We start from the raw sequence: 57,671 nt of genomic DNA, 5'->3' as shown, positions 1-57,671 counted from the left end.
TCGACCGGGCGCCTGTACAACGGCGACGAACTCCTCTACGTGCTAGTGAAGGACCGGATCGCGACCGACGGCAAGGTCGACGGCGCGGTCGGCACGCTGATGACGAACCTCGCGGTCGAAGTCGCGTTGCAGCGCGAGGGCGTGAAGTTCGTCCGTGCGGCGGTCGGCGACCGCTACGTGCTCGAGCAGTTGCGCGAAAACGGCTGGCAGCTCGGTGCGGAAGGTTCGGGTCACATCCTGTCGCTCGACCGGCATTCGACCGGCGACGGCATCGTGTCGGCGCTGCTCGTGCTGGCCGCGCTGAAGCGCAGCGGCCGCACGCTCGCGCAGATGCTCGACGGCGTCACGCTGTTCCCGCAGAAGCTGATCAACGTGCGGATGAAGCCGGGCGCCGACTGGAAGGGCAGCGGGTCGATTCGCGCGGCGATCGACGCGGCGGAAGCCGCGCTCGCCGGCAGTGGCCGCGTACTGATCCGCGCATCGGGCACCGAGCCGGTGCTGCGCGTGATGGTCGAGGCGCAGCAGGCGGCCGATGCGGTGCGCCATGCGGAGACGATCGCCGACGCGGTGCGCGCGGCGACAACCTGACCAGGATAGGCGCGCGCGGCGGTCCGGCCGCCCGCGCGCCGGCTCCCGACGAATGTGCGTGCGGCGCCCTCGGGCGCCGCAGTTTTTGTAAGACGCAAAGGTTTGCCCTGCCTGATAACAGCGACCTTCGCAAAACGCATTCTTCCGATCGAATCAGGCATCCGACCCCGAAATCCTGCTTGCTGCCGGGCCGGGCTTCCCGTCCGGCTGACGCTGCGCTACGATGCGCGGCATGCCCTTGAAAACGGGCGTCAATCCCGCCCTCCGAGCCAGGCAATTCTTGCCGCCAGCGCTGCTCGCGCGCCCCCGACGCGCCACCCGATACTCCCTTTCAACCAGTCATGTTACTGTCACGCCAGTTTCATCGATTGTCACATTACCGTCATGAGGAGCCCCTAACCTTCGCGGTGCCGTAGTCATCCGCTCACACACTGGAGGTCTCATGAAATTGATGCAAACCGCGATTGCCGGCCTGGCTGGCGCGCTTTTCGCCGTCGCCGCCCACGCTGCCGACATCACGGGCGCAGGCAGCACGTTTGCGATGCCGATCTATACGAAATGGGCTGCCGACTATCAGCAGTCCGGCGGTTCGAAGGTCAACTACCAAGGTATCGGCTCGTCGGGCGGCCTGAAGCAGATCGTCGCGAAGACGGTCGATTTTGCCGGTTCGGACGCTCCGCTGAAGGATGACGAGCTCGCGAAGGAAGGCCTGTTCCAGTTCCCGACGGTGGTCGGCGGCGTGGTGCCGGTCGTCAACGTGCCGGGCGTGAAGGCCGGTGAACTGACGCTGTCGGGCCCGGTGCTCGGCGACATCTACCTCGGCAAGATCAAGAAGTGGAACGACCCGGCGATCGCCGCGCTGAACCCGAAGGTCAAGCTGCCGGATACGGACATCGCCGTGGTTCGCCGCGCTGACGGTTCGGGCACCAGCTTCATCTGGACGAACTACCTGTCGAAGGTCAACGACGAGTGGAAGTCGAAGATCGGCGAAGGCACGACGGTCAACTGGCCGACGGGTACGGGCGGCAAGGGCAACGACGGCGTTGCAGCCTTCGTGCAGCGCCTGCCGGGCGCGATCGGCTACGTCGAATGGGCGTACGCGAAGAAGAACAACATGATCTACACGGCCCTGAAGAACTCGACGGGCACGGTGGTCGAGCCGAAGACGGAAACGTTCAAGGCCGCTGCTGCAGGCGCGAACTGGTCGAAGTCGTTCTACCAGATCCTGACGAACCAGCCGGGCAAGGAAGCATGGCCGGTCGTCGGCGCGACGTTCGTGCTGCTGCACGCCAAGCAGGAAAAGCCGGAGCAGGGCGCCGAAACGCTGAAGTTCTTCAGCTGGGCGTTCAAGAACGGCGAGAAGGCTGCTGACAGCCTCGACTACATCTCGCTGCCGCCGGCTGTCGAGACGGAAATCCGCAAGCAGTGGAAGACCAAGGTGACGGACGCGTCGGGCAAGCCGGTCGCCGCCGAGTAAGCAGTGCAGCGGTTCGCTGCCCGGCCGCGCCGGTCGGGCAGTGTGTGCGGTGAAGCCGGGCGTCATGGCGCCCGGCAATCAAAAGCAGGCACCCATGTCTGATATTTCCTACACGTCCTCCCGATCGCCCGACGGTGCGCAGCGCGCGCCTGGCCGTCTCGGGGATGTCCTGTTCGGCGGCCTCGCTCGGCTCGCCGCGATCGTGACCCTGCTGCTGCTGGGCGGGATCATCGTTTCCCTGATCATTGCGTCGTTGCCGACCATCCAGAAGTTCGGCCTCGGCTTCCTGTGGCAATCCGAGTGGGATCCCAACTCGGACATCTACGGCGCACTCGTGCCGATCTACGGCACGATCGTGACGTCGGTCATCGCGCTCGTCATCGCGGTGCCCGTCAGTTTCGGCATCGCCCTGTTCCTCACCGAATTGTCGCCCGTCTGGCTGCGCCGCCCGCTCGGCATCGCGATCGAGTTGCTCGCCGCGATTCCGTCGATCGTGTACGGCATGTGGGGCCTGCTCGTGTTCGCGCCGATCTTCGCCGAATACTTCCAGAAGCCGATCGGCCGCCTGTTCAAGGACGTCTGGGTGATCGGTCCGCTGACGGCCGGCCCGCCGATCGGCATCGGCATCCTCGCGGCCGGCGTGATCCTCGCGATCATGATCATCCCGTACATCGCGTCGGTGATGCGCGACGTGTTCGAGGTCACGCCCGTGCTGCTGAAGGAATCGGCGTACGGGATCGGCTGCACGACCTGGGAAGTGATGTGGAAGGTCGTGCTCCCCTATACGAAGACCGGCGTGATCGGCGGCGTGATGCTCGGCCTCGGCCGCGCGCTCGGCGAGACGATGGCCGTGACCTTCGTGATCGGCAACACCAACCTGCTCGACAGCGTGTCGCTGTTCGCGCCGGGCAACAGCATCACGTCGGCGCTGGCGAACGAATTCGCGGAAGCGCAGCCGGGCCTGCATACGTCCGCGCTGATGGAACTGGGCCTGATCCTGTTCGTGATCACGTTTATCGTGCTGTCCATCTCCAAACTGCTGCTGCTTCGTCTCGAGAAGGGAGAGGGCAAGAAATGAGCGAGCCCATCATGAATTTCCCGGGGGCGGACGGCGCCGTGCTCGAAGCGATGCGCAACCGCCTGCAGCGCAAGCGCAAGGCGATCAACGCGATCGCGCTCACCGCGTCGCTCGGCGCGATGGCATTCGGCCTGCTGTGGCTCGTGTGGATTCTCTACACGACGATCCACCTCGGTGTCGGCGGCCTGTCGCTGCAACTGTTCACCGAATCGACGCCGGCGCCGAACACGGAGGGCGGCGGTCTGGCGAACGCGATCGTCGGCAGCCTGCTGCTGTGCGGTTTCGGCACGCTGGTCGGCACGCCGATCGGCATCCTCGCGGGCGTCTATCTCGCCGAATACGGCCAGAAGAACCTGCTGGCGAGCACGATCCGTTTCATCAACGACATCCTGCTGTCGGCGCCGTCGATCGTCATCGGCCTGTTCGTGTACGCGATCGTCGTCGCGAAGTCGGGGCGCTTCTCGGGTTGGGCCGGCGTGATCGCGCTCGCGCTGCTGCAGATTCCGATCGTGATCCGCACGACCGAGAACATGCTGAAGCTCGTGCCGAATGCGCTGCGCGAAGCGGCGTTCGCGCTCGGCACGCCGAAATGGCGAATGGTGCTGAAGATCACGCTGCGTGCATCGGTCGGCGGGATCGTGACGGGCGTGCTGCTCGCGGTCGCACGGATTGCCGGCGAAACGGCGCCGCTGCTGTTCACCGCGCTGTCGAACCAGTTCTTCTCGGTCGACATGGGCCAGCCGATGGCGAACCTGCCCGTCACGATCTACAAGTTCGCGATGAGCCCGTTCGCGGAATGGCAGTCGCTCGCATGGGCGGGCGTGTTCCTGATTACGCTCGGGGTGCTCGGACTCAACGTCCTGGCGCGCTCGATCTTCTCGAAAAAGTAACGGCGGAGCAATCCGATGAATATGGCAGAGAGCCACCTGAATCCTGTCGAGCGCACCGCTGCGCCGGCCGGCACCCATGACGCGGCGAACGATCGCCCGCTCGCGCCGCTGAACGCGAAGATCGAGGTCAACAACCTCAACTTCTTCTACAACAAGTTCCATGCGCTGAAGAACATCAACCTGCGCATTCCGGACGGCAAGGTGACCGCGTTCATCGGCCCGTCGGGTTGCGGCAAGTCGACGCTGCTGCGCACGTTCAACAAGATGTTCGCGCTCTATCCGGAGCAGCGCGCCGAAGGCGAAATCCTGATGGACGGCGAGAACCTGCTGACGACGAAGCGCGACATCTCGCTGCTGCGCGCGCGGATCGGCATGGTGTTCCAGAAGCCGACCCCGTTCCCGATGTCGATCTACGACAACATCGCGTTCGGCGTGAAGATGTTCGAAAAGCTCACGCGTTCGGAAATGGACGACCGCGTCGAGTGGGCGCTCACGAAGGCCGCGCTGTGGAACGAAGTGAAGGACAAGCTGGGCCAGAGCGGCTATGGCCTGTCGGGCGGCCAGCAGCAGCGTCTGTGCATCGCGCGCGGCATTGCCATCCGTCCGGAAGTGCTGCTGCTCGACGAGCCGTGCTCGGCGCTCGACCCGATCTCGACGGGCCGCATCGAAGAGCTGATCGCGGAGCTGAAGAGCGACTACACGGTCGTGATCGTCACGCACAACATGCAGCAGGCCGCACGCTGCTCGGATTACACGGCCTACATGTACCTGGGCGAGCTGATCGAATTCGGTGAAACCGAAAAGATCTTCATCAAGCCGGTGCGCAAGGAAACGGAAGACTACATCACCGGTCGTTTCGGTTGATGACGGAGAACAACAGCCATGTCGGATAAACATCTGTCGAGCCAGTTCGACGCGGACCTGAATGCCGTGTCGTCGAAAGTGCTGGAAATGGGCGGGCTCGTCGAGTCGCAGATCGTCGGCGCGATGCGCGCGCTGAACGAATTCGATCGCGATACGGCCGAGAAGGTGATCGCGGCCGAGGAAACGCTGAACGCGATGGAAGTGGACATCGACCAGGAGTGCGGCAACATCATCGCGCGGAGGCAGCCTGCCGCGCGCGACCTGCGTCTTTTGATGTCGATTTCGAAAACGATTACGAACCTCGAGCGCGCCGGCGACGAAGCCGAGAAGATCGCCAAGCGTGTGCGCCGCCTGGTCGACGAGCCGGCTGCACGCGCGGTCAACATCGCCGAGATCAAGGTGTCGGGCGAGATGGCCGTGACGATCCTGCGCCGCGCGCTCGACGCGTTTGCGCGTCTCGATACGGTGGCTGCCGCGCAGATCGTCAAGGACGACAAGGAAATCGACATGGAATTCCGCGCGTTCGTGCGCAAGCTCGTGTCGTACATGCAGGAAGATCCGCGCACGATCTCGGTCGGCCTCGATTACCTGTTCATCGCGAAGGCGATCGAACGGATCGGCGACCACGCGAAGAACATCGCCGAATTCATCATCTACATCGTGAAGGGCACTGACGTGCGGCACCAGCCGCGCGACACGCTCGATCGCGAAGCCAACAGTTAACACGACCCAGCACAGGAAGAACAGAGGTGCCGATGCCCAGCAACATTCTCGTCGTTGAAGATGAGCCCGCGATTTCCGAACTGATCTCGGTGAATCTCCAGCACGCCGGTCACTGCCCGATCCGTGCGTACAACGCCGAACAGGCGCAGAACCTGATCAGCGATGTGCTGCCCGATCTGGTGCTGCTCGACTGGATGCTGCCGGGCAAGTCCGGTATCGCGTTCGCGCGCGACCTGCGCAACAACGAACGGACCAAGCACATCCCGATCATCATGCTCACCGCCCGCGGCGACGAGCAGGACAAGGTGCTCGGCCTCGAAATCGGCGCGGACGACTATGTGACGAAGCCGTTCTCGCCGAAGGAACTGATGGCGCGGATCAAGGCCGTGCTGCGCCGCCGTGCGCCGCAGCTGACCGAGGACGTCGTGTCGATCAACGGGCTGCGCCTCGACCCGGCCACGCATCGCGTCGCCGCGCACGGCGACGGCAGCGAGATCAAGCTCGATCTCGGCCCGACCGAGTTCCGCCTGCTGCATTTCTTCATGACGCATCCGGAACGCGTGCACAGCCGCACGCAACTGCTCGACCAGGTGTGGGGCGACCACGTATTCGTCGAGGAGCGTACCGTCGACGTGCACATCAAACGATTGCGCGCGGCCTTGAAACCAGCCGGTTGCGATGCGATGATCGAGACCGTGCGCGGCAGCGGCTACCGGCTCGCCAAGCACGCGTAACGTATCCGGACATGCCGTGTGCCGCGGCATGCCGTTCATTCTTTCGGACGCTGAATCATGAACATCATCTGGGCGCGCTTTCTGGTGTCGCTCGTGCTGCTCGTGCTGATCGGCGTATTGGTCGGCGTCTTCGCCGGCCCGACCGCGGGCCTCGTGTTCGTGGTCGTGATGCTGGTCGCGCAGGGCTTTTTCAGCACCTTCCATACGCAGCGTCTGTGGCGCCTGCTCGACGCGCCGGTTTACGGCGAAGTGCCGAGCGCGCCGGGCATCTGGGGCGAGATCTACTATCGCCTGCACAAGCTCGCGAAGCAGTGGCATGCGCAGGTGAGGCAGGTCGAACAGCAGCATTCGCGCTTCATCCAGGCGATCCAGGCGTCGCCGAACGGCGTCGCGATGCTCGACGACCACGACCAGATCGAGTGGTGCAACGCGATCGCCGAGGTTCATTTCGGCCTCGATGCGAAACGCGACCTGCGTCAGCACATCACGAACCTGGTGCGCCATCCCGATTTCGTCCGCTACCTGAATGCGCAGCATTACGAAGAGACGCTCGTGATGCGCGGCATGGGCGATTCGCGGCAGAACGTGCTGGCCGTGCAGGTGTTTCCGTACGGCGAGAACCGCAAGCTGCTGCTCACGCAGGACATCACCGAGCTCGAGCGGACCGACGCGATGCGGCGCGACTTCGTCGCGAACGTGTCGCATGAGCTGAAGACGCCGCTCACCGTGCTGTCGGGTTTCCTCGAGACGATGCGCGAGCTGCCGCTGAACGAGGAAGACCGCGCGCGCTACCTCGACATGATGGAGCAGCAGGCATCGCGGATGCGGCACATCGTGACCGACCTGCTGGTGCTCGCGAAGCTGGAAGGCGAGAGCAGGCCGCCGCTCGATCGCGCGATCGACATGCGTGCCGTGTTCGACCATCTGAAGGAGGACGCGCAGACGCTGTCGAACGGGCATCACGACATCGCGTTTGCGATCGACGAGACGCTCGGCGTCACGGGTGCGCAGACGGAGTTGTTCAGCGCCTTCGCGAATCTCGTCACGAACGCGATCCGCTATACGCCGGAAGGCGGCAAGATCGTCGTCACGTGGCGGCGCGAGGGTGCGCAGGGCGTGTTTTCCGTCACGGACAGCGGCTTCGGCATTCCGGCCGCCGACCTGCCGCGGCTCACCGAGCGCTTCTACCGCGTCGACCGCAGCCGGTCGCGCGACACGGGCGGCACGGGGCTCGGGCTCGCGATCGTCAAGCACGTGCTGCAGCGGCACGACGCGCACCTGTACGTGCAGAGCGAGGAGGGGCGCGGCAGCACGTTTACCGCGCGGTTCCCGGGTTCGCGCATCATCGCGATCCGGCCGGCCGCGTACGAGGCTTGATCGCGTAGCGTTCCGGCGTAAAAAAAGCAGCCCGCGGGCTGCTTTTCTCATGGCGATGCGGCGCGCGACCCGCATCGCGCCGACGGCTCACGAGCAGAACTTCGCGAGCAGCCCGAGTTGCGCGTTGCGGACCGTCTTGCCGGCGCGGCGGCGGCGGTAGTGACCGTCGCTTTGCATCTGCCACGCGGACTGGTTGTCGCCGAGACACACCGACAGGCCTTCGGCGATCACGCGCCGCTTGAGCTTGCGCTCGCGGATCGGGAACGCGACTTCGACGCGGCGGAACAGGTTGCGGTCCATCCAGTCGGCGCTCGACAGATAGACGTCCTCGGCGCCGTTCGCGTGGAAGTAGTAGATCCGGTGGTGCTCGAGGAAGCGGCCGACGATCGAGCGCACCGTGATGTTTTCCGACAGCCCCGGCACGCCGGGCTTCAGCGCGCAGACGCCGCGCACGATCAGGTCGACCTTGACGCCGGCCTGCGACGCTTCGTACAGCGCGGCGATCACCGACGGCTCCAGCAGCGCGTTCATTTTCGCGACGATACGCGCGCGCTTGCCTGCCTGCGCATTGTCGATCTCCGCGCGGATCGAATCGATGATGCGCGGATGCAGCGTGAACGGCGACTGCCACAGCTCGTGCAGCGTCAGTTCGCCGCCGATCCCCGTCAGTTGCTGGAACACGTGATGGACGTCCTCGCAGATCTTCTGGTCGGCCGTCATCAGCCCGAAGTCGGTGTAGAGGCGCGCCGTGCGCGGGTGGTAGTTGCCGGTGCCGAGGTGCACGTAGCGGCGCAGCGACGCCTTGCCGGCCTGCACGACGCGCCGAACGATCAGCATCATCTTCGCGTGGCACTTGTGGCCGACCACGCCGTACACGACATGCGCGCCGACGGCTTCGAGCTGCGACGCCCAGTTGATGTTGGTTTCCTCGTCGAAGCGCGCGAGCAGCTCGACGACGACGGTCACTTCCTTGCCGTTGCGCGCGGCTTCCATCAGCGCGTCCATCAGCGGCGAATCGGTGCCGGTGCGGTAGATCGTCTGCTTGATCGCGACGACGCTCGGGTCCTTCGCGGCCTGCTGCAGCAGTTCGAGCACAGGCTGGAAGCTTTCGTACGGGTGGTGCAGCAGGATGTCGCCGTTGTCGATCGCGTCGAACATTGTCGGCGCGTTCGTGATCGCGGCCGGAATCGACGCGGTGAACGGCGCGAACTTCAGGTCGGGGCGGTCGACGAGATCGGGAATCTGCATCAGGCGCACGAGGTTCACGGAGCCGGCCACGCGATAGCAGTCCTTGTCGCCGAGCTCGCTCTCCTCGAGCAGGCGCCGCACGATGTGCAGCGGCGTGTCGGCCGACACTTCGAGGCGGACCGCGTTGCCGAGGTGGCGTGCGGGCAGTTCGCCCTGCAGCGCGACGCGCAGGTTCGTGATTTCGTCTTCGTCGACGAACAGTTCACTGTTGCGCGTGATGCGGAACTGGTTGCAGCTTTTCACGACGAGCTGCGGGAAGAGTTCGCCGACGAAACGCTGCATGAACGAGCTCAGCAGCACGAAGCCGTGTTCGAAACCCGACAGCGCGTGCGGCATCCGCACGACGCGCGGCAGCGCGCGCGGCGCCTGCACGATGCCCATCACGGCCTGGCGGCCGAACGCGTCGCGGCCTTCGAGCTCGACGACGAAGTTCAGGCTCTTGTTCAGCACGCGCGGGAACGGGTGGGCCGGATCGAGGCCGATCGGCGTCAGCACCGGCAGCAGTTCGTCGAGGAAGTAACCCCGCGCCCATTCGAGCTGCTCGTCGTTCCACGTGTCGCTCGCGTGGAAATAGATGCCTTCCTGTTCGAGCGCAGGCAGCACGGTTTCGTGCAGCATCGTGTACTGTCGATGGACGAGCCGCTGCGCGCGTTCGACGACGAGATCGTAAGCATGCTGTAACGACATGCCGTCGGGTGTCAGCGCGCCGGGGTTGTCGCGGATCTGCTCCTGAAGGCCGGCCATGCGGACTTCGAAGAATTCGTCGAGGTTGCTGCTGGTGATGCAGATGAAACGGAGGCGCTCGAGCAACGGGACTTGAGGATCGGCCGCCTGGGCCAGCACGCGCTCGTTGAAACCGAGGATGCCGAGTTCACGATTGAGAAGCGGGTAACGGACGGACATCGGCAGAGTAGGGGATGATTCAGGCGATGATTCGAAAGGACGCTCGGAAACTCTCACGGTACGATGACGTGCTGATGACACGATTGTATTTATATCGGCAAATTCTACGCTGGAACCCTTTCGTCTCATAAATGTTTCGGCTATATGGAATCAAGCAGTGTGCATGCCCGTGAAGCGTGGCAACGCCAAGCGTTCCACGCTTAAAATGTCGCCTTTGATTGATCGCCCTGGGCTGCCGGTCCGGCTGCTGCGGGTGAACGCGCACGGAGCCCCCTTCTGATGGTTACAACTCCCCACTTGCTGGCTGCCGTGGATCTCGGCTCGAACAGCTTCCGGCTGATCGTCGGTCGCGTCGAGGAAACGCCGGCGGGCAGCCAGATCTATCCCGTCGACGCGCTGCGCGAGCCCGTTCGGCTGGCCGCGGGCCTGTCGAGCGACAAGATGCTCGATCGTGCGTCGCAGGAGCGTGGCTGGGAGGCGCTCAAGCGGTTCGGCGAGCGCCTGCGCGATTTCCATCCCGATCACGTGCGCGCGGTGGCCACCAACACGCTGCGCGTCGCGAAGAACGCGGGCGAATTTCTCGGCGAGGCCGAAGCGGCGCTCGGTTTCCCGATCGAAGTGATCGCGGGCCGCGAAGAAGCGCGGCTGATCTATGCGGGCGCCGCGCACTCGGTGCCGGCGAGCGCCGGCAAGCGGCTCGTCGTCGACATCGGCGGCGGCTCGACCGAATTCATCATCGGCTCGCACTACACGCCGATCGTGATGGAGAGCCTGTATATCGGCTGCGTGAGCCACAGCCGTACGTTCTTTCCGGCCGGCAACGTCGACGAATACACGATGCGCCAGGCCGAACTCGCGGCCAAGCGCGAGATCCAGATCATTTCGAGCGAGTACAAGAAGGCCGGCTGGGACCAGGCGATCGGTTCGTCCGGCACCGCGCGTGCGCTCGCGGAACTCGTCGAGGCGAACGGCTTCAACGATCCGGGCATCACGCACGGCATTTCGCGCGGCGGCCTCGAACGCCTGAAGCGCGCGCTGATCAAGTCGGAGAACGTCAACCGGCTCAAGCTGATCGCGCTGAAGCCCGACCGCGTGCCGGTGCTCGCCGGCGGCCTGGCGATCATGCTGGCGGTGTTCGAGGAGCTCGGCGTCGATTACGTCGACACGACCGACGGCGCGCTGCGCCTCGGCGTGCTGTACGACCTGCTCGGCCGGACGCAGCACGAGGACATGCGCGCGGTGACCGTCGAGGGCTTCACGCGCCGCTACGGCGTCGATCGTGCGCAGGCCGAGCGGATCGGCGCGCTCGCGGGGCGTTTCTACGACGAACTCGAGGAAGACGACGAAGAGGCGCGCGAGGAAGGGCGGATGTTCCTCGGCTGGGCGGCCGCGTTGCACGAGATCGGGCTGTCGATCTCGCACAGCGCGTATCACAAGCATTCGGCCTATATCGCGAGCAATGCGGACATGCCGGGTTTCTCGCGCACCGACCAGGCGCGGCTCGCCGCGCTCGTGCTCGGTCACGCAGGCAAGCTCGGCAAGCTGTCGCAGGCGCGCGAGGTCGAGTGGCCGCTGCTGTTCTGCCTGCGGCTCGCGGCGCTGCTGTGCCGGCGCCGGACCGATGCGGGGCTGCCCGACATTTCCGTGTCGCAGATGAAGAAGGGCGGGTATGAAGTGCGCCTGCCGAGCGCATGGGTCGAGCAGAACCCGTTGACCGACTACAGCCTCAGCCAGGAGGCGGCCGAGTGGGAGAAGGTCGGTATCCCTTATCGCGTGGTTTATACCGGCGCGTGACGGGTCGATAGCGGGCTGTAGCGGGGCCCGGAAGCCGTTGGGCGGGAAGGTGGCTGCGGTTCCCCTCGGGCGTGCCGTACGACCGCCCCGACGCCCCGCTCAATCCGACGAGCAGACGATCGCGGTCAGGAACGGGAACGCCTGCTTGACGGTCGCGTCGCTGCCGGCCTTGCGCACGGCTTCCTCCACCGAACTCTTCGTACCGCGTACCACGACGCCGTAGGCCCAGTCGCCGATCGGCGTGCCGTCGCCCGGACGGAAGATCGGGTCGTTCGCCTGATAGCCGAGCACGACATAGACGCCGAAGCCGTACGCGGTCAGCGCGTGGTTCGTGCGGAACGCGTTGACCGAGTTCGATTCGACATGCATGGGCTCCGACTGGATGTCGCCGGCGGCGAGCAGCGGCGCGACGAACTTGTGGCCGGTCGAATGGCAGTCGAGCGCATCGTCGAGCGCCTTGGCCGACGCGGTGCCGGCGGTCGCCAGCGCGAGCAGAGACGCGCAGAGGGCGGTCTTGAGAATGTTGTTTTTCATGCGCGGGTGCAGGTTGTTCACGCGCATTATCGCGTGTTCCTGGAAGTGTCGCGCGGGGGTTGGCGGGCAGAGTCTCGCGCGTTGTCGCGTCGGTGCCCCAATGAATTTCTACAATGAATTGAAGTGCGCGAGCAGGGGGCATGTGCGGGCGATACATGGGCCCAGAAACGGAAAAGGGGCTACGGTGCTTAACCGTAACCCCTTGATTCCTTTGGTCGGAGCGATAGGATTCGAACCTACGACCCTCTGATCCCAAATCAGATGCGCTACCAGGCTGCGCTACGCTCCGACGAGCCAAAGATTATATCGGTGCATGACCGATCAGGTCAATCACGACATGCGGGTAAATGCCGCGGCGGCGAACCGGCCGCGATTTGCGACAATTCGCACGGCAATCGGTCGTAACCGTGCGCATGGGTGTGCGCCGCTCGCCGAAGCAAGGAGAACATCATGATGAACCTGATCCTGTGGCGTCACGCTGAAGCCGAAGACTACGCGTCGAGCGATCTCGCGCGCCAGCTGACCGTCCGTGGTCGCAAGGACGCGCAGGCGATGGCCAAATGGCTGCGCGGCAGGCTCGAGACGAACAGCGTGATCCTCGCGAGCCCGGCGGCCCGAACCGTGCAGACGGTCGAGGCGCTGACCGACCAGTACCGGACCGTCGATGCACTCGCGCCGGGCGGCAGCGTCGACGACGTGCTGGAAGCGGCCGGCTGGCCGGCAGGCATCGCGCCGACGGTCGTGATCGTCGGACACCAGCCGACGCTCGGCAGCGTCGCCGCGCAACTGATCGCGGACAGCGACGACAGCTGGAGCGTCAAGAAGGGGGGAATCGTGTGGCTGGCGAGTCGCACGCGCGACGGCAGCCGGCAGGCCGTATTGCGGGCGGTATTGACGCCGGAACTGGTGTGAAGCCCGGCTGAATTGGTTTGAAGGGATTGATCATACGGTTTCGCAAGCTTTCTGCTAAAGTCAATTCGGCGACACGTCATTGAAAGGACACAGTCGTGCCACATAACGGTCACGGCCGATTACTACATTGGCGGGCATGTCGTCCTATTCCTTACGACCAGGAAAGCCTAATGCGAGAACTGCCGACGCCTACGCTCCCTTTTGCCTCGCTGCCCCTCGACACGTCGCGGCGCCACCTGCCGCGCGCCAGTGAAACCGTCACATCGGAGTACCGCCTGCGCGCCGCATGGGCGCGTACGGAAGACGAATTGCGCGAAGCCCAGCGCCTGCGCTACAGCGTGTTCGCCGAAGAGATGGGCGCGCAGGTCAGCGGCCCGTCCGGTCTCGACGTCGATCCGTTCGACGCGTACTGCGACCACCTGCTGGTGCGCGATCTCGACACACTGAAAGTCGTCGGCACGTACCGCGTGCTGCCGCCGCACCAGGCGGCGCGTGTCGGCCGCCTGTACGCCGAAGGCGAATTCGACCTGTCGCGCCTCACGCACCTGCGCGGCAAGATGGTCGAGGTCGGCCGCTCGTGCGTGCACAGCGACTACCGCAGCGGCGCCGTCATCATGGCGCTGTGGGGCGGCCTCGGCGCGTACATGATGCAGAACGGCTACGAGACGATGCTCGGCTGCGCGAGCGTGTCGATGGCCGACGGCGGCCACTATGCGGCGAACCTGTACCAGTCGCTGTCGGGCGGGTCGCTGACGGCGCCCGAGTACCGCGCGTTCCCGCACACGGCACTGCCGGTCGACGAACTGCAGACGGGCACCGTCGTCGCGCCGCCGCCGCTGATCAAGGGCTACCTGCGTCTCGGCGCGAAGATTTGCGGCGCACCGGCTTGGGATCCCGACTTCAACTGCGCGGATTTCCTGACGCTGTTCCGCCTGTCCGACATCAACGCGCGCTACGCCCGCCACTTCCTGGGCTGAGCCGTTGAACCGCGCCGCGCCCGTGCCGGGCGCGCGCAAGCGAACGCCGTCGCGCCGCAATGGCCATGCGACGGCGTTCATTCATTTGACCCTGATAATTTCCGCGGTACGCGGTTCCAAGCACGCCACGGGATGGCGCGTTTCAGGACGGTCCGGGTTCGATGCGGACCGGACTGCGCGGTAGCTCGCTCAGTGCTTGCGCCGCCAGTCGAGCAGGTGATGTTCCGCCATCCAGTGGTGAATCATCCCTTCGCCGCCATGGCTGCGCTTGTATTCGCGCGACTCGAAGTACGACAGCGCGGCCAGCACCATCAGGCCAATGAACAGGCCGATCAGGCCCGCAATTTCCTCAGTCGACATGGCAGCCTCCTTTGCGCGGCACAGCGCCATGCGTACATAGTAGGACATGCGCGGCGCGACCCTGAAACCGGATTTCCGCTAGACTCGGCGCGGTCCCGGCGCGCGATGGGCGCACCGTTTTCCGGAGCCATACCCGATGACCCGTTTCATGCTGGCCGTGCTGGCCGCATCCTTCCTTGCCGGCTGCGGCAGCGATCCTCGTCAGGCCCGTCGCGGCCACCCGCCGGAAGATCCGGCCGACTATCACGGTGTGCCGACCGACATGACGCCGCCGTCGATGCTTGACGCGCCGCCGCCGAAACCGACGCAATGACGGCTCGGCCAGGCCGACGTCACGCGCGGCCGGAAGACGTGGCGTGCGCGTCGGCGCCGATGCGCCGCAGCAGCCCGGGCAGGTAGCGCGCGAGTGTCGCGCCGCGTGCGGCCATGAACAGCAGCAGCGCGAACCAGAGGCCGTGATTGCCGAACGTGCCGACGGCCGCGAGCGTGGCCGCGACGAAAATCGAGAACGACACGATCATCGCGCGCATCAGCGATTGCGTCTGCGTGGCGCCGATGAACACGCCATCGAGCAGGAAGCCCCAGACCGATACGATCGGCGAGATCGCCGCCCACGGCAGGTAGCGCAGCGCGACGGCGCGGATCTCGGCCTGATCGGTCAGGCGCGCGACGATCCAGCCGCCGGCTGCCCAGTAGACGAGCGCGAACAGCAGCGCGCCGAGCGCCGACCAGAGCAGCGTGACGCGCACGGCCTGCCGGAATGCGCGGTGGTCGCGCGCGCCGGCCGCCGCGCCGACGAGCGCCTCGGCCGCATGGGCGAAGCCGTCGAGGCCATATGCCATGAAGGTCTGGAAATTCAGCAGCAGCGCATTTGCCGCGAGCGTCGCGTCGCCCTGTCTGGCGCCGAGGTGCGCGAACCAGCCGAACGCGCCGAGCAGGCACAGCGTGCGCAGGAAGATGTCGCGATTGAGCGCGATCAGCCGCTTGAGCGCGGCGCGATCGGCGAGCGCACGTACCGCGATCGACGGAAGGCCGCGCGGGCGCAGCCGCCACAGCATCCATGCACCGAGCGCGAAACCGCAGGCATCCGCGGTGGCCGTTGCGGCACCGATGCCGACGATGCCCCAGCCGAAGCCGTACACATAGAGCAGGACGGCGCCGATGTTCACCGCGTTGATGAACACCTGCGCGACGAGCGCGAGCCGCACGCGCTGCACGCCCAGCAGATAACCGAGCACGACGTAGTTCGCGAGCGCGAAGGGCGCGCTCCAGATTCGCGCATGGCTGTACGCGAGCGCCGTTGCGCGCACGGCATCGCTGCCGCCGAGCGCGGCCAGCGCGAACGACAGCAGCGGCACCTGCAGCGCGAGCACGGCGCTGCCGAGCGCGAACGCGACGATCAGCGCGCGCAGCAGGTTCAGGCGAATACCGGCGGTGTCGCCGGCGCCATGCGCCTGCGCGACGAGGCCGGTCGTCCCCATCCGCAGGAAGCCGAAACCCCAGAACACGAAATTGAAGAACAGCCCGCCGAGGGCGACGCCGCCGAGATACTGCGCGCCGTCGAGGTGACCGGCGACGGCCGTGTCGACGGCGCCGAGGATCGGCTGGGTCAGGTTCGCGAGGACGATCGGGAAGGCGAGCGCGAGGACACGCCGATGCGTGACGGTAGCCGAGCCGGCACCGGCCCCCTGCGGTAACGCGGATTCGGACATGGCGAACGCGTCAGGCGCGTTCCTGCACGCAGACCCACGGCGAGACGACGACCGCCCACAGCTCCGGGTTGCGCGCCGCGAAGTCGGCGGCCGTTTCGGCCGGCATGCGGGCGACGAGGCCGGCCGACAGCCAGCGCGTGACCTGTTCGGCATCGTCGCTGGCGACCGCTTCCGCGACGCTGACGAGATCGAGGTCGCGCGCGACGGACAGCAGCTTGCCCTGCGCGAAGAAGCGTTCGAGATCGCACCAGTCGATCTTGGCGGTTTCGCCGAGGAGTTTGGCGTAGAGCGGGCTGTGCGACGCGCCCGCGGCGGAGTGCTGATCAGAGGACATCGGTTTCTTGGAAAGACTGCGTGGCGCCACTATAAACCATTCGGCCGCACGGGCCGCGCCGCCGGCGGGCGGGTCACGCGTCGCGCAGCGCGCGGCGCACGATCTTGCCGGTCGCGGTCATCGGCAGGCTGTCGACGAACGCGATCGCGCGCGGATACTCGTGTGCGGCGAGCCGTGTGCGCACGTGTGCCTGCAGTGCGAGCACGAGTGCGTCGTCGCCGACGTGGCCGGGGTTCAGTACGACGAACGCCTTGACGATCTCGGTGCGCGTCGCGTCGGGCACGCCGACGACGGCCGCCATCCGCACCGCCGGATGCGTGAGCAGGCAGTCCTCGATCGGGCCCGGGCCGATCCGGTAGCCGGCGCTCGTGATCACGTCGTCGTCGCGGCCGACGAAGCGCACGAAGCCGTCGGCGTCGATCGTGCCCGTATCGCCGGTGAGCAGGTAGTCGCCCGCGAACTTGTCGCGCGTCGCAGCGGGGTTGCGCCAGTATTCGAGGAACATCACCGGGTCGGGACGGCGCACCGCGATGCGGCCTTCGACGCCCGGCGGCAGCGGCGTACCGTCCGCATCGACGATCGCGACCGCATGACCGGGCACCGCCTTGCCGATCGCACCGGGCTGCGCGTCGAACAGCGCCGCGCACGACGACAGCACCATGTTGCACTCGGTTTGCCCGTAGAACTCGTTGATCGTCACGCCGAGCGCATCGCGGCCCCACGCCGTCAGCTCGGTGCCGAGCGATTCGCCGCCGCTCGCGACCGACTTCAGCGACAGCGCATGGCGTTCGCGCGGCGCCGTAACGGTGCGCATCAGCTTCAGCGCGGTGGGCGGCAGGAATGCGTGCGTGACGCCGTGCCGCGCCATCAGCGCGAACGCCGCGTCGCCGTCGAACTTCTCGAAGCGGCGCGCGAGCACCGGCACGCCGTGATGCCATGACGGCAGCAGCACGTCGAGCAGGCCGCCGATCCATGCCCAGTCGGCCGGCGTCCAGAACAGGCGCGCGTCGCGCGGGAAGCATTGCTGCGACATCTCGACGCCCGGCAGGTGGCCGAGCAGCACGCGATGGGCGTGCAGCGCCCCTTTCGGTTTGCCCGTGGTGCCGGACGTGTAGATGATCACCGCCGGATCGTCGGCGGCCGTGTCGGCCGGCACGAAATCCGGCGTTTCGGCGGCAAGCGCCGCGTCGTAGCGCAGCACGCCCGGCGCATCGGGTGTATCGTCGCCGACGCAGTACACGGTGTGCAGCGCCGGCAGCTGCGCGCGCAACGGTGCGATTTTCGCGTAGCCGGCCGCGTCGGTGACGAGCGCGGCGGCCTCGCTGTCCGCGAGCCGGTATTCGAGCGCATCGACGCCGAACAGCGTGAAGAGCGGCACCGCGATCGCACCGAGCTTGTACGCGGCGAGGTGCGCAACGGCCGTTTCGGGGCCTTGCGCGAGAAAGATGCCGATCCGGTCGCCGCGTCGCAGGCCGGCGCGCGCAAAGCTGTTCGCGAGCCGGTTAGAAGCATTCCTCAGGTCGTCGAACGTGAGGCGGAACACGTCGCCGTGTGCCGTTTCGTAGATCAATGCGAGGCGTCCGCTACCGTCGGCCCATTTGTCGCAGACGTCCACGCCGATGTTGTAGCGGGCCGGAATGTCCCACCGGAAGCGGGAGAGCAGGTCGTCGTAGCGGTCGGCGGCGGGCAGCATCGCATTGTCTCCTGGGTGTCGATCATGGCGCCGGCGCACCGCTTACATCAGGTTTTCACGCAGGCGAATCCACAATGGTGTCTGCTGATAGGGAATGTTCGGACTCGTCCAATAGCCACGGCTCAGTGCACGATTCCACAATGACGCATAAGATCAAGTCAAAACAGTGATGTGACCATGGATTTGCTTCTGATAGCTGCGGGGTTCAGCCTGATCGGAATCGGTGTGCTGGTGGCGTTTGCTCGTCACGTCGATCCGTTGTCCGGCCGTTTCACCGGACGTCTGCGCAAGCGCTGACTCAACCATTTCCCGTTTTCGCCGCGACGGCACGCGATGCGCGCCGGCATCGCGTGTCGTCCGTCGTGCGCTCAGCGCGCCGGTAGGTAGCGTGACGGGTCGATCGACCGGCCGCCGTAGCGCAGCTCGAAATGCAGCGCGACGCGATCGCTGTCGCTGTTGCCCATCTCCGCGATCGACTGTCCCTGCGTAACCGACTGGCCTTCCTTCACCAGCAGCGCACGGTTATGTGCGTACGCGGTCAGGTAGTCGGCATTGTGCTTGAGGATGATCAGGTTGCCGTAGCCGCGCAGCCCGTTCCCGGCATAGACCACGACACCCGGTGCGGCCGCGACCACCGGCGTGCCCGGTGAGTTCGCGATGTCGATCCCCTTCGATTTCGAGCCGTCGAACGTGCGAACCACGTTGCCGGCCGCCGGCCAGATCAGCCCGATGCTCGTGGCCGGCTTGACGGCCGATTCGACCGGCGCGGAAGGTGCCGGACGCGCGCGCCCGGCGCTGCCGGTGCCGGTGGTCGACGGCGTCGATGCGGTGGTCGTGCCGGGCGGCGGCGCGACGCGCAGCACCTGGCCGACTTCGATCGCGTCGGGGTTCGTCATCTGGTTCCAGCGCACGACGTTCTGCACCGACGTGCGGTTGTCGCGCGCGATCTTGTAGAGCGTGTCGCCACGCTCGACGCGATAGAACCCGGGGCCGACGGGCGCGGAGCCGCACGCGGCGAGCAGGGCGGCGCAGGCGGCTGCGAAGAGTCGCTTCGTTGTTGTTCCGAACATTGAACCTCGCAAAACCCTGCCGCGGGTGGAGCGGCAGGCAACACAAAACGTCCGATTTTAACGGGTTCGACCCGCGCACCGCAGTTCAGTCCGTCGTTGGGGCTGTCGCGCGCCGGCTTGGCGGCTCGCGTATCAGCCGGCGAGCGGGTGCACGCGAATGCGCAGCGTGGCCGTTTCGGTTGCGCCCGGTGCGAGCATGCGCAGCCCGAGGCCGTTGTGGATGGCGTCCGGCAGGCCGAGCCACGGCTCGACGCAATAGAAGTCGGAATCCGGCTTTTCGGTCCAGGTCGTGACCGCGTACCACGGGATCGAGCCCGGCACGTCGAGCGCGATCTCGATCGTGCGGCCGCGGCCCGGCATCACGATGCGCACCGGCGAAGACGGTTCGCCGTCGAGGCAGTGGAAGCGGTCGACGATGGCCGGATCGTCGAGGCGGTAACGCGCTTCGCCGGGTTCGAGCGGGCTGATCGAGCCGTCCGCGCGCTGCTGGCAGCTGCGGGTCGGCGGCAGTTCGAGCGTGGTTTCGGCGCGTTCGCCATGCGGCAGCGCGAAATAGAAGTGGTGGCCGGCGTAGTAGGGCAGCGGCGTGTCGCCGCGATTGGTCGTCGTCAGCGCGACGTCGAGCGTGTGCGCGTCGGCCAGCCGGTAGGTCGTCTCGAACCGGAAGTCGAACGGGTAGCTCGCGCGCAGCGCGTCGCTTGCGTCGAGCGTCATCGACAGCGCGGCGCCGTCGGCCGACGGGTGCGCGTCGAACGGCAGGTCGCGCGCGAAGCCGTGCATCGGCAGGTCGCGGACCACGCCGGCGGCGTCGCGCCAGCGGCCGAGTTCGCCGTCGACGCGGTGGCGGCCGAGGAACGGGAACAGCAGCGGATTGCCGCCGCGCACGCGGGCGAGGTTGCTCCAGTCGGCCGTTTCCGGCCAGAAGATGACCGGTTCGCCGTCGACGTGCCAGGACAGCAGGCGGCCGCCGAATTGCGGAGCGACCCGGACGAGCGACGGGCCGGCGTGAAGTTCGTGGATATCGTGTTGCTGGAAGATCGGCATGGCGAATCGGATTGGACGGGTGGACGGAGCAACGTGCGTTCCATTATCGGGCCGCGACCGCTCGGGGAAAACCCTTCTCGGGAAATTGCGAGTTTTTAAGACTGTCAACGGTCTGGATAATGCATCTAAACCGGTGATGTTGCCGGGTCATGACACTTCGTGGAGGGGGCCATGGATCTGGCAATGGCAATGGGAATCGCACTGTTCGGCATGTTCACCGGCAGCACGGTATTATTTTTCTATCAGCTCGGCCGCTGACGGCAATTCCTGCCGAAGTCGACAGGCCCGCCATGCAAATGGCGGGCTTTTTGCTTTCTGTGCGCTTACAAATTGCAAGCGTTTGTGTGCATTGCCGCAATAAGCTGCCAAATGCCTTGGCGCAGTAATCCTGGCTCGGCATAATCAGGGCGCGTTTTTTCGGACGCGCATCGCGTCGTCCGTCTTTCTTCCCGCTCAATCTCGACTAAAAGGACCGACGCGTGAGTCTCTGGTTTCTGGTATTCCTGAGCGTCCTGCAGGGCGTCACCGAACTCTTCCCCGTCAGCAGCCTGGGCCATACGCTGCTCGTGCCGGCGCTGTTCGGCATGCATATCGACAAGCACGCGCCGCAATTGCTGCCGTTTCTCGTTGCGCTGCACCTCGGCACCGCGCTCGCGCTGCTGTGGTACTTCCGCGCGCGCTGGATCGCGCTGATCAGCGGCTTCTTCGCGCAGCTCGGCGGCCGCAAGAACGACGACGGCCACCTGATGTGGGCGCTGATCATCGGGACGATCCCGACCGGCATCGTCGGGCTGCTGCTCGAGAAGCGTATCGAGCGCGTGTTCCACGACCTGCGGATCGTCGCGATCGCGCTGATCGTGAACGGCGTGCTGCTGTGGCTCGGCGATCGCATCCAGCGCAGCCGCGCGCACCAGGCACCCGAGAAGATGACGTTCAAGCAGGCGTTCTTCGTGGGTCTCGCGCAGATCGGCGCACTGATTCCGGGTTTCTCGCGCAGCGGGCTGACGATGATTGCCGGCAATGCGGCCGGGCTGACGGCGGAGAAAGCGGCGGAATTCTCGTTCCTGCTCGGCACGCCGATCATCTTCGCGGCCGGTGTGCTCGAACTGCCGAAGCTGTTTCATGCGCGCGACCAGCTCGCCGACGCGCTGCTCGGCGGCGTGCTGACGGCGATCGCCGCATACCTGAGCGTGCGGTTCCTGATGCGCTATTTCGAAGGGCGCGGGCGGCTCGCGTCGTTCGGCGTGTATTGCGTGATCGCCGGCGTGTTCTGTCTTGGCTGGTTCATGCTGCATCCGCAGCCGGTTTGAGGTTGCGATGGCTCGCTTCGCGTGATGTGACGCGATGATCGGGTATAATTTCGGGCTCGGTTCCATACCGGGCCCGTTTTGTTTCGGAGCGTTGAGTTGGGCGGTGCGGATGCTGCTGCGCGTGACTCGATAGCCCGATACCGAATGCGGTCCGCGAAAGGCCGTGTCTTTTCTCCCCGACCGCCCTTAGCTCAGTTGGATAGAGCAACGGCCTTCTAAGCCGTAGGTCACACGTTCGAATCGTGTAGGGCGGGCCAGTTTTATTGCTTGACGACCTTCACGGGCCTGCCCGCCCGGGCAACGCAACCCCATCACTCCACCGTCACCGATTTCGCCAGATTCCTCGGCTTGTCGATATCCGCGCCGCGCAGGCACGCCGCGTGATACGCGAGCAATTGCAACGGCACGACGTGCAGAATCGGCGACAACAGCCCGTAGTAATCCGGCATCCGCAATACCGACACGCCTTCGCCGTTGTCGATCCGCGTATCCGCATCGGCGAACACGTAAAGCTGCCCGCCACGCGCCCGCACTTCCTGCATGTTGGACTTGAGCTTCTCCAGCAGCGCGTCGTTCGGTGCGATCGTCGCGACCGGCATCGTGTGCGTCACGAGCGCGAGCGGCCCGTGTTTCAGCTCACCGGCCGGATACGCTTCCGCGTGGATATACGAAATCTCCTTCAGCTTCAGCGCACCTTCGAGCGCGATCGGGTAGTGCAGCCCGCGCCCCAGAAACAGCGCGTTTTCGTGCTGCGAGAATTCCGCCGCCCAGCGCTCGATCTGCGGTTCCAGCCCGAGCACGTCCTCGAGCGCGCCAGGCAATCGCCGCAGCTGCATCGTGTAGCGCGCGAGTTGCGCGTCGTCGACGTAGCCGCGCAGCCGCCCGAGCGTTACCGCGAGAATGAACAGCGCGACGAGCTGCGTCGTGAACGCCTTGGTCGACGCGACGCCGATTTCCGGGCCTGCCCGCGTCAGGAAGCGCAGGCCGGTCTGGCGCATCATCGCGCTGGTCGGCACGTTGCAGATCGCCAGCGTGTCGATATGGCCGAGCGCCTGCGCGTACTTGAGCGCGGCGAGCGTGTCGGCGGTCTCGCCGGATTGCGACACGCTGACCACCAGCGTGTTCGGCATCGCGAGCGCATCGCTGTAACGGTATTCGCTCGCGATCTCGACCTGCGCGGGGATGCGCGCGATCGTTTCGAGCCAGCGGCGCGCGGTCAGGCCGGAATAATGGCTCGTGCCGCACGCGAGAATCAGCACGTTGTCGATCTGGTCGAATGCCCGCGCGGCATCCGGGCCGAATACGGCCGGATCGAACAGCCCCGCGTCGGGGATGGTCGCGGCCACGGCCTGCGGCTGCTCGAAAATTTCCTTCTGCATGAAGTGCCGGTACGGCCCGAGCTCGACCACACCCTGCGCGGATGAAACGGTCTGGATCGCGCGTTCGATCGGTGCACCGGTGCGATCGAGCACCCGCACGCTGCCGGGCGTCAACTCGACGATGTCGCCTTCCTCGAGAAAGATGAAGCGGTCGGTAATGCCGGCCAGCGCGAGCGCGTCGGACGCGAGAAAGCATTCGCCGTCCTTCACGCCAACGACGAGCGGCGAGCCGGCCCGCGCACCGATCAGCCGCTGCGGCTCGTGTTTGCTGAACACCGCGATCGCGTAAGCACCGTGAAGCTGCGACGTCGCATCGCGCACGGCGGCGAGGAGGTCGCCGCGATACTTGCTGTGGATCAGGTGAGCGACGACTTCGGTGTCGGTCTGGCCGTCGAATTCGTAGTGCTCGTCGGACAGTTGCTTGCGCAACGTTTCGTGGTTCTCGATGATGCCGTTGTGCACGAGCGCGATCTCGTCGCGAGAGAAGATCGGGTGTGCGTTGCAGGTTGCCGGCGCGCCATGGGTCGCCCAGCGCGTGTGAGCGATGCCGGTGCTGCCGGTCAGGCCGGCGCTGCGCACGTGGGCGTCGAGATCGGCGACGCGCGACATGCTGCGCTCCCGGCGCGCCTGGCCGTCGACGACTGTCGCGACGCCGCATGAATCGTAGCCGCGATATTCAAGGCGGCGCAAACCTTCAATCAGAATCGGGACGATGTCCCGTTGCGCGACCGCGCCGACGATGCCACACATGACACGTCTCCTTCCCTGTCGATTTTGCCGGAGCGCATGCACGCCGTGTCAGCGCGCCGCAGTCTCCGTTGCCTCGGCCGTCGTGAAGCCGCACTGAGCGGGCGCGACGGGGTCGGCCATCCTGCTTTCGAATGCGAGATAAAGCGATTCCTCCAGTACGTTCCAGTGCGCACCATGCCGGTACGGGCCCGATCGCGCATGCCAGCAGGCGACCGTGTTCCAGTCGTTCATCTTGAATGCGACCAGCGCAATCAAGCCCCATGGATAATCGCTACCGGCCAGTTGCAGCCAGGTCTTGCCGTATTTCTGCATCCACTGCGCGTAGATCGCCTCGTTCGATTGATCGGGAACCTGAATCCCCGACAGGAGCGGGAAGATCTGCGCGACTTTCGCCGGATAGAAGGTCGTGTCGCTGATGCGCTGCGTGCTCGCGCGAAAGCCGGATTGCGTGCCGCGCCAGAACACCTTCAGGATCGCGGACGAGAGCCGGTCGGCGCGCTGGCGCCACGGGCTCGCGTGTGTGTTGTCGGCATGCCGGACGTAGTACGCGGCGAGCGCCTGGAACGCGCTGTGGACCTCGACGTTGTCCATGAGCAGCGCGACGTGCAGCGTGGACGATATCTGATAGACGCCGGTGGGCTTGCTGAGCAGCGTGTCCAGATGCGCACCCGCGCGGTTCAGGCTGAGTTCCCACGCGGCGGGCATGCCGTCGGGCGGCGCGAAGCGGGAGAGCAGTTCGATCCAGGTGGCCATCATCGCGTCGTCGGCGTCGGCTTCCGCGCATGCGCTGTACTGGCCGCTCTTCAAGCAGTAGCGATCGAAGCCGCCGTCGGGGCGCTGACGCGGCAACAACCATGCGATCCACGCGAGTGCGGCCTGGTGGGTGTCGAGCCCGGCGTCGGCGGCGGCGAGCAGCGCCTTCGCCGCGAAATACGGATCGATGCCGGCGCCATTCAGGCGCACGGTGATCGCGCCGTCGGGGCGCTGGTAGAGTCCGTTGAGCTGGAGCTCGGCGGCGCCTGCGTGCAGCGCGAAGCCGAATGCCGACACACAGCAGGCAACGCGCCACAGGCGGCATAGCCGGGCGGTGGCCGCCACGCGTGCGCGTGCGGCCGGGAACAGCGCGGGCCGGTTCATGATCGGGGGCTCCTGCGCGGTGGTCCTGCGCAAATGCCGCCGGGCGCGACGTTGGCCGCGTCGCGCGCCGGCGGGTGGGTCGAGTTGCGGCTCAGTGCACCTTGGCGCTGGTGAACTTGATGCTGGTGCCGCTGTTCGCGGTCACGAGCCAGTACATCGAGTCGGTGATGACGACGCTGCCGAGGCCTTGCGTGATGACCGGCAGTGCGTAGGCCTTCTTCGGCAGCAACCAGGTCATGTTCGCAAGGCTCGTCGGGTGGCTGGCGGCGAATGACCAGCTGCTGCCCGTGTCGGTGGCCGACCATGTGACGTTCAGGCGTGCACGATCGAAGATCGTGATGTCGCTCATCGTGTACCACTTGAACTGACCGAGCAGCTTCAGCGTATTCGCTTGCGAGAAGATCGCGTTCAACGTCGACGTGTAGGACGACGCGCCGAGCGGGTGTGCATAGATCAGCCGGCTGGTGCGGTTCGCGACGACGAAGTTCATCAGGGCTGCATACCAGTTGTTCACGTCGGACGTCGGCACCGCGTATTGCTGGAACTCCTCGAACGTCGCGTACTTGCCGAACGGCATCACCGGGTAAGCCCACAGGCCCGGGTTCAGCAGCGCGCCGTTGCGGTATGCGCGGGTCGGCGCCGAGCCGGTGTGACCGGTGAAGTAATAGCCGTTGAAGCCGTTGCTTTCGAGCCAGTTGACCGACCAGGTCGGCGTGTTGCCTTCCGGTGCCGCGTACTCGACGTCCGGTTGGCCCGTCGCTGCCTGGACGGCCTGATGGTTCATCACCAGGTACTGCGTGAACGTGCTCGCGTTCGTTTCGCTGGCATTGGCTCCCCAGTAGTCGTGAATCCAGCCGCCGTGGCTGCCGACGTGCTGACCCTTGCTCACGAGATACTTGACGAGATTCTGCGCGGTCGGGTTGTTGGCGAGGTTGATGCCGTTGCCGTCGCCGAACGTCGCTTCATCGGGGCCGGCCGTGATTACCAGCGAGAACGGCCCGTTGTTCCACACGCCGAGGTTCTTCAACTGGAGCGCCGGCTGGATCTGGTCGCCCGCGCAGAAGTGCCAGTTGAACACCAGCCCGGCCATCGCCTTCGGCAGCGGCGACAGCGACGGCAGGTTCAGCATCTGCGTGCCGAAATAGTGCAGGTAGCCGTGGATCAGCATGCCGTCGGTCTGGCCGTCGAGGTAGGCGAGCGGCAGGTTGACGAACAGGACGCCGCCGTTGCCATATGTGTTGTAGCCGGACACCAGCCCGAACGTCGGCGAGGTCAGGATCGTCGTGCCGGTGTAGGTCCCCTGCGTGACGAAACTCGGATAGGTCAGGAATCCGTACACATAGCCGGAGATGCCTTCGAGCGTGTCGGTGGTCGTCGCCATCGTGGAGGCGAGCGCGGTTGCCGCCTTGCCGGTCGTGGTGCTGACGAGCGAGTTGGCGCTATACGTGCCGGACTTCACCTGCTTGCCGTTCGCGACGCCGGTCAGCTTCGGCGCCGTCTGGTTCAGCAGGCCGCTGCCTGCAGGCGGCGTGTCGTACTGGAACCATGCGCCGTGGTTGTAGTTGGCGAGGCCGCCGGGGTTCGACGGACTGCCGGACAGATAGAGCGCGTTACCGGTGGTCTGCTTCGACGCGTTGCTCGTCTTCGCGTTGCCGGTGGTCGCCGCGGCCATGACGCTGGCGGTCGTCGCGGCCGAAGCCGTCGTGGTCCACGCCATCGACTTGCCGGGAGGCACCTGGAGCGTGCGCAGCCAGCTGCTCATGCCGGTTACGTTTCCGAGACCGATCATGTTGCCGCCGTATTGGTCATACAACACATAGTCCACACCCACCATGCTGCTGAAGCGGGATTTCGGGCTCACGTAGAAGCCGGCTGAATTCAGCACGCCGAAATCGTAGACGAGCATCACCTTGCCGCCGTTCAGCGCATAGTTCTGGATCGCCGTGACGAGCGTGTCGTCGGCCGTCGTATGCACCTGATCGGGCAGGATCAGGCCGGGAAACTGCGACAGCGACGCGCCGGCCGCCATGAACTGGCTGTCGGTCATCACCGTGATCTGCAGTCCTTCCTCTTGTGCGGTGTCGAGCCATGCGGACACACGCGGATCGGGCAACGTCAGCGTGTTCGGCACCAGCAGGATGAGCTGGTTGGTGGCCGCCCGAACGCCGCCCGGACTGAATGCGAACGCGAGCGCGAGCAACGCGAACAGGATCCGCAAGAACTTGCCTGACTTTGCCAACATGGTGTACTCCTCGCTCAAGGAATGGGGGGCGTGCGGCAGCCGTGATGCGCGTGCCGCCAGGTCGACCAATCCTGCCCCGCAGGTGTGTGCGGCTGTCCGGTGCGTCGGAGATCGAGCGGCACCTGTCGACGGCAGCCGGACCAACGGGATACGTCGGTACGTCGCGCTGTCGTCGTTGACGAAGGGACTCGATGCGACGCATTGAGTGAAGCGAACAACGTGCCATTTACCCCGAAGGCCCGGTCCTGTTGGCTTCATGTAATGCGAGTCGCGCGGCACGGCAGAAAACGTAATGGATTCGTTTCATCGCTGATACGGCGCGTTTGTGTGCGAAATCAGCAGACGGAATCGGTGCCGTGCGTCAGCGTGCCGGGCCAGCTCGCGCAGTAGGTGTAGAGCGTGACCAGCAGGCCGATCAGCAGCGGTCCGCCGAGCAGGAAATAGCAGAACGGCAAAAACAGCAGCGTGCCGTGATGGACGATCATCGCGTGCAGCAGCATCACGAACGGCAGCGCGAAAATGAAGTAGCCGAGCACCAGTACCGACGCGAACGCCTTCTGCGGCAGCGAGAAATCGAGCGGGTAGTACAGCGCCGCCATCACCAGCGGGATCATCGCGATCGCCGCACCGAGCAGCACGAACATGTCGCGCAGATGCAGCAACGGGACATACGGAAACGTGCCGGGCGCGAGCCAGAAATACACGCAAATCAGCAGCTGGGTGAAGCTCGCGATACGTAACAGATATGCAACAGGCAGCCAGTTCCGGTGCCGTATGAAGGATGCGGCGAAGCCGATCGCGCAGAGCGCCGCGGTGAGGGCCAGCAGCATGTCGCCCGGCATGCGCGCGGCAACGTCGATCGACAGCAGCGGTACGCGCGGCGCATCGGGCGGATAGCCGATCACGATCACGTGCAGCGCCGGATCGATCTGGTATGCGCCCCAGACCATCACCGCGCGCCAGTAACGCCAGGCGATCGGCAAGCCGACCCACAGCGATGCATACAGCGCAGGCGTCAGCAGTGCGATCGACGACAGCCAGCGCTGCGGATGGGCGTGAATCCGCAGCGAACGGTCGGCGTGAGGACGGACAGGGTGCGTCTGCATGGCGCCCGCCCGGCTACCAGCGATAGAACACGCTCAGCTCGCCGCCGATCCGTGAGTAGTACGGATTGTGATAGTAGTCGAACTCGAGCTGCGTTCCCCACTTGCGCGTGAACCAGTAGCGCCATTTCGCGTCGATCTCGTGGCTGCGAAAATCGGCGATCTGCGAGCCGGAGCCGGTGACCTGGTAGGCCTCGCGGCCGAACCCGCCGCGCAGCACGATCACGCTCTTGCCGACTTCGCCGTAGGTGACGGCACCGTAGTAGGCGGGCGCCTTCACCGATCCGGGCGAATCGACCGTGTAGTTCATGCCGGCCTCGAAGATCCATTTCGGCAGCGCGTACCAGATCACGCCGGCGTGATAGAGCTGGTCGCGATGGCCGCTGCGGTTCCATGCGTGGCCGGCGCCCAGCGACACGACCAGCGAACGATCCGGCAACAGCTTGCGATTGATCGACAGGTCGACGCGTGCGCTCGGCAGGATCGTCCCCGACGTGGTGCCGGCAAAGCCGATGCCGCCGAACCAGTCGGGGCCGATATCCTGCACGTAGGTCAGCGAGCCGAGCTGCGTGTTCTCGCCGAAGCGGTGCAGTTGCGCGAGTTCGCCGAGCACGGTGCGCCCGCCATCCTGATAGACGCCGCGCAGATGCACGCCGTACCAGTCGCCATAGCCGTGTGTCAGATGCGCGCTCGAATAGCCGAGCGACAGTTCGGTGTGCTTTTCTTGCGGTGCCTGGACATGTGTGACGATTGCATCGGGCAGCGGTGGCCGGTTCGTATCGTCAGGCGTGAACTCGGCGAGCGACACGCCGTCCGGCAGGCCGTCGGCACTGACGCGCACGAACGTGGATTCGTCGCGCGGCCGTGGCGTGATGACGGCCGGGACGTCGGGCGGCTGCACGGGCGGTGCGGCGGCGCTGTCGTCCGGCAGTGCCGCCAGCACCGGTGGCGTACCGAAGGCGACGCCGCACAGCACCGCGAGGGTGGCAACCGGCACGCGCGGGCCGCGATGGCAGGGGCGATCGGACATGGGGGGCGCTCCTTAACGGGATGCGTGGAACCAGCCGCTGCGCCACGCGACGAGGTCGCCATGCACGCACGCGTGACCGACGACCGAGACATCGCGCGCACACGCGCTGACAGGATGGCCGGCGACGCCGATGCGCGCACCGGTCAGCCGCAGCAGGCCGCCGGCCGACACGACGCCGTCGATGCAGCTCGCATGGGCGAGCAGTACGTCGTCGCGCGCGAACACGGCGCCGTGCAGCAATGCGTGACGTTCGAGCTCGACGCGATGCGCCTTGACGCTGCCGCGCAGCACGGAGCCTTCGCCGAGCACGAGCGTACCGCCGACGATGAGGTTGCCTTGCACGACCGTGTTCGCGGGCAGGCGCACGTCGCAATGCACCAGGTAGCGGCCGTGCAGGAAGCGATGCGGCAGCGATGCGAAGTGGCGGGTGAGCGAGATCGCGCGGCGCGGTGCGGCAGGCATGCCGGCGGCGCGTGTCCCCGGCGCAGCGCCGAAGACGATCGGTTCGCCGTACAGGCACGCGAATCCGCCGGCGCCGTGCAGGTGCACCGTGCCGCCGACCACGACGCCGCGCAGCACCGCGCCGTCGACGTCGATTTGCGGCGCGTGCGCCAGTGCGCCGATCGTCGCTCCCGCGTGAATGTCGATGCGTTCGCCGGCGAACGCATACGCCGCGCGGGCGCCGCCGTCGAGCGTGATCGCGCGATCGGCATGGAGCACGTCGTCGCGATGCTCGTCGTGTGCGACGTGAATCATGTCGGCATGCTGTACGGCCAGCCCGAGTGTTTGCCAGGGCGGTGCGGCGGACGGATCGGTCGGCGGTTCGCCGGCCGCGTCCGCCCGCAACGCGTCGTGCCATCGCGTGGCGAGCAATGCCTGATCGACGAACGGACCGTCGCCGATCGGCAGCGCCGCGACGTCGCTGCGCCGGATCAGTTCATGCAGCATCGGCAGGAACGGCAGGCTGAGCACACCGGCCACCGGCACCATCAAATTGAAGGTCGTCATCGATCATCGCTCCGGTTTCAGTTGCCGGCGAAAACGCTCGGTCTTGTCCCATTTCAGTTCGCGGCGGAATGCGGCGTCGAGCGTGAGCCCCCATAGCGCGGAGACGACGGCCGCGATCGTCACGCAAAAGCCGACGACGTTGACCGGCACGAGCCGCAGCCGCGTCGCGCGGCCGTCGAGCCGGGCCGCGACGACGATCTCGAAGAACACGCCGAAGTTGCCGAAGGTGCTGAACGAAAACAGCGCGAACAGCGACACGATCAGGCCGAGCGCGGTCGAGTTGACGCCGTTGAACAGGTAGAGCGCGAGCGCCGCGCTCCATGCGACGGCGAGGAGCGCGGGCATCACGAACACGCCGAGCAGCAGCGCGCCGTCGAGACGGCAGCGCCGCGAGATCAGCGGATTGCGCAGCACCGGGAGCAGATAGCGCAGCAGCGTCTGGTTGTGGCCTTTCGCCCAGCGCGTCAATTGCCGGGCCCGCACGGCCCAGCGTTCCGGCACTTCCTCATAGCATTCGGCGTGATTCAGGTAGACCGTGCGCCAGTCGCTCAGCAGCAGGCGATAGGTCATGTCGGTGTCCTCGGCGAGCGTGTCGTCGCGCCAGCCGCCCACCGCGTCGAGCGCGCTCTTGCGGATACCACCGACCGTGCCGCCGTATTGCGGCACCAGGTTGAGGTTGTTGCGGGCTTGCTGGTTGACCTGGTAGCCGCCTGCGCGCTCGAGGTCGAGCAGCCGCGCGAGCAGGTTGCTGTCGGCGTTCTGCGGCACGACGCGGCCCATCACCGCGCCGACTTCCGGATCGAAGAACGGTGCGACGAGTTCCTTCAGCAGCCCCGGGCGCGGCAGGTAGTCGGCGTCGAACACCACCATGATGTCGCCGCGGATGAAGCGCAGCGCATCCTTCAGCGCGGCCGCCTTGCCCGGCTTGCCGGTCTCGCGGTGAAACGGCTGGATGAGGTCAGGCGCGAGTGCATGAACCTGGTCGATCAGCGTGCGGGTGTTGTCGGTCGAGCGGTCGTTGACCGGAATGATCGTCAGCCTGTCGCGCGGGTAGGTCGTCGCCAGCAGTGCCATCAGGCAATCGACGACGACGGCTTCTTCGTTGTGGGCGGCGACGAACACCGTGAGCCGCGGCCATTCGCCGTGGGTGATCGTCCGGTAGGGCGCGCATTGCGGCTTGAACAGGCGATCGAGGCTGAACACGTAATGCCGTCCGGCGTAGACGCACGTCAACAGCATGAACAGCCACAGGTACCCGACGCAGGGCATCAGCAGCAGGTCGCGGTCGAACGTGGAACGCGGCGCGCCGGCGGGCGGCGGCTCGATCGACATGTCCGCATCGTTCGACACCGGTACGGCGATCGCGAACGGCGCGCTGTCGAGGGCCGGGCGCTCGACGGCGACTGCGGCGTTTGCGGCAGGCAGGGTGATCCGCGCCGGTTCGGCGATCGCCTGCGATGCGGTGTCGCGCACGGTCAGCGAGAAGGCAAGCAGGATCAGCAGCAGAATGCCTTGCTCACAGAGCGACGCCATCCGCGCTTTCTTCATGTCCTGGTCCCCGGTGTCCGCGACGACGACCGATGAGAGCTGAAGGCGCCCGTGGATCGCGCGGATGTCGATGGGACGCGGCCGCATGTTCGTCGCGCGAGGGCGGATGTCGTTCGCCCCGGCGGACGCGTCGCGTCGCCTCCCGGCTTCGTTGCTTTGGCGTCCCCGTCTGTCTGCTGCTGCCGTGCAAGTGCATCGGGACGCACCTGTCCGACATTAAGCAAGGCGTGAGCCATGGGTCGCGATGCCCCGTGCAGCAAGGGGCCGGGCGCGAGGTGCGCGCATAGTCGCGGTCGCGGCGACGTGTTTTGATTCACTGACGTATCAGCATAGGCACATGCCGGTCGGCCCCAGGTCGTCTGCAGCCCATCCCGAGTACGTCGCACGGCAGGCGGTTTGCTTGACGAGTCGCATCCTCCTTGCTCGAGGAGGCTTCGCGAGAGGCACCGTCGTGCATTGTTCGACGCGCGCGCGTTGCCCCGGAGATCGAAACGGCGATCGCCGTCGTCCGTACAGAATGGACCGGACTCTGATGTATCTGCCTGCGCCGGGTCCGCGTTACACATTCGCAACGTTTCCCGCGCGTCCATTCGTGCGACGCAAGCGACACTGCATGTCCGGTAAATCGTGCGCACGCGACCTTGGTCGGCGGCCGCGTGCACGCCGGGCGCTGCACAGACAAAAGTGCCGAATCGAGACGACGTAAAGCTTTTCGAAAGATGCAGACGGTTCGATGCGCAATGGGTGTCCGACATGCATTCGCGATTCATCGGACGACGTCGTCAGACGGATCGCGCGGTCGGGCAGCTGTTTATCGCTGTCGTGCCTATCCGTAGACGGGACGTCCCGTAGCAGTTGTGAAACATTCCATCACGCACCGCGCGTGTGCGGTGCGCGTCGCGCGAACCGGACTCGGCCGCAGTGCGGCTGGTTTGAATATTGCTGGTGTGGAAGCGGCGTGACGGACAGCCGTGACGCCCGACACAGCGAGGAACGACTCATGACGTGACTGATCAGTGCAACGGGACGCCGGTAGTACGACGATTCGCGCGGCCGGGACCGCACGGACAAGACGGCGCGCTCGCCCCTCGGCACCGCCGCGTGCCGACCGCGTGCGAGTACGGGAAGCGCCGCCTGGATACATGCTTCGCGCCACGTGCGGGGTCTTCCGCGCGAAGTGGCTAAACGAGGATAACGATGAAGAAGATTTTGCTTGTGTTCGGGACTCGGCCGGAGGCCATCAAGATGGCACCGCTGGTGCGCGCGCTGAAGGCGCAGGCAGATGTCGACGCCCGGGTGTGCGTGACCGCGCAGCATCGTGAAATGCTCGACCAGGTGCTGACGCTGTTCGACATCAAGCCCGACTACGATCTCAATCTGATGCGGCAAGGCCAGACGCTGACCGACGTGACGACCGGTATTCTTCAATCGATCGGCATGGTCTTCGACGACCTGCGTCCGGACGTCGTGCTGGTGCACGGCGATACGACGACCACGCTCGCGGTCAGCCTCGCGGCGTTCTACCGCTATCTGCCGGTCGGGCACGTGGAGGCCGGGCTGCGCAGCGGCGACATCTGGTCGCCGTGGCCGGAGGAACTGAATCGCCGCGTGACCGACGCGGTGTCGTCGTGGCATTTTGCGCCGACCGGGCAGGCGCGTGACAACCTGCTCAGCGAGGGCGTGCCGGGTAGCGGCGTCTCGCTGACCGGCAATACCGTGATCGATGCGTTGCACGAGGTCAAGCGCATGCTGGACCGCACGTCCACGCTGTCGGACAAGATCGCCGCGTATTTTCCGTTTCTCGAGCCGTCGCGGCGCGTCGTGCTGATCACCGGCCATCGCCGCGAGAGTTTCGGCGAACCGTTCAAGCAATTCTGCGAAGCGCTCTGTACGCTCGCGGGCCGCTATCGCGACGCGCAGTTCGTCTATCCGCTGCACCTGAACCCGAACGTGCGTGAACCGGCGCGTGCGCGGCTCGGCGGTGTGCCGAACATCTACCTGATCGAGCCGCAGGAATACCTGTCGTTCGTATTCCTGATGTCCCGCGCGCACTTCATCATCACCGATTCGGGCGGCATCCAGGAAGAAGGGCCGGCGCTCGGCAAGCCGGTGCTCGTCACGCGCGAGACGACCGAGCGGCCCGAAGCGATCCAGGCGGGCACCGCACGGCTCGTCGGCACCGATCAGGAACGGATCATCTGGGAGGCATCGCGCTTGTTCGACAGCGAGAGTGCCTACGAGGAAATGTCGCGCGCGAGCAATCCGTATGGCGACGGTCACGCGAGCGAGCGGATCGTTCACGCGCTGATGCGCACGCCGGGCGTGACGACGAAGACGACGAGTTTTTCGCTGGGAGCCGCTGAGATGCCGTTCAACGCGCTCACGCTGGGGCTGCAGGCGTTGCGCTCGCCATGAGCGGGAGCACGCGATAGCGTCTTCCGTATCGTTCGCCGCAGTCGCACAAGGATCCGGTCCGGCCGCCAGGCCCGCCGGATCCTTGCATTTGTGCGACCCGGAGCGAATCTTCTCGCCGGGTTCAAAACGCGCCAGTTCCCGGGCAAGCCGGTGATGCTCGTCGGATAGCGGAAGCGATCGACGCGCGCGAAGCGCTGCATCGGGCGCGCCGGCGCAAAACCGTCGCACTTCGGTTAAAGTCGGAACTCGGCCCAATCCCCATACGAATCCGCCCGCCCGGGCAATATCGACGCCGTTCGGGCGGAACGTCGCGCGCGGGTGACGACGATCGGGCGCGCCGTTTCTGGCAGCCAGGACAGGTTCGCGTTGCCGGCGTGACGGTTTGCGTGGGGCAGAATCGGGACCCGCAGGCGCCCGCCTTCGAGCGGAGTCGTACGCGCGGCAGCCCTCGGCGGTCCGCAGCATCCGTAATCACATCGACCGCCGGTTCTACCGGCGAAGCAGTCCACCAGGCGGTGCCGGGCCGGCACCGTTCGAATCCCCACACGGCACCCGTGGTGCGACGCGGGCGCCTCGACCAGGAGGTGAACGATGATCACGCTGACCATCAACGGTAGCGAGCAGCACTTCGACGGCAATCCCGACATGCCGTTGCTCTGGTATCTGCGCGACATCCTCGGCCATACCGGCACCAAGTTCGGCTGCGGCATGGCGCTGTGCGGCGCATGTACCGTGCACCTCGACGGCGTCGCGATCCGGTCGTGCATCACGCCCGTTGCGGCGGCTTCCGGCAAACGCGTGACGACGATCGAGGGACTGTCGACCGACCTGACCCATCCGCTGCAGCAGGCGTGGCAGGAACTGAACGTCGCGCAATGCGGCTACTGCCAGTCCGGGCAGATCATGCAGGCCGCGTCGCTGCTGAAGACGAATCCCCGTCCGACCGACGCCGACATCGACGATGCGATGTCCGGCAACATCTGCCGCTGCGGCACCTACACGCGCATTCGCGCGGCGATCCGGCTGGCCGTGCGCCGCGGAGGTGCCGCATGAGTGCGCCCGAACTCTCCGTCCACAACGAAAGCCGTCGCGCGCTGCTGCTGGGCTTCGCGTCCGGCGGGCTGCTGCTCGCATTCGGCGTGCCGTCGCTCGTGCATGCAGCCACGCCGGTGCAGCCGCCCGTCAGCGCGAATCCGCAGTACGGCGGTGCCGGGATGCCGCACGGGTTGCGAGACGATCCTCGCCTGTTCGTTGCGATCGCACCGGACGGCACCGTGACCGTGACCTGCATCCGCTCCGAGATGGGGCAGGGCGTGCGCACGAGCGTCGCGCTCGTGGTCGCCGACGAACTGGGCGCGGACTGGGCACGCGTGAAGGTCGCGCAGGCCGTCGGCGACGAGCCGCGCTACGGCAACCAGAACACCGACGGCTCGCGCAGCCTGCGCCAGAGTTTCGCCGCATTGCGCCGCGCGGGCGCGGCTGCGCGCACGATGCTCGAGCAGGCTGCCGCCGCCGCGTGGGGCGTCGACGTGGGTCAGGTCAAGGCGACCGTGCACGAGATCGTCGACACGAAGAGCGGGCGCAAGCTCGGCTTCGGCGAGCTCGCGGCGAAAGCGGCCGCGTTGCCGGTGCCCGATACGAAGACACTCGCATTGAAGGCACCGGCGGAGTTCCGCTATATCGGCAAGGGCAAGACCGCGCTGATCGACGGGCGCGACATCGTCGGCGGCCGTGCGCACTACGGGATCGACACGCGGCTCGACGGCATGCTGTATGCGGTCGTTGCGCGACCGCCGGCCTACGGCGACACGGTCGCGTCATACGATGCATCGGCGGCCGAGAAGCTGCCGGGCGTCGTCAAGGTCGTGCAGCTCGCGTCGGCGCCGTTGCCGTCCGGCTTCCAGCCGCTGGGCGGCGTGGCCGTTGTCGCGCGCGACACGTGGACGGCCATCCAGGCGCGCGCGCAGCTGAAGATCGACTGGCAGCACGGGCCCAACGCGGGCTACGACTCGGCCGAGTACCGCAAGACGCTCGAAGCGGCCGCCGCGCAACCGGGCGACGTGATCCGCAACGACGGCGATGCAGCTGCGGCGCTCGCGGGCGCCGCGAAACGCGTGCGCGCGACGTACTACATTCCGCATCTCGCGCACGCGACGATGGAGCCGCCCGCGGCCGTCGCGCGCGTCGCCGACGGCCGCTGCGAAGTATGGACCTGCACGCAGGCGCCGCAGACCACGCGCGACGAGATCGCGAAGGCGCTCGCGTTGCCGACCGAGCGCGTGACGGTCAACGTGACGTTGCTCGGCGGCGGATTCGGCCGCAAGTCGAAGCCCGATTACGTGGTGGAAGCCGCGCTGCTGTCGAGGGCGGTCGGCGCGCCCGTGAAGCTGACGTTCACGCGCGAGGACGACATCGCGCACGACTATTTCCATGCGGTGTCGCTCGAAGCGTTCGACGGCGGGATCGATGCATCGGGGAAGGTCGTCGCGTGGCGGCATCGCACGGTCGCGCCGTCGATCCAGTCGACCTTCAGGCCGGGCATCGTGCACGAGCAGCCGGGCGAACTCGCGCAAGGGATCGCGGACCTGCCGTTCTCGATCCCGAACGTGCGGATCGAGAATCCGGCTGCCGAAGGGCACACGCGGATCGGCTGGTTCCGCTCGGTCTACAACATCCCGCATGCGTTCGGCATCCAGAGCTTCGTGTCGGAGCTCGCGCACGCGGCCGGCCGCGACCCGAAGGATTTCCTGCTCGAACTGATCGGGCCCGCGCGGCGTTTCGAGCCGCACATCACGGTGAAGAACGTGAATTACGGCGAGGATCCCGCGCTGTATCCGGTCGATACGGGACGGCTGCGGCGCGTGGTCGAGACGGTCGCGCGCGAAGCCGGCTGGGGGCGCAAGCTGCCAAAAGGGCGGGGGCTCGGGATCGCCGCGCATCGCAGCTTCGTGTCGTACACGGCGGCCGTATGCGAGGTGCAGGTCGGCGAGGATGGCAAGATCGCGGTGCCGCGCGTCGACATTGCGATCGACTGCGGGCCGCAGGTCAATCCGGAGCGTGTACGCTCGCAGCTCGAGGGCGCGGTGGTGATGGGGCTCGGTATCGCGCTGCACGGCGAGATCACGTTCAAGGACGGTCATCCGGAACAGAGCAATTTCAACGGTTTCCAGGTGCTGAGAATGAACGAGGCCCCGCGCGAAATCCGCGTGCATCTCGTCGCGCCCGACGACTTCACGGTGCCGCTCGGCGGCGTCGGCGAGCCGGGCCTGCCGCCCGTCGCGCCGGCGCTGACCAATGCGATCTTCGCGGCGACCGGCACGCGCATCCGCAGCCTGCCGGTCGCCGATCAGCTGGCGAAGCTGCACGCAAGTTGACGCACAATGCCCCCGCGCCGGTCCGCATCGTGCGGCCCGGTCCGCATCAACCCCTGAACAAGGAGTGTGACGTGGCCTCATCCGATCTCAGTGTGCAGCAGGCGGTTTCTCCCGCCGAGTGGGAGGCGCGAGTCAACCTCGCGGCGGCCTATCGTCTTACGGCGCTGTTCGGCTGGGACGATCTCGTGTTCACCCATATCTCGGCGCGCGTGCCGGGCCCGGAACACCATTTCCTGATCAACCCGTACGGGATGATGTTCGACGAGATCACGGCGTCGTCGCTGGTCAAGATCGATCTCGACGGACGCAAGGTGTCCGAATCGCCGTACGAGATCAACCCGGCGGGCTTCACGATTCACAGCGCGGTGCATGCGGCCCGCGACGACGCGCTGTGCGTGATGCACACGCATTCGATCAACGGCGTTGCTGTGTCGGCGCAGGAAGCGGGCTTGCTGCCGCTGTCGCAGCAGTCGCTCGGCGTGCTGGCGTCGCTCGGGTATCACGACTACGAAGGCATCGCGCTCAACGAGGGCGAGAAGGCGCGCCTCGTGCACGACCTCGGCAGCAACACGAACCTGATGCTGCGCAATCACGGGCTGTTGACGGTCGGCGCGACGCCGGCCGACGCGTTCGTCGCGATGTACTTCTTCGAGGCGGCCTGCATGATTCAGGTCCGCGCGCAGGCCGGCGGCTCGGCGCTGCTGCCGATCGCGCAACCGATTCTCGACGGCATCAAGCAGCAGATCGCCGCGGTCACGCGCGGGATGGGCGCCGGCGCGCTCGTCTGGCCCGGCTTGCTGCGCCGGCTCGATCGACGCAATCCCGGGTACGCGGACTAGCTCGGCCGTCGTTGTCGTTTGCGAACGACCGTGCTAAATTCCTGCCAGCACTTGCAGTCACGGAACCCTTCATTCGGCTGACAAAGCCGGCACCCCGGGAGGCAGCACGATGAGCCTGTTGATGTCGCGACGCGATCTCGCGTTCCTGCTGTATGACTGGCTCGACGCGGAAGCGCTCGTCGCGCTGCCGCGCTACGCGGAGCACAGTCGCGAGACCTTCGACGCGGTGCTCGATACCAGCGAGCGGATTGCCGGCGATCTGTTCGCGCCGCATGCGGCGCGCGGCGATCGCGAGGAACCGCATTTCGACGGCGAGCGCGTGACGCTGATCCCCGAAGTCGAACCGGCCGTGCGCGCGTTCGCGGACGCCGGGCTGATCGCTGCAGGCCATGACGAGGCGCTCGGCGGCATGCGGTTGCCGAAGCTGGTCGAAGCCGCGTCGTTCCTGTTCTTCCAGGCCGCGAACATCGCGACGGCCGCCTATCCGTTCCTGACCGTCGCCAACGCGAACCTGCTCGTCGCGCACGGCAGCCCCGCGCAGATCGACGCGTTCGCGCGCCCGGAGCTGGAAGGGCGCTTCCTCGGCACGATGTGCCTGTCCGAACCGCAAGCCGGCTCGTCGCTGTCCGACATCGCGACGCGCGCGGATTTCGAGGGCGACTCGCCGCTCGGCCCGCGCTACCGGCTGACCGGCAACAAGATGTGGATTTCCGGCGGCGAGCACGAGCTGGCGGAGAACATCGTCCACCTCGTGCTCGCGAAGATTCCCGACGAACACGGCCGGCTGCAACCCGGCACGCGCGGCATCTCGCTGTTCATCGTGCCGAAGTTCCTGACGGGCGCCGACGGCAGCGTGCAGGGTGAACACAACGACGTCGTGCTCGCCGGGCTGAACCACAAGATGGGCTATCGCGGCACGACCAACTGCCTGCTGAATTTCGGCGAAGGCACGCGCTATCGTCCGGAAGGGCGCGCGGGCGCGATCGGCTATCTGGTCGGCAAGCCGAATCATGGTCTCGCGTACATGTTCCACATGATGAACGAGGCGCGCATCGGCGTCGGCGCGGGCGCGGTGGCGCTCGGCTACACCGGCTATCTGCACGCGCTCGACTATGCGCGCAACCGGCCGCAGGGGCGTCCGCTCGGGCCTGCCGGCAAGGATGCGGCCGCGCCGCAGGCGCCGATCGTCGAACATCCGGACGTGCGGCGCATGCTGCTCGCGCAGAAGGCCTATGTCGAAGGCGGTCTCGCGTTGATCCTGTACTGCGCGAAGCTGGTCGACGAAGCACGCGCGCATGACGACGAGGCAGTACGCGTGCATGCCGTGCGCCTGCTCGATATCCTCACGCCGATCGCGAAGAGCTGGCCGTCGCAGTGGTGTCTCGTCGCCAACGACCTCGCGATCCAGGTGCACGGCGGCTACGGCTACACGCGCGACTACGCGGTCGAGCGGCTCTACCGCGACAATCGCCTGAATCCGATTCACGAAGGCACGCACGGGATCCAGGCGCTCGACCTGCTGGGCCGCAAGGTCGCGCAGGACGACGGCGCACTGCTGCGTGCGCTCGACGCACGGGTCGGCACGACGGTCGAACGTGCGCGGGCGCTGGATGCCGGTACGCGCGAGCAGGCCGATGCATTGGCACGGCGCTGGGCGCGGCTGCGCGACGTCACGCAGCAGTTGGGCGCGATCGGCGACCAGCAGAAGCGGCTGGCGAACGCGAGCGTCTATCTCGAAGCGTTCGGCCATCTCGTCGTCGCATGGCTGTGGCTCGACGTGACGCTCGCCGCGCACGGGCATGACGGCGATTTCCACGACGGCAAGCGTGCGGCAGCCCGGTACTTCTTCCGCTGGGAATTGCCGAAGGTGGATGCGCAGCTCGACCTGCTGTCGAGCGTCGACACGACGACGCTCGACATGCACGACGCGTGGTTCTGAACGTTGCGTCACCGACATTCCGGAATGCAGACGATATCGCGGGTGCCGGCGCCGCCGGCCGTCGCGTACTCGTCGTGAACCGGCCGGGCGGGGGCATCCCGCCGACCGCACCGATGCGCGGCCGCGCCGCGCAAGGAGAGAGAAGCGCATGAAAGCCCTGTTGTGTACCGCATTCGGCCCGATCGACAGTTTGCGCATCGAGGACGTCGCGATTCCCGAACCGGCCGCCGGCCAGGTGCGGATCCATGTGAAGGCCGCGTCGCTCAATTTCCCCGACGCGCTGATCGTCCAGGGGTTGTATCAGGTGAAGCCGGCGCTGCCGTTCTCGCCGGGCGCCGAATTCGCCGGCGTGATCGACGCGGTCGGCGACGGCGTGACCGCGTGGCGGCCGGGCGATTCCGTGGTCGCGTTCACCGGGCACGGCGGGTTCGCGCAACAGTGCGTGGCCGACGTGCACCAGGTCGCCGCGCTGCCGCCGGGGATGTCGTTCGAGCAGGGCGCGGCGCTCGTGCTCGCCTACGGCACGTCGCTGCACGCGTTGCAGCAGCGTGCACGGCTGCAGGCGGGCGAGACGCTGCTCGTGCTGGGCGCGGCGGGCGGGGTCGGGATCGCCGCGATCGAGATCGCGAAGGCGCTCGGCGCGCGCGTGATCGCGGCCGCGTCGAGCGCGGACAAGCTCGCACTGTGCCGCGAGGCGGGCGCCGACGAGACGATCGACTATGCGACCGACGACCTGCGCCGCCGCGTGGACGAGCTGACCGGCGGGCGCGGTGCCGATGTCGTCTACGATCCCGTGGGCGGCGCATACAGCGAGGCGGCGCTGCGCGCAACGGCGTGGCGCGGCCGGTTTCTCGTAGTCGGTTTCGCGGCCGGCGAGATTCCGAAGATCGCGCTGAACCTCGCGCTGCTCAAGGAGCGCGACATTCTCGGCGTGTTCTGGGGCGACGCGGTGCGCCGCGACCCGGCGCAGCATGCCGCGAACATGCGGCTGCTCGCCGAATGGTTCGCGGCCGGCAAGGTGCGGCCGGCGATCACCGAGCGCGTGTCGCTGGCCGGCGCGGCCGACGCGATCGCGCGGATGGCGAACCGGCAGGTGAAGGGCAAGGTGGTCATTTTTCCGGACGCGTGATCCGGTTTGCCGCGCGGCGCTTCAACCCGCGCCGCGCTGCCGCCGCGCGACGAGATGAACGCCGCGCGCGCCTCGTCAGCGCGTCAATCCTTCGGCAGGCGCAGCGTGTCGAGCGCGTCCTGCGAAAACTCCACCCAGAACCGCTCGTTCGCGATGCCGGCCTGCAGCACCAGGTGCTGCAGGCGTTTCGCGCGCGAGTCGGCACCTTCCGCAAAATCGCGCGCCTCGATCTTCAGATACAGGTCGAGCTTTTCCTGGTGAAGCGCGATGCGCCGCCTGATTTCGTCCTCGAGGCCGGACGGGCCGAGCACCGCCTCGGCACGCAGGCGCACCATCAACGCTTCGCGCAGCGGCGTCGGATCTTCCTGTTCGGCGATCCAGCGGCGCAGTTCCTTCTTGCCGGCCGGCAGGATCCGGTACGCGCGCTTGCGGCCACGCCCCGATTCGGCGGGCAGCGATTCGATCCAGCCCGTTTCCTCGAGGCGCCCCAGCTCGCGATAGATCTGCTGATGCGTCGCTTGCCAGAAATAGCCGATCGAGCGATCGAAGCGATCGGCGAGTTCGGACCCCGAACCGGGGCGTTCGGCAAGCGCGGTGAGGAGTGCGTGAGGCAGGGACATGTCGGATCGGAGGAGGGCGCGAATGAATCGCATCTTGCCATATCGGGGCCACAGTACAAGCCGATGGCCTCGTTTATGCAACATGTTGCATAAACGGGATCGGTGAACTACCATCTGTGCAACTTGTTGCATAAAAATGGAGACACCGATGACATCCCGCTATCCGCATTTGACGACGCCGCTCGACCTGGGCTTCACGTCGCTCAGGAACCGCGTGTTGATGGGATCGATGCACGTCGGCCTCGAGGAAGCGCCGAACGGCTTCGAGCGGATGGCGGCGTTCTACGCGGAGCGCGCGCGAGGCGAGGCCGGCCTGATCGTCACGGGCGGATTCGCGCCGAACGAGCGCGGCCGCCCGGCACCCGGCGGCGCGCTGCTGACGACCGAGGCGGAAGCCGAACGCCATCGCGTCGTGACGCGCGCGGTGCAGGCGGAAGGCGGCAAGATCGCGCTGCAGATCCTGCATTTCGGACGCTACGCGTATCACCCGGCGCTGGCGGCGCCCAGCGCGCTGAAGGCGCCGATCAACCCGTTCACGCCGCATGCGTTGAGCAGCGACGAAGTCGACGAGACGATCGCCGATTTCGTGCGTTGCGCGGCGCTCGCGCAGCACGCGGGCTACGACGGCGTCGAGATCATGGGGTCCGAAGGATACCTGATCAACGAATTCATCGCCGCACGCACGAATCATCGCGACGACGCGTGGGGCGGCGCGTACGAGAACCGCATCCGCTTCGCGGTCGAGATCGTGCGGCGCGTGCGCGAGCGCGTCGGCACGCACTTCATCGTCATCTACCGGCTGTCGATGCTCGATCTCGTCGAAGGCGGCTCGACGCTGGACGAAGTAATCCGCCTCGCGCAGGCGATCGAGGCGGCCGGCGCGACGATCATCAACACCGGCATCGGCTGGCACGAGGCACGCATTCCGACCATCGCGACCAAGGTGCCGCGCGCCGCGTATGCGTGGGTGACGCGGCAGCTGATGGGCAAGGTCGGGATCCCGCTCGTCGCGACCAACCGGATCAACACGCCGGAAGTGGCCGAGCAGCTGCTCGCCGACGGCTATTGCGACATGGTGTCGATGGCACGGCCGTTCCTCGCCGATGCGGCGTTCGTGCGCAAGGCGCGGGAAGGGCGCGCGGACGAAATCAACACGTGCATCGGCTGCAACCAGGCGTGCCTCGACCATACGTTCAGCGGCAGGATCACGTCCTGTCTCGTGAATCCGCGCGCCTGCCATGAAACCGAGCTCGTGATCCGCCCCGCGCAGCAGCGCAAGCGCATCGCGGTGGTTGGCGCGGGGCCCGCGGGCCTCGGCTTCGCGGTCACGGCGGCCGAACGCGGTCATGCGGTGACGCTGTACGAAGCCGCTGCCGAGATCGGCGGCCAGTTCAATCTCGCGAAGAAGGTGCCAGGCAAGGAAGAGTTCAACGAGACGCTGCGCTATTTCCGCCGGCAGATCGAGCTGCGCGGCGTGACGCTGCACGTCGATACGCGTGCGACCGCCGAGATGCTGCTGCAGGGCGAATTCGACGAAGTGGTGATCGCGACGGGCATCGTGCCGCGCACGCCGCCGATCGACGGCATCGGGCATCCGAAGGCGCTCGGCTATCTCGACGTGCTGCGCGACGGCAAGGCCGTGGGCCGCAACGTGGCGATCGTCGGTGCCGGCGGCATCGGTTTCGACGTCGCGGAATATCTCGTGCATCGAGGCGACGGCGAGCACGTCGCCGCGGATCGGTTCTTCGCCGAGTGGGGTGTCGACCGGACCTATGCGAATGCCGGCGGTGTCGGCCGTGCCCGGCCCGAACCGGCGGCGCGCCACGTCCATCTGCTGCAGCGCAAGACGTCGAAGGTCGGCGACGGGCTCGGCAAGACCACCGGCTGGATTCACCGCACGGGGCTGAAGGCGCGCGGCGTCGGGATGTCGTCGGCGGTGACGTACCGGCGCATCGATGACGAAGGATTCCACGTGACGATAGACGGCGTCGAACAGACGCTGCCGGTGGACAACGTGATCATCTGCGCGGGGCAGGAGCCGTTGCGCGAGCTGGCCGTGCAACTGGAGGCGGCCGGATGCAAGGTTCACGTGATAGGCGGCGCGTGCGAAGCCGCCGAGCTCGATGCTAAGCGCGCGATTCACCAGGGCACGACGCTGGCCGCGACGCTTTGAGGCCGATTCGTTTCCTTTCCGTTCGATGTTTCAGGAGTCTACGAAGATGAATGCACCGACGCAGGTTCATCCCGCTGTCGCGAAGTCGCTCGATGCGTGGCACGTGATGGTTGCGAGCAAGGACTTTGGCGCGCTGGAGTCGATCGTCCACCCGGACGCCGTGTTTCGTTCGCCGATGGCGTTCAAGCCGTACGGGCCGGCGCCCGCGCTGTTGCTGGCGCTGCGCACGGTGATCACGATCCTCCAGGATTTCACGTATCACCGCCAGTTCGTCACCGACGACGGCAAGGGCGTCGTGCTTGAGTTCAGCGCAGCCGTCGACAGCAAGGCGTTGAAAGGGATCGACATGATCCGCTTCGACGACGACGGGCTGATTGTCGAGTTCGAGGTCATGATCCGGCCGTTCAACGCGCTGCAGGCGCTCGGCGCGGAAATGGGCGCGCGGCTCGGGCAGCAATTGCCGACGTTCAAGATCGGCGGCTGAGCGGGGCGGCGGCTACCGTGTAGCCGTTCCGCCGCCGCATGTCGTCACGCCCCGCGCCAGCCGCTCGACGAACCAGTCGCACACGAACGCGGTGCGCTCGGACGCGTGGTTGTAGATCGTGTGCGCGCTCGATTCCGGTTTCATGCGGGATGCCTCCTTGACGGGCTCATTCGTTGGTTTGCCGTGTGTGCGGCTCAGCGTGCGCTCGAGCCCGGCAGGTTGCAGTCGAAGGCATCCTGCAGCAGCGCGCGCAGGCCGTCCCGTTCGATCGGGCGCGGGTTCCAGTAAGGATTGGCCGCCGCGATATCGGCTGCGCGATCGAGATCGGCCTCCTGCATGCCGATCGCCTTCAACGAGACCGGCGCACCGTTGTCGAGCGCCAGCGCGTAGACGCCGCGCGCGGCGTCGTTCGTCCCGATCGCGCGGGCGATCCGCTGCATCGCGTCCGGCGCATGCGCCGCGTTGTACGCGAGCGCATGCGGCAGCACGACCGTGTGGGTCGGCGCGTGCGGCAGATTGAAGCTGCCGCCGAGCGTGTGACAGAGCTTGTGATGCAGCGCCATGCCGACATTGCCGAGTACCATCCCGCACAGCCACGCGCCGTAGAGTGCGTCGCCGCGCGCTCGGCATCCTGATCCAGCCGCTCTACATCGTCCATGACGACATCGTCGCGGGGAAGCTGGAGCCGGTGCTCACCGGCTGGCAACTGCCGGCGCTCACCGTCAACATCGCGTACCAGAGCCGCCGTCACCGGCCGGCGAAGATCCGCGTCTTCACCGAGTTCCCGATCGAGCGTTTCGAACGCCTCGGGCTCGCGCGCAAATGGAAGGAAATCGGCCGCTGATTGCAGGCCGGTACGGCGGCGGAAAGCTGACGAATTCCTGACGAATCAAGTTGATATATTGTATCATCTGAGGTTTTCGTCGCCGGCGCACGGCGATGACATCCAACCAAGATCGATACGACGTGACGAAATCCGGAAACCATCCGGCGCGCGGGGAGCGGCACCATGCCGCGCCGCGCCGGAACTCGGGCGCCTGGCGCGCACGCGCGGCGCGCAGCTGCACGGCGCTGCTCGGCTGCGCGATGGCCACGTCCGGCGCGCTGGCCGCCGAAGCCGCGGTACCCATGACGGACGACCGGCACGCGCTGCCGGCCATCAAGGTCACAGCGTCATCCGCGCCGGTGGATCCGCTGACGCAGCCGCTCGAAACGGGCTCGCGGCTCGGGCTGGCCAGCCTCGATACACCCGCGAGCGTCGAAACCGTTACGGCCGCCACGATCGAGGCCCGCGGCGATCGCACGGTGCTCGACGCGGTCACGCGCACGGCCGGCTTTTCGAGTGCGATGGCGCCGGGCAACGGTGGCACCGCCTTGAGCGTGCGCGGTTTCAGCGGACAGGAATCGGTGACGACGCTGCTCGACGGCGTGCGGCTGATGCCGGCGGCCGGCACGATCACGTTTCCGTTCGATACGTGGTCGGTCGAGCGCATCGAGGTGCTGCGCGGCCCCGCGTCGGTGCTGTACGGCGAAGGCGCGATCGGCGGCGTCGTGAACGTGGTGCCGAAGCGGCCGCAGCGCACGCGCGAGACGACGCTGCAGGCAGGTGTCGGCCCCGACGGCGCGAAGCGCCTTGCGTTCGATACGACGGGCGCACTCGGCCCGCAGGCGTCATACCGTTTCTACGCAAGCGATGCGCGCGCGAACGGCCTCGCCGAACGGGCCGATGCGCACACGACGGCCATCGGCGGCGCATTGAAATTCGACGTGAGCCCGCAGCTCACGCTGACGCTCGACTACGACTACGGCCGCCAGATGCCGGCCACGTACTACGGCGAGCCGGCACCGAACGGCGTGCTCGATCCGTCGCTGCGCAAGCTCAACTACAACGTCGGCGACGCGACGATGGCGTATTACGACCAGTGGACGCGCCTGTCGGCGAGCTACCGGCCCGCGGCCGGCGTGACGATCGACAACCAGCTCTACTACCTGACGTCGAACCGCCACTGGCGCAATGCGGAGTCGTACGCGCTCGACCGGGCGACGGGCCTGGTCACGCGCAGCGACTATCTCGACATCGGCCATCACCAGCGGCAGATCGGCGACCGGCTGAGCGCGCGCTTCGACGGCACGCTGTTCGGCCGTGCGAACCGCTTCGTCGTCGGCACGGAGTTCAGCCAGATCACGTTCAGCGGCACCAACAACTCGCCATACGGCGGCGAATCGACGGTGCCCGCGCACGGCTTCGATCCCGGTACATTCACGAGCCCCGACCCGACGGTGCCGCAGTTCAGCACGCGCGCAAGGCAGGCCGCGGTGTTCGCGGAGAACCGGCTCGAAGTGCTGCCGCGGCTCGCGTGGGTGAGCGGCCTGCGCTACGACCACATCGCTTTCAGCCGCGAGCAGGCGGCGACCGGCGCGGGCTTCGACAAGCGCTTCGCGAACGTCGGCTGGCGCACCGGCTTCGTGTTCGAAGTCACACCGACTTTTAGCGCGTACGCGCAGTACACGACGGGTGCGGAGGGGCTCGGCTCGCTCGTGACGCTGTCCGCGTCGCAGGCGAACTACCGGCTCGCGACCGGCGAGCAGTGGGAGGCCGGACTCAAGCAGACGCTGCTCGACGGCCGCGCGTACTGGACCTTCGCCGTGTACGACATCACGAAGCGCAACCTGCTCAGTACCGATCCGTTCAATCCGGCGCTGCGCCGGCAGGTCGGCCGGCAATCGTCACGCGGCGTCGAGCTGACGGGCGGTGCGCGGCTGCCGCACGGCTGGACGATCGATGCGAACGTCGCGCTGCTGCGCGCTCGCTACGACGAATTCAACCAGGCTGCCGGCGGCGCGACGGTATCGCGGGCCGGCAACGTGCCGTCCAACGTGCCGCAGCAGACCGCGAACCTGTGGCTCGGCTGGGCGTTCGCCGAGCGCTGGCAGGCGAATGCGGGCGTGCGCTACGTCGGCGCGACCTACGGCGACGATGCGAACCGCCTGCAGGTGCCGTCGTACACGGTATTCGATGCGTCGCTGCGCTGGCAGTCGACATCGCGCACCGAGCTTGCGCTGTATCTGCGCAATCTCGCGAACCGCACGTACGCGGTGACGACGTCGAACGGCGGCGAGCAATGGCTGCTCGGCCCGTCGCGCTCGGCGGAGCTCGTCGCGACGATGCGCTTCTAGTGCGGCGCGACGTGCATCCCGTCACCCACATGCTCGACATCGAACGCGTGAGCTGGTCTCCCGGCGGTGCGATCGACGTGCTCGATTCGGTGACGCTGACGGTTGCCGAAGGCGAGTTCGTCGGGCTGGTCGGCCCGAACGGCAGCGGCAAGACGAGCCTGCTGCGCTGCATATTCCGCTACGCGCGGCCCGACGCGGGCAGTGTTGCGCTCGATGCGCAGGACGTATGGCGCATGCGGCCGCGCGCGGTTGCGCAGCGCATCGCGGTGCTGCAGCAGGAGACGCCGGACGATTTCGGGCTGACGGTCGACGAACTGGTCGGCATGGGCCGCACGCCGCACAAGCGACCATTCGAGGCGGAGTCGGCCGACGATCGCCGGATCGTCGAAACCGCGCTGCACGACGTCGGCCTCGTCGAGCGCCGCGCGCAACGCTTCGCGTCGCTGTCGGGTGGCGAGAAGCAGCGTGCGCTGCTGGCCCGCGCGCTTGCCCAGCAGCCCGAACTGCTGCTGCTCGACGAACCGACCAATCATCTCGACCTGCGTCACCAGCTCGAACTGCTTGCACGCGTGCGCCGCCTCGGCATCGCGACGCTCGCGACGATTCACGACCTCAATCTCGCGGCCGCGTACTGCGACCGGCTCCACGTGCTCGCGCACGGCCGGGTCGTCGCGTCCGGCGCACCCGGCGACGTGCTGACCGAAGCGCTGCTGCGCGACGTGTTCGGCGTTGCCGTGCTCGTCGACCGGCATCCCGTCTCGGGCCGGCCGCGCATCACGCCGCTCCATCCGGAATGACCGCCATGCCGTTTCCAGTGTCCTTTGTCGCACGCCGGCTGCTTGCCGCCGCCGTGCTCGGCTGCGCCGCCGCTCACGCCGGCGCCTATCCCGTCACCGTGCGCAGTTGCGACCGCGACGTGACGTTCGAGCGCGCGCCGACGCGCGCGGTCAGCAACGACGTCAACCTGACCGAGATGATGCTCGTGCTCGGCCTGAAGGACCGGCTCGTCGGCTATACGGGCATCGGCGGCTGGAAGACGGGCACCGCGCGCGTACGCGACGCATTGCGCGGCGTCCCCGAACTGGCGAGCCAGTATCCGTCGCTCGAGGTGCTGGCCGCCGCGCGCGCCGACTTCTATCTCGCGGGCTGGAACTACGGGATGCATGTCGGCGGCCCCGTGACGCCCGCGACGCTCGCGCCGTTCGGCATTCGTGCCTATGAGCTGACCGAATCGTGCTCGCATGTGATGAAGCAATCGGCCGCGTCGTTCGACGACGTGTTCCGCGACCTGAACAATCTCGGCCGGATCTTCGGCGTCGACGCGCGCGCCGCGCAGGTCGTCGCCGCAATGCGTGCGCGGCTCGCGGCGGTGTCGCGCGCGATCGGGCAGCCGGCGCCGCTGCGCGTGTTCGTCTACGACAGCGGCACCGACAAGCCGATGACCGCGGGCGGGCTCGCGATGCCGACCGCGTTGCTCGCGGCGGCCGGCGCGCGCAACGTGATGGACGACCTGCCGCGCAGCTGGACGCAGGTGAGCTGGGAGAGCGTGGTCGCGCGCGATCCGCAGGCGATCGTGATCGTCGACTATTCGGCGGTGACGGCCGCGCAGAAGCAGCAGTTCCTGCTGAGCCAGCCGGCGCTCGCGCGCGTGGCTGCGATCCGCGACCGGCGCTTCGTCGTGATTCCGTACGATGCGGCGACGCCGGGGCCCGAGAACGTCGCGGCTGTCGAGACGCTCGCGCGTGCGCTGTATCCGGCCGCGTTCACCGGGCCGGTGCGATGAGCCTGCGCAGACGGGCGTCGCGACCCGGCATGCGCGTCGTGCTGCCGGCGCTGGCCGTGCTGCTGATCGTGTCGATCGTCGTATCGGCCGCGTTCGGTCCGGCGCAGATTTCGATGCCGGCCGCGGTGCGAGTCGTCGTCACGCACATCGCGTCGGCGTTCGGCGGCGCCGGCGCGTTCGCGGCGGGCGCGGGCGACGACAGCATCGTGTGGCTGATCCGGATGCCGCGCGCGCTGCTGGCCGCGATCGTCGGCGCGACGCTGGCGGCGGTCGGCGTCGCGTTGCAGGCGGCCACCGCGAATCGCCTGGCCGATCCGCACCTGCTCGGCGTGAGCGCGGGCGCGATGCTCGGCGCCGTCGCGGTCACGGTGATGGTCGGCGCGGCGTTCGGCCCGTTCACGCTGTCGGCCGCTGCGTTCGCGGGTGCGCTCGCGGCAACCGCGTGCGTCGTCGCGCTCGCTCACCGCGGCGGCCGGCTCGAATCGGACCGGCTGCTGCTCGCGGGCGTGTCGGTGTCGTTCATGATGGCCGCGCTCGGCAACCTGTTGCTGTATCTCGGCGACCAGCGTGCCGCGTCATCGGTGCTGTTCTGGATGCTCGGCGGCGTCGGGCTCGCACGCTGGGACTTGCTGCCGGTGCCGGCCGTGTGCGCGGTGCTCGCCGGCGGTGCGCTGTACGCGCGACGGCGCGAACTGAATGCGCTGATGTCGGGCGATGTCGCCGCGGCGTCGCTCGGCGTGCCGAGCGCGTGGATGCGGCGCGAGGTGTTCGTCGTCGCATCGTTCGCGACGGGCGCGATGGTCGCGGTGAGCGGTGCGATCGGCTTCGTCGGGCTCGTGACACCGCATCTGTGCCGGCGCGTCGTCGGCGCCGAGCACGGCCGGCTGCTGCCGGTCGCCGCGCTGACGGGTGCGATCCTGCTCGTGTGGGCCGATGTCGCGGCCCGCACGCTCGCGGCGCCGGAGGATTTGCCGATCGGCATCGTCACCGCGCTGTTCGGCAGCCTGTTCTTCGTTGCGTTGCTGCGCCGCCGCTGAGCGGCGCAATCCCGTCACGTCCGGTCAGGCGAGGACAGGGTGGCGGCCTGCCGTGCCTGTCATCGCAACGGCGCGGCCGTGCGCTTGCCTTCGCCGGGCGTGGCGACACGTGAATCGGTGCCTGTGACGTCGAACAGGCGGTCCGGCAGTGTCAGCGCGGGCAGCGTGATGACGAAGCGTGCGCCGCCGAGCGGCGAATCCTCGAGCCGCACGTCGCCGCCGTGCACCTGCGCGACGCGCCGCACGATCGCGAGCCCGAGCCCGAAGCCGCCGGTCTGCCGGTCGCGGCTGGAGTCGAGCCGCTGGAACGGTTCGAACACGCGTGCGCGTTCGGCGGCCGGAATGCCGGGGCCGTCGTCGTCGACGCTGAGCACGAGCGCGCCGGTCGCGTCGCTGGCGGCGGCCAGCAGGACCGTGTGCGACGCATAGCGTGCGCCGTTGCGGATCAGGTTCAGCAGCGCGCGGGCGACGAGCTTCGGATCGCACACGTGGGTCGCGGGCGCAGCGTGCGCCGACACGTCGAGCGTGATCCCGCGATCGGCGACATCGTTCGCGACGTTGCCGGCGACGCTGTCGATCAGCGCATCGACGACGATCTCCATCGGCGCGAGTTCGCTCGCACCCTGTTCGAGCCGGCCGATCGTCAGCAGCTCGGTGACGAGTTCGTCGAGTTCGCGCACGTCGCGCCGCAGCGCGTCGCGGCGTTCGCGCATCCGCCCCGTTTCGTCGGGCTCGGCAAGCAGCGCGAGCCCGAATTCGAGCCGGGCGAGCGGCGTCTTCAGTTCATGCGAGATGCCGTGCATCATTTCGCGCTGCTGCTTGATCGACGCCTCGATGCGCCCGGCCATGTCGTTGAACTGCTTCGACAGCTCGTAGATGTTCGACTTGCCCGACAGCTTCATGCGCGTCGACAGCGTGCCCGCGCCGAATGCGCGCGCGGCATCCTGCAGCCTGCGAATGTCGCGCCAGTGATAGTGAATCCACAGCGCTACCGCAAACAGCGCCGCGAGCGCGAGCAACAGGTACGCATAGATCCGGATGTCGAGGTCCGGCGGCTCGATCGGGCGCGCGTGCAGCACGGAGCCGTCCGCGAGCGGCATGTAGTAATCCTTGCCGTTGTAGCTGATCGCGATCCTGCCGGCATCGAGATCGCGCAGCGGCGCGCCGCTCAGTTGTGCACGCGCGTCGGCCATCGACATGAAGCCGAATCCTTCGTTGCCGTGCAGTGCGAGTTCGCGCAGCGCGAGCTCGCGCTGCGCGCCCGGATGGCGCTCGAGGTAGTCGTTCAGCACGAACGAATAGGTCGTCAGCGAGTCGCGCTGCGCCTGCGCGACGCGTTCGTAGAAGATCCGGTCGAACGCCAGCTGGATGAACATGATCGACGCGGCGACGCATACGATCACGATGAGGTACAGCCTGAGCAACGGGCGCAGCATTTATTCGTCCCACGCGGAAGGGCTGAACAGATAGCCGCGACCCCAGATCGTCTTGATCTTGTGCGGCTCCGATGATGCATCCTCGAACCGGCGGCGCAGCTTCGAGATGCCCGAGTCGACCGAGCGATCGAGTCCGTCGAATTCGATCCCGCGCAACTGCTTCAGGATGTCGTCGCGGCTCAGCACGGTGCCGGCCGCGCGCGCGAGGATCAGCAGCAGGTTGAATTCGGCCGTCTTCAGGTCGACCGGCTCGCCGCGCCACGTGACGGTGCGGTTCGGCGGCGAGATCGTCAGTTCGCCGAACACGAGTGCTTCCGGCGCGGCGACGGGCGCTTCGGAGGCAGCCGGCTGCGCGCGGCGCAACAGCGCACGGGCGCGCGCGACGAGCACGCGCGGCTCGATCGGCTTCGTCACGTAATCGTCGGCACCGGTCTCGAGGCCCGCAACCTGGTCGTAGACGTCAGCGCGCGCGGTCAGGATCAGCACGGGGACGTTGGTGAACGCGCGGATGCGCCGGCAGACTTCCATCCCGTCGAGGTTCGGCAGCATCAGGTCGAGGATCACGAGGGCCGGCTGGTGCTCGCGCACGGCCGCGACGGCGAGGTCGCCGCGCCGCACGACCGTCACCGCGAATTCGTAGCCGTCGAGATATTCGCGGACGAGCTGCGCGAGACGGTCGTCGTCCTCGATCAGCAGCACACGGTATTTGAGCGGGTCTTCGTTCATGGTCTCCTCAAGGGGCACGCGCCATCTCGCACCTGGCAGGCTGATGGAGCGGCGCGGCACGCGAATTCTATCCGGCGTAGCGGAGGGCGGGGGAGCAGGGCGACAATCTCGAACAATCGAACACAATTGCGCACAGATTCGCCGCACATTCAGGACAGTCTCGGCGCAAGGCGGCACCTAGACTGCGGGCTCCGTCACTCATATCTCAATATTGTGCGCCCATCACTTCGCCGCTACCGCTATTGCATGCCGCTCGCCGGCCTGACCCTCGCCGCTGCCGCCCACGCGGAAAACCAGTATTCGTTGTCGTTCGGCGGTGGAGTTGCACCGCGCTACCAGGGCAGCAAACAGTATCGCGGCGTCGTTGCGCCGTCGTTTTCCGCCACGTTCGGCAACGGCTTCTTCGTCGACAGCACGCAGGGCGCCGGCTACCGGCTGGACCTGCCGCACGGCGTGTTCGTGTCGGCGGCCGTGAACTACGACCCGGGCCGCGCGGACGAGAACCGCTTCGACCTGCCGGGCTCCGACTACCTGAAGGGCATGGGCCGGATTCCGGGCTCGGTGCTCGTCGGCGTGCGCGCCGGCGTGACGCTCTTCAATGCGGCGGAACTGAGCGTCACGATCGATACGCCGGTGACGCACACGTCGCGCGGCGTGTCGGGGCACGTGGATCTCGCGGTGCCGGTGTTCAAGACCGCACAGCACGAGATCATCGTGACGGGCACCGTGCACGCGGGCTCGGGGCGCTACACGCAGACGTTCTACGGCGTGACCGACGCGCAGTCGATGACGAGCCGGTTCCGGCCGTATTCGGTGAGCGGCGGGATCGACAGCGCGTCGATGGCGCTCGCATGGAACTGGACGCTGTCGCAGCACTGGTCGGTACTTGCGACGGGCGGCGTGACGCGGCTGCTCGGCCGCTCCGGCGACAGCCCGATCGTCCAGTCGCGCAGCAACTATTACGGGATGGCGGGCGTGACGTACAAGTTCTGAGCGGCCGGCGTGATGCGCGCGCTCCGTACAGGGAGCACGACTTCGCCGCGGATCGTTGCGGTAACATGACGGCGGCCCGCCTTCGGCTTCGGGATCAGCCCGTCGAGGTGACGGTGCGAAGCCGATTCGACACGAGCGGATCGCGCAATACGGTGCGTTACCGGCCGGTGGCGCGCGGAACCCGTCATGGATCCAGCGCCCGGTGTGTGCGCGCATCCCGCGCCTGCTGCGCTGGGCCGCGACACGGAGAAAACGATGAAGAACACGATCGCGATGCTCGTTGCACTCGTTGCTGGTGCAACTTTGTCAGGATGTGCCGACATGGACACGAAGCACCCCAACGCCACCGCCGGCGGCGCGGCTCCGATCCCCGCGCAGGTGTGCAAGGCGGACGCCACGCCAGACGACGCGCTGATCGGCAAGACCGAGGCCGAAGCGACCGCGCTGCTCGACGGTTGCCTGTGGCGCGTGCTCGAGCGCGACGGCAAGTCGTTGCCGGGCACGATGGATTATCGGCAGGAGCGCCGCGACCTCGGTATTCGCGACGGGAAAGTGATCTGGGTGCGGCGGGGGTGACGGTCGGCGTCGCGTTATCTGCGCGTGTATTTCAGGAAGAACGGCACGGCCGAACTGCAATGGGTGGACGACATGAACGCGCCTGAACTGCGGCCGACCGCGGACCAGTGAGCGCCGCGCCGCGCGTGCGATCGGACGCGCGTTACTTCGAGATGTACCACAGCGCGTCCGCGCTGGCGCGCGACGGCTGAGCGGCCGCGGCCGGTGCTTGAGCCGGCGTGGGCGGCGGCGTGTTCGACGTGATGGCTGTCGGCAGCGTGGCGGGAACGTTCGCGGTCGAAGGCGAGGCCGCCGCGGTTCCCGACGTCGACGGCGTATTCAGGTACCACAGCGCATCGGCCGACGCCGTGCGTTTCGCTGCCGTATCGGGTGCCGTGTTCTTCGCCGCATTCGCGGCCGTACTGGCCGCCTTCTTCGATGCCGAGGCCGATGCCCCGGCCGTCGCCATACCGGCCGTACCTGTCGTGCCGCCCTGCGCGGTCATGCCTGCGGCCGCCGCACCACGTTGCGCACGCGCCTCGAACGGCCCGAGCTGGAAGATCAACGTTTGCGCGGGACGCGTGAGGACGGCATACGGAAACTGCAGCTCCCACGACATCAGCACGCGCCCGCTCGACGTCTCGGTGAAGATCGCCGGCACGTGCTTCATGTCGCTGAACTGCACGTAGACTCGCGCGCCGTCGTCGAATACCTGGGTCGGCTTCGCCTGGTCCGCACCCGTGACCGTCCAGCCGAAGTTGTACGAGCCGGCCGGGCCGGCGGGGCCGCCCTGCGGCGGCGGGGGCGGCGGGGCCGACGATATCGTGCGCGGACGCGTGACCGGCGGCGCGGACACGCTCAGGCTCGCGAACGGGTTGTACGCCTCGGCCTGTTGCGGCGGCGTAAAAGAGGGGGGCAGGATAGGCATGGGAGTATCGGGCGAATCCGGCATGGTCCGGATTGCATCATAGACCTTGCGCGCATACGCGAGGCGCTTGTCTGGCGAGGCGGAGTTATATGCGCCGATCGCGTTCCAGTTGGGGCCGAGCTGGCGGATGTTCTGCGACAGGATCCACGCACCGACATACGCGTTCGTGCACGCATCGAACAGGCTTTCCCGCGTGATGCCCTCGCGCGCGAGCGTCGGCAGCCACGTGCTGTTGATCTGCATCAGCCCGATGTCGACCGTGCCGTTCGTGTTCGTGTTGACGGCGCGCGGATTCATCCCCGATTCGACCTGCGCGATGCCGCGCATCAGGCTGACGCTCACGTGCTGGAACGCGGCCGCGTCGTCGAGGCAATCGGCCCGCGCGACGCCGTGCAGCGCGCACGACATCGCGATCGCCGAGGCGATTTTCAGCGTTTCGCGGCTGATCGAACGGGTTGTATGACGCGGCATGGCAGGTTGGGGCGGAATCCGGCCGCCCGGTGCAAGGAAATTACGCAGACGCGAAGTGTGCCATAGCGCGGACGCAAATGGCTCGCGTCAAACTTTCCTTTGCATTTGTGCTCGCGTTAGCCACGCATTTTTATCGCGTCGGACCACGCGGCCTGACGACGCCCGATCGGTAAAAATGGCTGGATTTTCGATGAATACCGGTGCGATCACAGCTATCGGGACCTGACGCATTGCGTCAGTCGCGCCGTAAGCACGGGATTGAATGGTGTGAACGGGATTTCACCGGGCAATCCTTGCGCGGCTCGAATAAAAGCGGCAAAGAACAACGGCGACCGAAGCCGCCGCGTGCGCAATGCGGATGCGACCGGCCTGCGCCGTGCGCAGCCGGCCGTTTCACATCAGAAGCGGTGACGCAGCCCGAGGTTGACCATCGTCTGCGAACTCGTCCCCGCATAACCGTACGAACCGATCGACGCCTGCGCGGCCATCGAGCCGCCCTTGCCGTCGCCGGTCTGGCCGCTCGCATGCTGGTACGCGGCGGTCAGGTAGACGTCGGTGCGCTTCGACAGGTTGTAGTCGGCGCCGGCCGAGACCTGGTGATAGGTGGCCGACGTGTCGCCGCCCGAGCGCGTGTAGCTGTAGCCGACACCGACCAGCAGCCCATTCGTCGCCTGGTAGTTCACGAAGCCTTGCCCCGTGTTGTAGTGCTCGTTCGAGCCGAACGCCGAACTGGCGTCGCGGCGGTACTGCGCGTTGCTGTAGCCGAGGCCGAACGTGAACGGTCCGGCGACGTACTGGCCCGCGACGCGCGCGATGCCGATCGAGTGGGCGCTCGCATAGCCGTTGTTGATCGGGCCGTCGAACGTGCCGTCCGACGAGCTGGTCCAGCCGGTGCGCAGGCCGTTCGACGCGGGGCTGTTGGACGCATGGAAGTAGCCGCCCGCGACGCTGAACGGGCCGTTGTTGTACGACACGGCGGCCGAGTACGACTGCGCGGCGCCCGTGCTGCCGGCAATGCCGCCGAACGAGTACATCGTCGAGAACTGCAGGCCCGAATAGACGGGCGACGTGTACTTCACCGCGTTGTCGACGCGAAAGCTGTTGTCGTAGTTGTCGACGTCGCCCGGCGTCGCGAACACGCTGCCCAGGTAGTTGTCGGCGGTGATGCCCTGCACGAGATCGACGAGCGGATCGTACTGGCGGCCGAACGTGAGCGTGCCGTAGCGGTCGCTCGTCAGGCCGACGAACGCCTGACGGCCGAACATGCGGCCACCCTGGCCCAGCCGGCCGTTGCTCGGGTCGAAGCCGTCCTCGAGCTGGAACAGCGCCTTCAGCCCGCCGCCGAGATCCTCGGTGCCTTTCACGCCCCAGCGGCTGCCGGCCAGGTTGCCCGCGCTGCTGTTGCCGAGCATCCACGCATTGTCCTTGCCCTGCGCATGGTTCACGTAGGTGATCGACGTGTCGATCACGCCGTACAGCGTGACGCTCGATTGCGCATGTGCGACCGGAATCGCCGCGAATGACGCGACCGAAATCAGCGAGAGGGTCGTGCGTTTCATTTCATCTCCTTGCGCATTGCGCTCGTGTTCGTGATCCGGAATGGCAGGAGACTACAGAGCCGCAATAAAACGGCAAAAATGAAATTCTCTTTTGTGGTCTGACGCAGACAGAGGCGTCCTCCGAAACGAATTATTGAGGGATTTGAATTATTGATGGTCGCGTATCAATGGGTTGTCATTTCGCGATTTGTTCATTGCGTCTTGCATATCCCGT

48 protein-coding genes, 2 tRNA genes and 2 pseudogenes (1 of these 52 only partly in view) are annotated in these 57,671 nt (G+C 66.9%); 29 read left to right on the top strand and 23 right to left on the bottom strand.

All coding sequences use genetic code 11. From position 1 onward, the window contains the following. The 8 genes from glmM to phoR all read left to right on the top strand — a co-directional run. Positions 1-588, top strand: partial view of a phosphoglucosamine mutase gene (gene glmM, locus U5798_RS20950; protein ID WP_322083060.1) — the 3' end only. Its footprint begins 768 nt before the window's first position; 588 of the gene's 1,356 nt are visible here — the last part of the coding sequence; its start codon lies off the left edge, out of view; the stop codon is at positions 586-588. Between the two features lie 442 nt (positions 589-1,030). Continuing rightward, positions 1,031-2,065 carry a phosphate ABC transporter substrate-binding protein PstS gene (gene pstS / locus U5798_RS20945; RefSeq protein ID WP_124453929.1) on the top strand — a complete coding sequence of 345 codons (1,035 nt, stop codon included), beginning with the start codon at positions 1,031-1,033 and terminating at the stop codon, positions 2,063-2,065. Between the two features lie 94 nt (positions 2,066-2,159). After that, the gene (gene pstC / locus U5798_RS20940; protein ID WP_124453927.1) at positions 2,160-3,143 is read left to right on the top strand and encodes a phosphate ABC transporter permease PstC; all 984 of its coding nucleotides are present in this window, start codon (positions 2,160-2,162) and stop codon (positions 3,141-3,143) included. Further along, complete coding sequence (gene pstA, locus U5798_RS20935) at positions 3,140-4,033, top strand: phosphate ABC transporter permease PstA (RefSeq protein ID WP_124453925.1); 894 nt, start codon at positions 3,140-3,142, stop codon at positions 4,031-4,033. Before pstC ends, pstA begins: the two co-directional genes overlap by 4 nt. Before the next feature lie 15 nt (positions 4,034-4,048). Continuing rightward, on the top strand, positions 4,049-4,897 hold the full coding sequence (gene pstB / locus U5798_RS20930) for a phosphate ABC transporter ATP-binding protein PstB (protein ID WP_034186662.1): 849 nt from the start codon (positions 4,049-4,051) through the stop codon (positions 4,895-4,897). Positions 4,898-4,915: 18 nt separating this feature from the next. After that, positions 4,916-5,620, top strand: coding sequence for a phosphate signaling complex protein PhoU (gene phoU / locus U5798_RS20925; RefSeq protein WP_006476334.1), 705 nt, complete (start codon positions 4,916-4,918; stop codon positions 5,618-5,620). A gap of 32 nt (positions 5,621-5,652) precedes the next feature. Continuing rightward, positions 5,653-6,354, top strand: coding sequence for a phosphate regulon transcriptional regulator PhoB (gene phoB, locus U5798_RS20920; RefSeq protein WP_006750313.1), 702 nt, complete (start codon positions 5,653-5,655; stop codon positions 6,352-6,354). Positions 6,355-6,411: 57 nt separating this feature from the next. Then, on the top strand, positions 6,412-7,731 hold the full coding sequence (gene phoR / locus U5798_RS20915; protein ID WP_322083059.1) for a phosphate regulon sensor histidine kinase PhoR: 1,320 nt from the start codon (positions 6,412-6,414) through the stop codon (positions 7,729-7,731). Positions 7,732-7,818: 87 nt separating this feature from the next. Here the strand turns inward: phoR and ppk1 are convergent, their stop codons facing one another. After that, positions 7,819-9,882: a polyphosphate kinase 1 gene (ppk1, locus tag U5798_RS20910; protein WP_322083058.1), complete on the bottom strand. Its 2,064-nt coding sequence runs from the start codon at positions 9,880-9,882 to the stop codon at positions 7,819-7,821. 279 nt (positions 9,883-10,161) lie between these two features. Here ppk1 and ppx point away from each other — a divergent pair, with 279 nt between their 5' ends. Continuing rightward, positions 10,162-11,676 (top strand): exopolyphosphatase, encoded by a 1,515-nt coding sequence (ppx, locus tag U5798_RS20905; protein WP_124453919.1) that lies wholly within the window; start codon positions 10,162-10,164, stop codon positions 11,674-11,676. Positions 11,677-11,775: 99 nt separating this feature from the next. Here ppx and U5798_RS20900 read toward each other — a convergent pair whose 3' ends face one another. Together U5798_RS20900 and U5798_RS20895 are read right to left on the bottom strand one after the other, a co-directional pair. Then, positions 11,776-12,210 (bottom strand): hypothetical protein, encoded by a 435-nt coding sequence (locus tag U5798_RS20900; protein ID WP_124453917.1) that lies wholly within the window; start codon positions 12,208-12,210, stop codon positions 11,776-11,778. A 212-nt stretch (positions 12,211-12,422) separates the two neighbouring features. After that, positions 12,423-12,499: transfer RNA gene (locus U5798_RS20895), tRNA-Pro, on the bottom strand. Between the two features lie 161 nt (positions 12,500-12,660). Here U5798_RS20895 and sixA point away from each other — a divergent pair. Beyond that, positions 12,661-13,122 (top strand): phosphohistidine phosphatase SixA, encoded by a 462-nt coding sequence (sixA, locus tag U5798_RS20890; protein ID WP_322083057.1) that lies wholly within the window; start codon positions 12,661-12,663, stop codon positions 13,120-13,122. 170 nt (positions 13,123-13,292) lie between these two features. Further along, positions 13,293-14,099 carry a GNAT family N-acetyltransferase gene (locus tag U5798_RS20885; protein ID WP_322083056.1) on the top strand — a complete coding sequence of 269 codons (807 nt, stop codon included), beginning with the start codon at positions 13,293-13,295 and terminating at the stop codon, positions 14,097-14,099. 189 nt (positions 14,100-14,288) lie between these two features. Here U5798_RS20885 and U5798_RS20880 read toward each other — a convergent pair whose 3' ends face one another. Further along, on the bottom strand, positions 14,289-14,459 hold the full coding sequence (locus tag U5798_RS20880; RefSeq protein WP_322083055.1) for a hypothetical protein: 171 nt from the start codon (positions 14,457-14,459) through the stop codon (positions 14,289-14,291). 148 nt (positions 14,460-14,607) lie between these two features. Between U5798_RS20880 and U5798_RS20875 the strand changes: the two genes are divergently transcribed. Beyond that, the gene (locus U5798_RS20875) at positions 14,608-14,772 is read left to right on the top strand and encodes a hypothetical protein (RefSeq protein WP_322083082.1); all 165 of its coding nucleotides are present in this window, start codon (positions 14,608-14,610) and stop codon (positions 14,770-14,772) included. A 19-nt stretch (positions 14,773-14,791) separates the two neighbouring features. Here U5798_RS20875 and U5798_RS20870 read toward each other — a convergent pair whose 3' ends face one another. The 5 genes from U5798_RS20870 to U5798_RS20850 all read right to left on the bottom strand — a co-directional run bounded on the left by U5798_RS20870 (position 14,792) and on the right by U5798_RS20850 (position 20,312). Continuing rightward, on the bottom strand, positions 14,792-16,171 hold the full coding sequence (locus U5798_RS20870; protein ID WP_322083054.1) for an MATE family efflux transporter: 1,380 nt from the start codon (positions 16,169-16,171) through the stop codon (positions 14,792-14,794). Positions 16,172-16,181: 10 nt separating this feature from the next. Further along, positions 16,182-16,505, bottom strand: coding sequence for a DUF2288 domain-containing protein (locus tag U5798_RS20865; protein WP_322083053.1), 324 nt, complete (start codon positions 16,503-16,505; stop codon positions 16,182-16,184). Between the two features lie 73 nt (positions 16,506-16,578). After that, a complete protein-coding gene (locus tag U5798_RS20860) occupies positions 16,579-18,198 on the bottom strand; it encodes an acyl-CoA synthetase (protein WP_322083052.1) in 1,620 nt (539 codons plus the stop codon). Positions 18,199-18,566: 368 nt separating this feature from the next. Continuing rightward, entirely contained in the window at positions 18,567-19,268 is a 702-nt protein-coding gene (locus U5798_RS20855) for a peptidoglycan DD-metalloendopeptidase family protein (protein WP_124453906.1), read from the bottom strand. Between the two features lie 132 nt (positions 19,269-19,400). Further along, entirely contained in the window at positions 19,401-20,312 is a 912-nt protein-coding gene (locus tag U5798_RS20850; RefSeq protein WP_322083051.1) for an aldose epimerase, read from the bottom strand. Positions 20,313-20,791: 479 nt separating this feature from the next. Between U5798_RS20850 and U5798_RS20845 the strand changes: the two genes are divergently transcribed. Both U5798_RS20845 and U5798_RS20840 read left to right on the top strand, forming a co-directional pair. Further along, positions 20,792-21,622: an undecaprenyl-diphosphate phosphatase gene (locus tag U5798_RS20845; RefSeq protein ID WP_059649338.1), complete on the top strand. Its 831-nt coding sequence runs from the start codon at positions 20,792-20,794 to the stop codon at positions 21,620-21,622. Positions 21,623-21,802: 180 nt separating this feature from the next. Continuing rightward, positions 21,803-21,879 (top strand) — tRNA-Arg (locus U5798_RS20840). A 54-nt stretch (positions 21,880-21,933) separates the two neighbouring features. Here the strand turns inward: U5798_RS20840 and glmS are convergent. The 7 genes from glmS to U5798_RS20805 form a co-directional block, all read right to left on the bottom strand. After that, on the bottom strand, positions 21,934-23,751 hold the full coding sequence (gene glmS / locus U5798_RS20835; RefSeq protein WP_322083050.1) for a glutamine--fructose-6-phosphate transaminase (isomerizing): 1,818 nt from the start codon (positions 23,749-23,751) through the stop codon (positions 21,934-21,936). A 48-nt stretch (positions 23,752-23,799) separates the two neighbouring features. Then, positions 23,800-24,888, bottom strand: coding sequence for a hypothetical protein (locus U5798_RS20830; protein ID WP_124453890.1), 1,089 nt, complete (start codon positions 24,886-24,888; stop codon positions 23,800-23,802). A gap of 91 nt (positions 24,889-24,979) precedes the next feature. Then, complete coding sequence (locus U5798_RS20825) at positions 24,980-27,130, bottom strand: hypothetical protein (RefSeq protein ID WP_322083049.1); 2,151 nt, start codon at positions 27,128-27,130, stop codon at positions 24,980-24,982. A gap of 335 nt (positions 27,131-27,465) precedes the next feature. Beyond that, positions 27,466-28,236, bottom strand: a complete 771-nt coding sequence (locus U5798_RS20820; protein ID WP_322083048.1) for a hypothetical protein — start codon at positions 28,234-28,236, stop codon at positions 27,466-27,468. A 13-nt stretch (positions 28,237-28,249) separates the two neighbouring features. Continuing rightward, positions 28,250-29,263 (bottom strand): YaiO family outer membrane beta-barrel protein, encoded by a 1,014-nt coding sequence (locus U5798_RS20815; RefSeq protein ID WP_322083047.1) that lies wholly within the window; start codon positions 29,261-29,263, stop codon positions 28,250-28,252. Positions 29,264-29,275: 12 nt separating this feature from the next. Continuing rightward, on the bottom strand, positions 29,276-30,271 hold the full coding sequence (locus U5798_RS20810) for a polymer-forming cytoskeletal protein (protein WP_322083046.1): 996 nt from the start codon (positions 30,269-30,271) through the stop codon (positions 29,276-29,278). 3 nt (positions 30,272-30,274) lie between these two features. Next, positions 30,275-31,819 (bottom strand): glycosyltransferase, encoded by a 1,545-nt coding sequence (locus U5798_RS20805; protein WP_322083081.1) that lies wholly within the window; start codon positions 31,817-31,819, stop codon positions 30,275-30,277. Between the two features lie 1,197 nt (positions 31,820-33,016). Between U5798_RS20805 and wecB the strand changes: the two genes are divergently transcribed. The 6 genes from wecB to U5798_RS20775 all read left to right on the top strand — a co-directional run bounded on the left by wecB (position 33,017) and on the right by U5798_RS20775 (position 41,515). Then, the gene (wecB, locus tag U5798_RS20800) at positions 33,017-34,234 is read left to right on the top strand and encodes a non-hydrolyzing UDP-N-acetylglucosamine 2-epimerase (RefSeq protein ID WP_322083045.1); all 1,218 of its coding nucleotides are present in this window, start codon (positions 33,017-33,019) and stop codon (positions 34,232-34,234) included. A gap of 591 nt (positions 34,235-34,825) precedes the next feature. Next, the gene (locus tag U5798_RS20795; RefSeq protein WP_322083044.1) at positions 34,826-35,287 is read left to right on the top strand and encodes a (2Fe-2S)-binding protein; all 462 of its coding nucleotides are present in this window, start codon (positions 34,826-34,828) and stop codon (positions 35,285-35,287) included. Next, a complete protein-coding gene (locus tag U5798_RS20790; RefSeq protein WP_322083043.1) occupies positions 35,284-37,608 on the top strand; it encodes a xanthine dehydrogenase family protein molybdopterin-binding subunit in 2,325 nt (774 codons plus the stop codon). The genes U5798_RS20795 and U5798_RS20790 overlap by 4 nt, the downstream gene beginning before the upstream one ends. A 71-nt stretch (positions 37,609-37,679) precedes the next feature. Next, complete coding sequence (locus U5798_RS20785) at positions 37,680-38,447, top strand: class II aldolase/adducin family protein (RefSeq protein WP_322083042.1); 768 nt, start codon at positions 37,680-37,682, stop codon at positions 38,445-38,447. A 109-nt stretch (positions 38,448-38,556) separates the two neighbouring features. After that, the gene (locus U5798_RS20780; protein ID WP_322083041.1) at positions 38,557-40,386 is read left to right on the top strand and encodes an acyl-CoA dehydrogenase; all 1,830 of its coding nucleotides are present in this window, start codon (positions 38,557-38,559) and stop codon (positions 40,384-40,386) included. A gap of 148 nt (positions 40,387-40,534) precedes the next feature. Next, positions 40,535-41,515, top strand: a complete 981-nt coding sequence (locus U5798_RS20775; RefSeq protein ID WP_322083040.1) for an NADPH:quinone oxidoreductase family protein — start codon at positions 40,535-40,537, stop codon at positions 41,513-41,515. A gap of 83 nt (positions 41,516-41,598) precedes the next feature. On the opposite strand, the gene U5798_RS20770 is transcribed toward U5798_RS20775, so the two are convergent. After that, positions 41,599-42,135: a PadR family transcriptional regulator gene (locus U5798_RS20770; RefSeq protein WP_124453868.1), complete on the bottom strand. Its 537-nt coding sequence runs from the start codon at positions 42,133-42,135 to the stop codon at positions 41,599-41,601. A 148-nt stretch (positions 42,136-42,283) separates the two neighbouring features. Between U5798_RS20770 and U5798_RS20765 the strand changes: the two genes are divergently transcribed. Both U5798_RS20765 and U5798_RS20760 read left to right on the top strand, forming a co-directional pair. Then, positions 42,284-44,308, top strand: coding sequence for an NADPH-dependent 2,4-dienoyl-CoA reductase (locus tag U5798_RS20765; RefSeq protein ID WP_322083039.1), 2,025 nt, complete (start codon positions 42,284-42,286; stop codon positions 44,306-44,308). A 46-nt stretch (positions 44,309-44,354) separates the two neighbouring features. After that, the gene (locus tag U5798_RS20760) at positions 44,355-44,792 is read left to right on the top strand and encodes a nuclear transport factor 2 family protein (RefSeq protein WP_124453863.1); all 438 of its coding nucleotides are present in this window, start codon (positions 44,355-44,357) and stop codon (positions 44,790-44,792) included. Positions 44,793-44,804: 12 nt separating this feature from the next. Here the strand turns inward: U5798_RS20760 and U5798_RS20755 are convergent, their stop codons facing one another. Both U5798_RS20755 and U5798_RS20750 read right to left on the bottom strand, forming a co-directional pair. Then, a complete protein-coding gene (locus tag U5798_RS20755) occupies positions 44,805-44,936 on the bottom strand; it encodes a hypothetical protein (RefSeq protein WP_260434929.1) in 132 nt (43 codons plus the stop codon). Positions 44,937-44,986: 50 nt separating this feature from the next. Beyond that, positions 44,987-45,415: pseudogene (locus U5798_RS20750) on the bottom strand (iron-containing alcohol dehydrogenase); the annotation flags it as partial. Between U5798_RS20750 and U5798_RS20745 the strand changes: the two are divergent. From U5798_RS20745 to U5798_RS20725, 5 genes and pseudogenes are all read left to right on the top strand, one after another. Then, positions 45,382-45,636, top strand: a pseudogene (locus tag U5798_RS20745) (LysR substrate-binding domain-containing protein); the annotation flags it as partial. The pseudogenes U5798_RS20750 and U5798_RS20745 overlap by 34 nt on opposite strands. Positions 45,637-45,878: 242 nt before the next feature. Next, positions 45,879-47,969: a TonB-dependent siderophore receptor gene (locus U5798_RS20740; protein ID WP_322083080.1), complete on the top strand. Its 2,091-nt coding sequence runs from the start codon at positions 45,879-45,881 to the stop codon at positions 47,967-47,969. A 29-nt stretch (positions 47,970-47,998) separates the two neighbouring features. Further along, positions 47,999-48,766: an ABC transporter ATP-binding protein gene (locus U5798_RS20735; protein ID WP_322083079.1), complete on the top strand. Its 768-nt coding sequence runs from the start codon at positions 47,999-48,001 to the stop codon at positions 48,764-48,766. After that, positions 48,763-49,752 carry an ABC transporter substrate-binding protein gene (locus U5798_RS20730; protein ID WP_322083038.1) on the top strand — a complete coding sequence of 330 codons (990 nt, stop codon included), beginning with the start codon at positions 48,763-48,765 and terminating at the stop codon, positions 49,750-49,752. The genes U5798_RS20735 and U5798_RS20730 overlap by 4 nt, the downstream gene beginning before the upstream one ends. Then, complete coding sequence (locus U5798_RS20725) at positions 49,749-50,789, top strand: iron ABC transporter permease (RefSeq protein ID WP_322083037.1); 1,041 nt, start codon at positions 49,749-49,751, stop codon at positions 50,787-50,789. Before U5798_RS20730 ends, U5798_RS20725 begins: the two co-directional genes overlap by 4 nt. 59 nt (positions 50,790-50,848) lie before the next feature. Here the strand turns inward: U5798_RS20725 and U5798_RS20720 are convergent, their stop codons facing one another. Both U5798_RS20720 and U5798_RS20715 read right to left on the bottom strand, forming a co-directional pair. After that, positions 50,849-52,225: an ATP-binding protein gene (locus tag U5798_RS20720; RefSeq protein ID WP_322083036.1), complete on the bottom strand. Its 1,377-nt coding sequence runs from the start codon at positions 52,223-52,225 to the stop codon at positions 50,849-50,851. Continuing rightward, the gene (locus U5798_RS20715; protein ID WP_322083035.1) at positions 52,226-52,951 is read right to left on the bottom strand and encodes a response regulator; all 726 of its coding nucleotides are present in this window, start codon (positions 52,949-52,951) and stop codon (positions 52,226-52,228) included. A gap of 246 nt (positions 52,952-53,197) precedes the next feature. Here U5798_RS20715 and U5798_RS20710 point away from each other — a divergent pair, with 246 nt between their 5' ends. Next, complete coding sequence (locus tag U5798_RS20710; protein ID WP_322083034.1) at positions 53,198-53,944, top strand: MipA/OmpV family protein; 747 nt, start codon at positions 53,198-53,200, stop codon at positions 53,942-53,944. Between the two features lie 255 nt (positions 53,945-54,199). Beyond that, positions 54,200-54,520 (top strand): hypothetical protein, encoded by a 321-nt coding sequence (locus tag U5798_RS20705; RefSeq protein WP_322083033.1) that lies wholly within the window; start codon positions 54,200-54,202, stop codon positions 54,518-54,520. A 142-nt stretch (positions 54,521-54,662) separates the two neighbouring features. Here the strand turns inward: U5798_RS20705 and U5798_RS20700 are convergent, their stop codons facing one another. Next, a complete protein-coding gene (locus U5798_RS20700) occupies positions 54,663-55,898 on the bottom strand; it encodes a transglycosylase SLT domain-containing protein (RefSeq protein ID WP_322083032.1) in 1,236 nt (411 codons plus the stop codon). A 398-nt stretch (positions 55,899-56,296) separates the two neighbouring features. After that, positions 56,297-57,457, bottom strand: a complete 1,161-nt coding sequence (locus tag U5798_RS20695) for a porin (RefSeq protein ID WP_322083031.1) — start codon at positions 57,455-57,457, stop codon at positions 56,297-56,299. Positions 57,458-57,671 lie beyond the last annotated feature (214 nt).

The organism is Burkholderia sp. BCC1972 (assembly GCF_905339605.1).
Classification (GTDB): Bacteria; Pseudomonadota; Gammaproteobacteria; order Burkholderiales; family Burkholderiaceae; genus Burkholderia.
The sequence above is the reverse complement of the archived record's forward strand: the minus strand, read 5'-3'. Positions and strand labels throughout refer to the sequence as shown.

Coding starts and splice junctions, on each gene's coding strand:
- pstS (WP_124453929.1), top strand. CDS start 1,031: ATGAAATTGATGCAAACCGCGATTGCCGGCCTGGCTGGCGCGCTTTTC.
- pstC (WP_124453927.1), top strand. CDS start 2,160: ATGTCTGATATTTCCTACACGTCCTCCCGATCGCCCGACGGTGCGCAG.
- pstA (WP_124453925.1), top strand. CDS start 3,140: ATGAGCGAGCCCATCATGAATTTCCCGGGGGCGGACGGCGCCGTGCTC.
- pstB (WP_034186662.1), top strand. CDS start 4,049: ATGAATATGGCAGAGAGCCACCTGAATCCTGTCGAGCGCACCGCTGCG.
- phoU (WP_006476334.1), top strand. CDS start 4,916: ATGTCGGATAAACATCTGTCGAGCCAGTTCGACGCGGACCTGAATGCC.
- phoB (WP_006750313.1), top strand. CDS start 5,653: ATGCCCAGCAACATTCTCGTCGTTGAAGATGAGCCCGCGATTTCCGAA.
- phoR (WP_322083059.1), top strand. CDS start 6,412: ATGAACATCATCTGGGCGCGCTTTCTGGTGTCGCTCGTGCTGCTCGTG.
- ppk1 (WP_322083058.1), bottom strand. CDS start 9,882: ATGTCCGTCCGTTACCCGCTTCTCAATCGTGAACTCGGCATCCTCGGT.
- ppx (WP_124453919.1), top strand. CDS start 10,162: ATGGTTACAACTCCCCACTTGCTGGCTGCCGTGGATCTCGGCTCGAAC.
- U5798_RS20900 (WP_124453917.1), bottom strand. CDS start 12,210: ATGAAAAACAACATTCTCAAGACCGCCCTCTGCGCGTCTCTGCTCGCG.
- sixA (WP_322083057.1), top strand. CDS start 12,661: ATGATGAACCTGATCCTGTGGCGTCACGCTGAAGCCGAAGACTACGCG.
- U5798_RS20885 (WP_322083056.1), top strand. CDS start 13,293: ATGCGAGAACTGCCGACGCCTACGCTCCCTTTTGCCTCGCTGCCCCTC.
- U5798_RS20880 (WP_322083055.1), bottom strand. CDS start 14,459: ATGTCGACTGAGGAAATTGCGGGCCTGATCGGCCTGTTCATTGGCCTG.
- U5798_RS20875 (WP_322083082.1), top strand. CDS start 14,608: ATGCTGGCCGTGCTGGCCGCATCCTTCCTTGCCGGCTGCGGCAGCGAT.
- U5798_RS20870 (WP_322083054.1), bottom strand. CDS start 16,171: ATGTCCGAATCCGCGTTACCGCAGGGGGCCGGTGCCGGCTCGGCTACC.
- U5798_RS20865 (WP_322083053.1), bottom strand. CDS start 16,505: ATGTCCTCTGATCAGCACTCCGCCGCGGGCGCGTCGCACAGCCCGCTC.
- U5798_RS20860 (WP_322083052.1), bottom strand. CDS start 18,198: ATGCTGCCCGCCGCCGACCGCTACGACGACCTGCTCTCCCGCTTCCGG.
- U5798_RS20855 (WP_124453906.1), bottom strand. CDS start 19,268: ATGTTCGGAACAACAACGAAGCGACTCTTCGCAGCCGCCTGCGCCGCC.
- U5798_RS20850 (WP_322083051.1), bottom strand. CDS start 20,312: ATGCCGATCTTCCAGCAACACGATATCCACGAACTTCACGCCGGCCCG.
- glmS (WP_322083050.1), bottom strand. CDS start 23,751: ATGTGTGGCATCGTCGGCGCGGTCGCGCAACGGGACATCGTCCCGATT.
- U5798_RS20830 (WP_124453890.1), bottom strand. CDS start 24,888: ATGAACCGGCCCGCGCTGTTCCCGGCCGCACGCGCACGCGTGGCGGCC.
- U5798_RS20825 (WP_322083049.1), bottom strand. CDS start 27,130: ATGTTGGCAAAGTCAGGCAAGTTCTTGCGGATCCTGTTCGCGTTGCTC.
- U5798_RS20820 (WP_322083048.1), bottom strand. CDS start 28,236: ATGCAGACGCACCCTGTCCGTCCTCACGCCGACCGTTCGCTGCGGATT.
- U5798_RS20815 (WP_322083047.1), bottom strand. CDS start 29,263: ATGTCCGATCGCCCCTGCCATCGCGGCCCGCGCGTGCCGGTTGCCACC.
- U5798_RS20810 (WP_322083046.1), bottom strand. CDS start 30,271: ATGACGACCTTCAATTTGATGGTGCCGGTGGCCGGTGTGCTCAGCCTG.
- U5798_RS20805 (WP_322083081.1), bottom strand. CDS start 31,819: ATGAAGAAAGCGCGGATGGCGTCGCTCTGTGAGCAAGGCATTCTGCTG.
- wecB (WP_322083045.1), top strand. CDS start 33,017: ATGAAGAAGATTTTGCTTGTGTTCGGGACTCGGCCGGAGGCCATCAAG.
- U5798_RS20795 (WP_322083044.1), top strand. CDS start 34,826: ATGATCACGCTGACCATCAACGGTAGCGAGCAGCACTTCGACGGCAAT.
- U5798_RS20790 (WP_322083043.1), top strand. CDS start 35,284: ATGAGTGCGCCCGAACTCTCCGTCCACAACGAAAGCCGTCGCGCGCTG.
- U5798_RS20780 (WP_322083041.1), top strand. CDS start 38,557: ATGAGCCTGTTGATGTCGCGACGCGATCTCGCGTTCCTGCTGTATGAC.
- U5798_RS20775 (WP_322083040.1), top strand. CDS start 40,535: ATGAAAGCCCTGTTGTGTACCGCATTCGGCCCGATCGACAGTTTGCGC.
- U5798_RS20770 (WP_124453868.1), bottom strand. CDS start 42,135: ATGTCCCTGCCTCACGCACTCCTCACCGCGCTTGCCGAACGCCCCGGT.
- U5798_RS20765 (WP_322083039.1), top strand. CDS start 42,284: ATGACATCCCGCTATCCGCATTTGACGACGCCGCTCGACCTGGGCTTC.
- U5798_RS20760 (WP_124453863.1), top strand. CDS start 44,355: ATGAATGCACCGACGCAGGTTCATCCCGCTGTCGCGAAGTCGCTCGAT.
- U5798_RS20755 (WP_260434929.1), bottom strand. CDS start 44,936: ATGAAACCGGAATCGAGCGCGCACACGATCTACAACCACGCGTCCGAG.
- U5798_RS20740 (WP_322083080.1), top strand. CDS start 45,879: ATGGCCACGTCCGGCGCGCTGGCCGCCGAAGCCGCGGTACCCATGACG.
- U5798_RS20735 (WP_322083079.1), top strand. CDS start 47,999: ATGCTCGACATCGAACGCGTGAGCTGGTCTCCCGGCGGTGCGATCGAC.
- U5798_RS20730 (WP_322083038.1), top strand. CDS start 48,763: ATGACCGCCATGCCGTTTCCAGTGTCCTTTGTCGCACGCCGGCTGCTT.
- U5798_RS20725 (WP_322083037.1), top strand. CDS start 49,749: ATGAGCCTGCGCAGACGGGCGTCGCGACCCGGCATGCGCGTCGTGCTG.
- U5798_RS20720 (WP_322083036.1), bottom strand. CDS start 52,225: ATGCTGCGCCCGTTGCTCAGGCTGTACCTCATCGTGATCGTATGCGTC.
- U5798_RS20715 (WP_322083035.1), bottom strand. CDS start 52,951: ATGAACGAAGACCCGCTCAAATACCGTGTGCTGCTGATCGAGGACGAC.
- U5798_RS20710 (WP_322083034.1), top strand. CDS start 53,198: ATGCCGCTCGCCGGCCTGACCCTCGCCGCTGCCGCCCACGCGGAAAAC.
- U5798_RS20705 (WP_322083033.1), top strand. CDS start 54,200: ATGAAGAACACGATCGCGATGCTCGTTGCACTCGTTGCTGGTGCAACT.
- U5798_RS20700 (WP_322083032.1), bottom strand. CDS start 55,898: ATGCCGCGTCATACAACCCGTTCGATCAGCCGCGAAACGCTGAAAATC.
- U5798_RS20695 (WP_322083031.1), bottom strand. CDS start 57,457: ATGAAACGCACGACCCTCTCGCTGATTTCGGTCGCGTCATTCGCGGCG.